Here is a 54,771-nt window from a genome sequence, read left to right on the forward strand (position 1 = left end):
CCCTCTTCGGCAAAGGTCATCGCGTCCTTGCGGCCCGAGGAGGAGAACATCACCATGTCGGGTTCGCCGCCCACCGCGTTGAAGAACGAGTAGGGCGCAAGGTTCACCCGCCCCGCCCGGTCCATGGCGCTGATCCAGCCGATCGGACGCGGGGCGACGATGGCTTTCAGCGGGTTATGCGGCAGACTGGGCGTCTCGGCCTCGTAATGCATGGGGAATCCCTCAGAGCCGGGTGACGATCTGGACGAGGTCCGGCCGCGGCCGGTCCGACGGCACCTCGCGGGCGCGGCCTATGTGGATGAAGCCGGCGATCCGCTCGGCCGGGTCGAGACCGAGGGCATCGAGCACCCGGCGGTCGTAGGCGAACCATTCGGTGAGCCAAGAGGTGGCGTAGCCCGCCGCGTTGGCGGCGACCACGAGGTTCATGCAGACGGCGCCCGCCGAGAGCACCTGCTCCCATTCCGGGATTTTGACGTGGGGCCCGGCGCGGGAGACCACGCCCACCACCGTCGGCGCATGGGTCAGGCGCTGCCGCTCCTGCGCGCGCCGCTTCTCCTCGGCCTCCGGAAAGTCAGCGAGGAAGGTGCGCTCGATGATCGCGCCGACGCGCTCGCGCGCCTCCCCCTCGATCACGAGGAAGCGCCAGGGGCTGAGCTTGCCGTGGTCGGGCACCCGCGCCGCGACCGTCAGCCAGCCCTCGAGTTCTTCCGGCGCGGGGCCGGGCCCGTCGAGCAACATCGGCGGCACCGAGCGGCGGGTGCGCAGCAGGTCGAGGGTGCGATCTCCAGCGGCATCTCGAAGCTCGGTCATGGACAATCCGGTTGCGGGGGCTGAAGGATGGGTGACGCTGAACTGCTGACCGCCATGCCGCCGCCACGGTCGAGTTTCAAGAGCGCGCGGGTGCATCAGGGCGCATCGAAGGCCAAGATGGCCCCGGACGGCGCGGGCAGAAGGATCGAGGGACGATGGGACGCGGGTCCGCAGGCTGCCGAATCGTCGCCTCGGTCGTCGCTCTGGCCGCACTCCTCGCGATCCCGGCCGCCGCGCAGGCGCCGACGCCGTTCGGGCCGGGCCTGCCCTCGCCGGGCGTGACCGGGCCGATGCTGCCCCCGCCTGCGGCGGAGGGCGAGGCGGACCTCACGCTCTCGGCGGTCTTCGTCGGCGCGAACGGGCCGATCCGCTCCGGCCTGACCTGGCGCGTCTACGGCGAGAACGGCGACGGCGCCCGCCCGACGATTGTCGCCCGCTCGAACGAGCCCGCCCCGACCTTCAAGCTCGCGGCCGGCGCCTATGTCGCCACCGTCACCTACGGCTATGCCAGCGCCTCGAAGCGGATCACCATGGCGGGCACCGCCAGCACGGATCAGCTCCGCGTGGCCGCGGGGGCGCTCAAGCTGTCCGGCGCGGTCGGCGACCAGAAGATCCCGGGCAACCAGCTCGGCTTCTCGGTCTACGTGCCGATCGGGACGAACTCGGAAGGGCGCCTCGTGCGCAGCGGCATCAAGGCCGGCGAGATCGTGCGGCTGCCCGAGGGCACCTACCACGTCGTGTCGAGCTACGGCGATTCGAACGCGATCCAGCGCGCCGACCTCCGGGTCGAGAACGGCCGGGTCACCGACGCGACCATGAACCACCGCGCCGCGACCGTGACCCTGAAGCTCGTGGCCGCCCCCGGCTCCGAGGCCTTCGCCGGCACCGCCTTCAGCGTGCTGACGCCGGGCGGCGACACGATCCGCGAGGCAATCGGCGCTTTTCCGTCGGTGACGCTGGCGGAGGGGGACTACGTGCTGATCGCCCGCCACGACGGCCAGGTCTTCACCCGCGAGTTCAAGGTGGAGAGCGGCATGGACCGCGACATCGAAGTGGTGGCGAAAGGAAGCTGAGCCCGATGAGCCTGTGCAAGACCGCCTTCGCGGCCCTCCTGATCCTGTCCGGCGCGAGCGCGGCGGGTGCTCAGACCGTCGTGGACGGCTCGGAGTCCGGCGTCGGGGCGGAGGCGGCGCGCACCGCGTTGAGTCTGATCGAGCGGCAGATGCGCGACCCCGAGGCGAAGGTCGCCGACCTGCGCATCGGCCGGGCCGGGGCCCTGTGCGGCACGGTCGATGTGCGCAACCGCATGGGCGCCTATACCGGCCCCCGGCCGTTCGTCGCCGACCTCTCCGAGAAATTCCTCGGGCGTCTGCCCGAGGGGCCGGAACTGCGCAGCCCGGGTTCGATGGCGGCGTTCCGGGCCATGGAGCGGGCGAAGTCCCTGTTCGAAGCGAACTGCACCGCGGGCTGAGCGTCTGTCTGGCGAACGAGGTCAGCCGGTTCGTGGATCGGATCCGCTCGTCCGGCCAACTGCCTCAACCTGAAGTAGCGGAGCGAAGCGGAGGCCTCCCGAAGACGCCGCGATCCCTGGAGCCCTCCTTCGAGGCCGCTCGGCGGCACCTCGGGATGAGGTGAGATCCTGGGAAAAGCCGTCGAAGGGGCGCTCAGGCGAACGGCACGATCAGCGGGAGGGCGAGCAGCGCGCCCGCGGCCAGAACGATCGCGTCGCGCAGGCGCCGGCCGATCCAGGCATGAGCGCTGGGATGCTGCGCTTGGGTGTCTTCCGAAAACGTCATCTTTCGTCTCCTGTCTTTCGATGGCCTCGATATGACGGCGCCATCGCTTTCCCAACAGAGACGGTTGCGGTACGATTTCGAAGAACTGTCCGGGACGAGTGACGGTACAGTTCGGAGGGACAGCCATGACGGTTACGGTCGCGGAACCGGTCCTCTCACGGGTCGAGACGGTGATGCGCGCCATCGAGGCGCGGATCGAGGGTCGGGCGCTCGGCCCCGGCGCCCGGTTACCCTCGGTTCGGGGCCTCGCCGACAGCATGCAGGTCTCGAAATCGACCGTGGTCGAGGCCTATGACCGGCTGGCGGCGCGCGGCGCCATCGTCTCGCGGCCGGGCTCGGGCTTCTTCGTCTCCGCCCGCCCGGAGCCGCTCTGCCTCACCGCGATCGGCCCGCGGCTCGACCGGGCGGTCGATCCGGTCTGGATCACCCGGCAATCGCTCGAAGCCCGCCCGGACTCCCTGAGGCCCGGTTGCGGTTGGCTCCCGCCGGATTGGCTACCGGAAGCCGAGCTGCGCCGGGCGCTGCGCCGAGTCGCCCGCCAGAGCGAGGCGGTGATGTTCTACGACACGCCGCAGGGCCACGCCCCCTTGCGCCAGCACCTCGCTTTGCGGCTGACCGAGCGTGGCATCCGCGCCCATCCCGATCAGCTCGTGCTGACCGACTCCGTCACCCACGCTCTGGACCTGATCATCCGCTTCCTCGCCGATCCGGGCGACACGGTGCTGCTCGACGATCCCTGCTATTTCTCGTTCCAGGCCCTCGCCCGCGCTCACCGCTTGCAGATGGTCGGGGTGCCGTTCGGACCCGACGGGCCGGATCTCGCCGCGTTCGAGGCGGCGCTGATCGAACATAAACCTCGATTCTACATCACCAATTCCGGCCTCCAGAACCCGATTGGCGCGACCTTGAGCCCGGTGGCCGTCCACCGCATCCTGCGGCTCGCCGAGATGCACGGCACGCTCATCGTCGAGGACGACGCCTATGCCGATTTCGAGGCGGAGCCGGGCCCGCGTCTCGCCGGCTTCGACGGGCTCGACCGGGTGATCCATGTCGGCGGCTTCTCGAAGACGATCTCCACCGGCGCCCGCGTCGGCGTGATCGCGATCCGCGACGACTGGGTCGAGCGCCTCGTCGATCTCAAGCTCGCCGTGTCGTTGAGCGACAACCACCTCACCGCGGCGACCCTCCACCGCTTCCTCGATGACGGCAGCTACCGCCACCACGTCGATGCCATGCGTACCCGGCTCGCGGAGGCTCGCGGCACGGTGGTGCGACGGCTGGCCGAGGTCGGCCTCACCGTGCCCTTCGTGCCGAAGGGGGGCATGTTCCTCTGGGCGCGCCTGCCGGACGGCCTCGACGCGGCTGAGATTTCCCGCCGGGCCCTCGCCCGCGGCGTCGTGCTGGCGCCGGGCAACGTGTTCTCGTTGAGCCAGGGCGCCGCCGGCTCCATGCGCTTCAACGTGGCGCAATGCGCCGACCCGCAGGTTTTCTCCGAACTCGCGCGGGCGATGGAGGGGTAAGGCGCGAAGGCCCCACCCCGCCTCGCCTCAAGGCGCCGGAAGCTCGACGTGCTGACCATCGAGCACCGTATCGGTACTCGGACGGCTCTCCGCAGCGGCGTCGGCCCGGCGGCGATCCGGGGAGGTCGCCTCCTCAAGGAAGGCGGCGAGCGCCGCGTCGAGTGCCATCGTCGTGGTCTTCTGGCTACCCATGCGGCGCACCGAGACCGTGCGCTCCTCCGCCTCCCGGCGGCCGAGCGCCAGCAGCACCGGCACCTTGGCCAGCGAATGCTCGCGGACCTTGTAGTTGATCTTCTCGTTGCGGAGATCCGCTTCCACCCGGAGCCCGGCGCGCTCCAGAACCCGCACGACCTCGCGGGCGTAAGGGTCGGCGTCGCTGGTGATCGTCGCCACCACCACCTGCACCGGCGCGAGCCAAAGCGGGAAGTGCCCGGCGAAATGCTCGATCAGGATACCGGTGAAGCGCTCCATCGAGCCGCAGATGGCGCGGTGGATCATCACCGGCGGCTTCTTCTGGCTGTCGGCGTCGATGTAGCTCGCGTCGAACCGCTCCGGCAGGTTGAAGTCCACCTGCGTCGTGCCGCACTGCCAGTCGCGGCCGATGGCGTCGCGCAGCACGTACTCGAATTTCGGCCCGTAGAACGCGCCCTCGCCGGGATTGACGGCGGTCTTGATCCGCCCGCCGGACTGCTCCTCGATCTGAGCCAGCACCTGCGTCATCACCGCTTCGGCATGGTCCCACAGGGCGTCGGAGCCGACGCGCTTCTCGGGCCGCGTCGAGAGTTTCACCAGGATCTGGTCGAAGCCGAAATCCGCGTAGGTCGAGAGGATCAGGTCGTTGATCTTCAGGCACTCGGCGGCGAGCTGGTCCTCGGTGCAGAAAATGTGCGCGTCGTCCTGGGTGAAGCCGCGCACGCGCATCAGGCCGTGCATGGCGCCCGACGGCTCGTAGCGGTGGACCACGCCGAACTCGGCCATGCGCAGGGGCAGGTCGCGATACGACTTCAGCCCGTGCTTGAAGATCTGGACGTGGCCGGGGCAGTTCATCGGCTTCAAGGCAAACCAGCGCTTGTCCTCGGCCTCCTCGCCGGCGGATTGGGCCGCGAACATGTTCTCGCGGTACCAGCCCCAGTGGCCTGAGGTCTCCCAGAGCGACTTGTCGAGGATCTGCGGCGCGTTCACCTCGGCGTAGTCGCCCTTCAGGCGGCGGCGCATGTAGGCGATCAGCTCTTGAAAGATGGTCCAGCCCTTGGCGTGCCAGAACACGACGCCCGGCCCTTCTTCCTGGAAGTGGAACAGGTCCATCTCACGTCCGAGGCGGCGGTGGTCGCGGCGCTCCGCCTCCTCCAGCCGGTGCAGGTAGGCGTCGAGATCCTCCTTCGTCGCCCAGGCCGTGCCGTAGATGCGGGTCAGCATCGGGTTGTTGGAATCGCCCCGCCAATAGGCGCCCGCGACCTTCATCAGCTTGAAGGCCGCGCCGACCTTGCCCGTTGAGGTCATGTGCGGGCCGCGGCAGAGGTCGAACCACTCGCCCTGGCGGTAGATCTTCAGATCCTCGCCCGGCGGGATCGCATCGACCAGCTCGACCTTGTAGCGCTCGCCCCGCTCGGCGAAGAGCGCCTTCACGTCGTCGCGCTTCCAGACTTCCCGGGTGAAGGGCGCGTCGCGCGCAATGATCTCGCGCATCTTCGCCTCGATCTTCGGGAAGTCCTCCGGCGTGAACGGCTCATCCTTGGCGAAGTCGTAGTAGAAGCCGTTCTCGATGACGGGGCCGATCGTGACCTGCGTGCCGGGCCACAAAGCCTGCACGGCTTCCGCCAGCACGTGCGCGCAGTCGTGGCGGATCAGTTCGAGCGCCCGCGCATCGTCGCGCGAAATGAACTCGATCGCGGCATCCCGCTCGATCGTCTCGTCGAGATCGCAGACCGTGCCGTCGAGCGCCATGGCGACCGTGCGCTTGGCGAGCGACTTGGCGATGCCCTCCACCACGGTCCGGCCGGTCACCGCGGCGTCGTACGCGCGGGTGTTGCCGTCGGGGAAGGTCAGGATGGGCATGATGGGACCGTGTTTTTTGCCAAGCGCGCCCCGCGGAGGGGACGGCGGGTTTTCGGAAGGCGGACGGGCGAAGTCAATGCTGACTCATCACACCGAAAGACAACAGCAGCCCTCAGAGGTCGTCCGGTCCCCAGCCGAGGCGCGCGGCGATCGCGCTTGCTTCGGCGTCGTCGAGGAACAGCACCAGTCCCGCCCCGCCATCGGCGGCGATCCGGAACCGGCGCGTCTCACCCGCCGGCCGGCTCGCATCGAGCTGTTCGAGCAGGCTCCAATCGAAGTTCTTGTCGGCGGGGAAGGTCAGCGGCGGGATCGGTGGTTCGGTCCCGAACGCGACGCGGAAGCCATGGCCGTAGGGGCCGAGACCCGGCACGCGGGCGACGGTGACGCCGCGGCCGGTCCAGACCCCGGCGACCGCGATCAGTCGGGCGAACAGCGCGCGATAGGTGTCCTCGTCGGCCCCGTCGTAGCAGTGATCTTCGAAGATCGCGGCGTTGGAGAATTCGTCCTCGATCCCGTCGGCAAGGGCGCGGTAGCTCCACAGGATGTCGATCGACAGCGCCTCCGGGCCGCGCTGCGTCAGCGGCCGGGTCGCGTTGTCGTCGCCGACGGCGAATTCGGGATGCTCCGCCATCGCCCGCGCGGCGGCGCGCCGGTCCATCCCCGCGTAGTGCGGGCCGAGACGGAGGCCGGCGGAGATCAGTCCCTCCAGAGCCGCCTCGACGGCGTCGATTTCCGCCTCGCTGCGCTGTTGCGGCGGCTGCGGCTCCCAGACCGCTCCGGATGGGGCCGGAGCCTCGATCTCCGCCTCGCCGTGCCATTGTTGCGGCAGCGGCGACTTCCAGGCCGTCACGGGCAGGGCCGGCGCGGGCGGGCGATTCCGGCCGAACAGGCGCCGGAGCCAATCGATCATGTCGTCCCCCACAGCCACGCCGCGCCGCGCACGCCCGAGGCGTCGCCGTGCAGGCTCGTCCGCACCGGCGTGTCGAAGCGGTCGGAGAAGACGTGCGGCGCGATTGTGCCCGGGAGAGCGGCGGCGAGGCCCTCGACCCGCGAGAGGCCGCCACCGAGCACGATGGCGTCGGGGTCGAGGATGTTGACCACATGGGCAATGCTGCGCCCGAGCCGGTCGCGATAGCGCGCCATCGCCGCGGCGGCGTCCGCATCCCCGGCCTGCGCCCGAGCGACGATTGCCTCGCCGGTTAGATTTTGGTCCGTACACCGAAAGAAATCCGCGGCGAGTCCGGGACCGGAGAGCCAGGTCTCGATGCAGCCGTGGCGGCCGCAATAGCAGGCGGGGCCGGGGCGCTCGTCGTCGCGGGGTTGGGGCAGCGGGTTGTGCCCCCCACTCCCCACTGATCGCGTTGCGGCCTGTCAGCGCCTGCCCCCGCAGGGCGATCCCGGAGCCGACGCCGGTGCCGAGAATGATCGCCCAAACGAGGGTCTCGCCCGCCCCGGCGCCATCCACCGACTCCGACACGGCAAGGCAGTTGGCGTCGTTCTCGACCCGCACCGGGCGGTCGAGGCAGGCCGCGAGATCTCCCGCGAACGGCCGGCCGTTCAGCCAGACCGAGTTGGCGTTCTTGATCAGGCCGGTGGCGCGGGAGACCGCGCCGGGCATGCCGACGCCGACGCTTGCTCCGGTCGCGCCGGCCTGCCGCTCCAAAGCGGCGACGACGCCGGCGATGGCGTCGAGGGTGCCGGCATAGTCGTCCCGCGGGGTCGGCACGCGGGTCTCCGCCCGCGTCGCCCCGTCGGCGTCGAGCGCGATCCCGGAGATCTTGGTGCCGCCGAGATCGATCCCGATCCGCAACCGGTCGGAGATCAAGGCGGGCTTACTGGGCCGCCACGACCTTCGGCGCGGTGGCCGGCACATCCTCGCCGGGGCCTTCCGGCGCCTCGTCGGAGATCTCGGTGCCGATCGAGAACGGATGCGCCATCACCTCGGCGAGCTTCTTCTTGTCGAGCTCGCCCTCCCAGCGGGAGACGACGATGGTGGCGACACCGTTGCCGATGAGGTTGGTGAGCGCGCGGCACTCCGACATGAACTTGTCGACGCCGAGCACCAGGGTCATCGCCGCCACCGGCACCGGGGCGCCGGGGATGGCGGCCAGGGTCGCGGCCAGCGTGATGAAGCCGGCGCCGGTGACGCCCGAGGCGCCCTTCGAGGTCAGCATGGCGACGATGAAGATCGTTGCGTACTGCCCGACCGTGAGGTCGGCCCCCACCGCCTGCGCCAGGAACAGGGTGGTGAGCGTCATGTAGATGTTGGTGCCGTCGAGGTTGAACGAGTAGCCCGTCGGGATCACGAGGCCGACGACCGAGTCCGACGCGCCGAGGCGCTTCATCTTGGTCATCATGTGCGGCAGCACGGTCTCGGAGGAGGAGGTGCCGAGCACGATCAGCAGCTCGTCCTTGATGTAGGCGAGGAACTTGAAGATCGAGAAGCCGGCAAACGCCGCGATGCCGCCGAGCACGACGAAGATGAACAGCAGCGAGGTGGTGTAGAAGGTGCCCACCAGCCAAGCGAGGTCGATGACCTTGCCGATGCCGTACTGGCCCACCGTGAAGGCCATGGCGCCGAAGGCGCCGAGGGGGGCGAGCTTCACCACGAGGCCGATGATGCGGAAGAAGACCTGACCCGCCGCATCGATGCCGTGGGTGATGCTCTCGCCCTTCTTGCCCATGCCGGTGAGCACGACGCCGGTCAGGATCGAGATCAGCAGCACCTGAAGCAGGTCGCCGGTGGCGAAGGCGTCGAAGAAGCTCTTGGGGATGATCGCCATGAGGTGGGCGATCGTGGAGTCGGCGGCCGCCTTGCTGGCGTAGCCCTCGACCGCCTTGGCGTCGAGCTTCGACACGTCGGCGCCGAAGCCCGCGCCCGGCTGGATCACCTCGCCGACGATGATGCCGATAAGGAGCGCGAGGGAGGAGACGACCTCGAAGTAGATCAAGGCCTTGAGGCCGACGCGGCCGACCTTCTTCAGGTCGCCGATCGAGGCGATGCCGTGGACGATGGTGCAGAAGATGATCGGCGCGATCAGCATCTTGATCAGCGCGATGAAGGCGTCGCCCATCCATTTGAACGACTTGCCCCATTCCGGGCTGAGCCAGCCGAGCAGGACGCCCAGCACGATGGCGATCAGCACCTGGATGTAGAGCACCCGGTACCACGGTGTGTGCGCGCTGGGCGTGCCGGGCGCGCCCGCATCATGCGTTGCGGAATGGGCCATGTTTCCTCACCGATACCGTGTTGCGCGGCCTCGCCCGGGCGGCTTTGGGCGGACGCTATTCCGTTTGATCGCGGTGCTCAATCGCACCCCGGTAGTCGGCGCGGCGTTTGTAACTAATGAGTCTTTCGACTTGGCCGGGCATCTTGGCCGCATGTCTTGCCCGGGCATCGCGTCACGGTTGCCTGGGCGACCTTCGGGCCGGGCTGATGGCAAGGAAGCGGGGCCGGTGCAAGTCGTCCTCCCTCCGCTGTCCACTGCGTCGGGGCGGGTCCTCGGCGTTGTCCTCCGTCCCCGCGACGAAGCGGCTTCCCCTTGGCGGGCGGGCGCTCTAGAAGCGCTCCATGTTCGGCCTCATCCTCGTTCCGCCGCGAATTACGGGCCCGGCCTCCGCGTAGGCGCCGCGTTCAGCGGCCGCGCCGGATGCCGGGTGAAGCGCTTCCGCCCGTTTTTCTTCGACCGTCCCCGCGACGAGAGCCCGCCGAACCCTGCCATGAGCGACCAGACCGACGCCGCCCCCGTGGCTGCCCGCGATTATTCGCGGACCCTCTTCCTGCCGAAGACCGATTTTCCGATGCGCGCGGGGCTGCCGACCCGCGAGCCGCTCCTGCTGGAGCGCTGGAAGGATATCGGCTTGTACGAAAAGATCCGCGCCGCCGCGAAGGGCCGTCCGCGCTTCGTGCTGCATGATGGCCCGCCCTACGCCAACGGCAACATCCATATCGGGCACGCGCTCAACAAGATCCTGAAGGACGTCGTCGTCCGCTCGCAGGGCGCGCTCGGCCGCGACGCGGATTACGTGCCGGGCTGGGACTGCCATGGCCTGCCGATCGAGTGGAAGATCGAGGAGCAGTACCGCGCCAAGGGCAAGAACAAGGACGAGGTGCCGGTGCTGGAATTCCGCCAGCAATGCCGGGCTTTCGCGGCGGACTGGCTGAACATACAAAGAGACGAGTTCAAGCGGCTCGGCGTCACCGGCGACTGGGATCATCCATACTCGACCATGGCTTATCCGGCCGAGGCGCGCATCGCCGCGGAGCTGATGAAGTTCGCCGCCTCCGGCCAGCTCTATCGCGGCTCGAAGCCGGTGATGTGGTCGGTGGTGGAGAAGACCGCGCTCGCCGAGGCCGAGGTCGAGTACGAGGAGCATGTCAGCGACACGGTGTTCGTGGCGTTCCCGATCCGCGAGGGCGCTCCGGCGGAACTGACTGGCGCCCGCGTCGTGATCTGGACGACCACGCCCTGGACGCTGCCGGCCAACCGCGCCGTCGCCTACTCGAAGCGCGTCGCCTACGGGCTCTACCGCGTCACGGAAGCGGCGGAGGACAACTGGGCCAAGGTCGGCGAAAGCTACCTGCTTGCCGACGCGCTGGCCGAAGGCGTGTTCAAGGCCGCCCGCGTCGAGGCCTACGAGCGCGTGGCCGACGTGCCGGCAGCGAATCTCGCCGGGCTTACCCTGTCGCATCCACTTGGCACCTTCGATCCCGGCTACGGCTTTCCGGTGCCGATGCTGGAGGGCGAGCACGTCACCGACGAGGCCGGCACCGGTTTCGTCCACACGGCGCCGAGCCACGGTCGCGAGGATTTCGAGGTCTGGATGGCCAATGGCCGCCGCCTCACGGAATCCGGCATCGACACCCGCATCCCCTACACCGTCGATGCCGACGGCCGGCTGACCGCGGAGGCGCCGGGCTTCACCGGCCGCTTCGTCTTCACCGCCAAGGGCGAGAAGGGCGACGCCAACAAGGCGCTCATCGCCGCGCTCACCGAGGTCGGCGCGCTGGTCGCCCGCGGGGTTCTGCGCCACCAGTACCCGCATTCCTGGCGCTCGAAGAAGCCGGTCCTGTTCCGCAACACGCCGCAATGGTTCATCGCCATGGACCGGCCGGTGGATGCGCTCGGCAACCGCACGCTCCGCGAGACGGCGCTCCACGCCATCGAGCAGACGCAGTGGGTTCCGCCGCAGGGCAAGAACCGCATCAACGGCATGGTCGCCGGCCGGCCGGATTGGGTCGTCTCGCGCCAGCGCGCCTGGGGCGTGCCGATCACCGTCTTCGTCGAGCGCGAGACCGGGGCGGTGCTGCGCGACGCGGCGGTGAACGCCCGCATCGCCGAAGCCTTTGCGGCGGAAGGCGCGGATGCGTGGTTCGCGGAGGGCGCCACCGAGCGCTTCCTGGCGCCCGATTACGATCCGGCGAACTACGAGAAGGTGACAGACGTCCTCGACGTGTGGTTCGATTCCGGCTCGACCCACGCCTTCGTGCTGGACGACGCACAAGCCTTCCCCGGCCTTGCCGGCATCCGCCGCGCCGTCGATGGCGGGCCGGATACGGTGATGTATCTCGAAGGCTCCGACCAGCATCGCGGCTGGTTCCAGTCCTCGCTGCTCGAATCCTGCGGCACGCGCGGCCATGCCCCCTACGACGTGGTGCTCACCCACGGCTTCGTCCTCGATGCCAAGGGCGAGAAGATGTCGAAGTCGCGCGGCAACGTCGTCGCGCCGCAGAACGTCATCAAGGAATCTGGCGCCGACATCCTGCGCCTCTGGGTCGCTGCGGCCGATTATTCCGACGACCTGCGCATCGGCCCGGAAATCGTGAAGACCTTCGCCGAGACCTACCGCAAGCTGCGCAACTCTCTGCGCTGGATGCTCGGCTCGCTCGCCCACCGGGTGCCCGGCGACGACGTGCCCTTCGCCGAGATGCCGGAACTGGAGCGCTTCATCCTGCATCGCCTCGCCCAGCTCGACGGCGAGATCCGCGACGCCTACACGGCCTTCGACACCAAGCGGATCGTCGCGCTGCTCAACGGCTTCATGACCGGCGACCTCTCGGCCTTCTACTTCGACGTGCGCAAGGACGCGCTCTACTGCGATCCGATCTCCTCGGTGACCCGCCGGGCCGCGCTCCAGGTCATCGACGAGGCGTTCCGCCGGGTCGTGATCTGGCTCGCGCCCGTCCTCGCCTTCACGGCCGAGGAAGCGTGGCTCGACCGCTACCCGTCGCAGGACAGCTCGGTGCATCTCCAGACCCTGCCCGAGACGCCCGCCGAATGGCGCGACGAGGCGCTCGCCACCCGCTGGCAGAAGATCCGCAAGGTCCGCCGCGTCGTCACCGGCGCGCTCGAGATCGAGCGCGCGGCCAAGCGCATCGGCGCCAGCTTGGAAGCCGCGCCGACCGTCTACGTGTCGGATTCCGATCTTCTGGCGGCACTCGACGGCGTGGACTTCGCCGACACCTGCATCACCTCGGCGATCACGGTTCGCGCCGGTGAGGGCCCGGCCGACGCGTTCCGCCTCGACGAGGTGAAGGGCGTGGCCGTGGTGCCCGAGCGGGCCGAGGGCATCAAATGCGCCCGTTCCTGGCGTGTGACACCCGAGGTCGGCAGCGATCCTGCCTATCCCGACGTGACGCCCCGCGACGCGCGGGCCCTGCGGGAGTGGGACGCCGCCCATCCGGAGGCGGCGTGACCCCCTTTCGCGCCGGCCTGATCGCTTTGCTGGCCACGCTGGTGCTCGATCAGGCCTCCAAGCTCTGGCTCTATTTCGGCACCGACCTCGTGATGACGCAACCCTGGCGGCTGGCGCCGTTCGCGGATTTCGTCGTGGTCTGGAATCGGGGGGTCTCCTACGGCCTGTTCCAGCAGGAGGGCGGTCTCGGACGCTGGCTGCTGGTGGCGATCTCGCTTGCCGCCGCCATCGGCCTCTCGGTGTGGATGCGCTGGGCCGGCTCGCGGCTGCTTGCGGTGGCGCTCGGCCTCATCGTCGGCGGCGCGCTGGGCAACGCCGTCGACCGGGCGGCCTACGGGGCGGTGTTCGACTTCGTTCACCTGCACGCGGGCGGCTGGTCCTGGTACGTGTTCAACGTGGCGGATGCGGCCATCGTCGCGGGCGTCATCGGCCTGATCCTCGACAGCCTGCGGCCGGCCCAGCGCGCGCCGGCCACGGACGTCGCCGGGAACGGCGGCCGTCCCCAGGCTTGAAACGAAGCCCATCCCGCCCGCGTCAAGGCGCCATACCTTCGCCCGAAACCCGGCTCACCTCGTTCACGAAGGTCTCTATCCGCGATTCACGTTGAATCGCAGTTCGGCTGACTGCCCCGGATGAAAAGCGGGCGGAGCCGATCCTTGAAACCTTGGGGAACATCGCATGAACGGGCGGCGCAGCGTCTCGCGGGCTTTCGGATCAATCCGCCCTCTGGCCTTGGGGGCAGCCCTGCTGCCCGGCCTTTCCGTCGGCGCGGCCCACGCCGAGGGTGAGTTCATGCGCGATACGCTGAGCAATCTCGGCCTGATCGAGCCGGACCGCCCCGCCATCACCTATCGCGAGCGCGCGCCGCTGGCCATGCCGCCCAAGCTCGGCGGCCGGGAGGATCTGACTGCCGGCCTACCCGCGCCCCGCGCCCGTCAGGCCGATCCGGCCTGGCCGAAGGATCCGGAGGTGGTCCAGCGCGAGCGCGCCGCCATCGAGGCGAAGAAGCCGATCGTGCGCGGTGCGCAAGGGCGCATGAACGACAACAACGAGACGCTCTCGGTCTACGAGATGGATGCTGGCCGCCGCGCGGGCGCCGGCGCGCTCACCGGGCCGGCGAACGCACCCGGCCAGGGCGATACCCGCGATTCGACTTGGCTCAACCCGTTCGAACTGCTCAAGGGCACGCCGGACAAGACCGAGCCGTCGCTGGTCGAGCCCGACCGCGATACGCTGACCGATCCGCCCAACGGCTACCGCAAGGCGCCGATCAAGGTCGCCAAGCCGCAGGGCGGCCCGGTCGGCGGTCCGATCAGCGACCGTGAAGAGGCCGACCCGCGTGCCTATATGAGAAATTCGTCCGGGCGCTGAGAGCGGACCTTCGCCCGGTTGCGCCGCTTACGGCGGGCCGGCAAAGGCACGAAGCACTCGGGCGGACCGTCACCGCGCGGACACGCCGCGCGGTATGGGATTTGCCACCGGCAACCGATCTCGGGACAATGCCGGGATTCGTGGGACGGAAAGCGCGGAGGGCGGAAGAGCCCCCGCATAAGGAAAGTGGGATGCACCTCTACCGGAAGGCCATCGCGCCCGTAGGACCGCAGCGAGGCCTGAATCACGCTGGCCGCGTGAACGCCGCCCCGTTCGGGCGCTCCGAGGCCGGCGGCCCGGAGGTCTCCGCCTTCGTGCTCGACAACGGGCTCGACGTGGTGGTGGTGCCCGACCACCGGGCGCCGGTCGCGACGCACATGGTCTGGTACCGCAACGGCTCGGCCGATGATCCGATCGGCCAGTCCGGCATCGCCCACTTCCTCGAACACCTGATGTTCAAGGGCACCGAAGCGCATCCGGCGGGCGCCTTCTCGAAGGCGGTCTCGTCGCTCGGCGGCCAGGAGAACGCCTTCACCAGCTACGACTACACCGCCTATTTCCAGCGCGTCGCCCGCGATCACCTCTCGACGATGATGGCCTTCGAGGCCGACCGGATGAGCGGCCTCGTCCTTGACGATGCCGTGGTGGCGCCGGAGCGCGACGTGGTGCTGGAAGAGCGCCGGATGCGGGTCGAGACCGATCCCTCGGCGCAGCTCTCCGAGGCGATGGCCGCCTCGCTGTTCGTGCATCACCCCTACGGCATCCCGATCATCGGCTGGATGCACGAGATCGAGGAGCTGAACCGCAGCCACGCCATCGACTACTACAAGCGCTTCTACACCCCCGAGAACGCGATCCTCGTGGTGGCCGGCGACGTGACGCCGGACGAGGTGCGGCGTCTGGCCGAGGACACCTACGGCCGTGTGACGCCGCAGGGCGCGCGGCCCCAGCGGCTGCGCCCGCGCGAGCCGGAGCCGCGGGCGATGCGTCGGATCGCGGTGGCCGACCCGAAGGTCGAACAGCCGACCCTGCAGCGCCTCTACCTCACCCCCTCTTGCATGACCGCCCGCGACGGCGAGGGCTACGCGCTCGAACTGCTCGCCGAGGTCATCGGCGGCGGTGCGACCTCGTTCCTCTACCGCAAGCTGGTGCTGGAGATGGGCGTCGCGGTGAATGCCGGCGCTTGGTACATGGGCTCGGCCATGGATGACACGCGCTTTGCCGTCTACGCCGTGCCGGCCGAGGGCGTGACCCTGGAGGCGCTGGAAGAGCATATCGATCGCGTGCTGCGCCGCGTTCCCGAGGCGCTCGGCGCCGAGGCGATCGAGCGGGCCAAGATCCGGCTCGTGGCCGAGACGGTCTATTCCTCCGATTCGCAGAGTTCGCTCGCGCGCATCTACGGCTCGGCGCTTGCCATCGGCGAGACCGTCGAGGAGGTGCGCCGCTGGCCGGTCGAGATCGATGCGGTCACCCATGACCGGCTCGTCGCGGTCGCCGCCCGCTACCTCGTGCCCGCCCGCTCGGTGACCGGCTACCTCACCAAGGCGCGCGACACGGACGTGACGATCGCCTGAGACGACCTGATTCTTCGCGCTGCCCGCTTTGGCGGCGCCGTTTGCGAAAAGACGCTTTAAGGAACTTCCGATGAATCTCGCCGAGACCGGCACCCGCGCCGCGACGTCGCCGACCCAGGCGTTGCCGCTTGCGGCCGCCCCCGGCATCGAGGCTTGGCACGTCGCCTCGCCGGTGGTGCCGATGATCGCGCTCTCTTTCACCTTCGAGGGCGGCGCCGCGCAGGACGTGGAGGGCAAGGCGGGCACCGCGCAGATGATGGCGCGGCTGCTCGACGAGGGCGCGGGCGACCTCGACTCGGACGCCTTCCAAGAGGCGCTCGCGGCCCGCGCGATCGAGCTGAGCTTCCACACCGGCCCCGATTCCATCGGCGGCTCGCTCAAGACGCTGCTCACCCACGCCGATGAGGCGATCCGCCTGCTGGCTCTGTCGCTGGCCGAGCCTCGCTTCGATCAGCCCGCAATCGAGCGCGTGCGGGCGCAGATGATCGCCAGCCTGCGCTACCAGCAGAACGATCCGGGCGTACTCGCCTCCCGCCGCTACTTCCGCGAGGCCTTCCCGGGGCACGCCTACGGCCGCTCCTCGGCGGGCACCATCGAGACCCTGTCGGCGATCACCCGCGACGACCTCGTGGCCTTGCATCGGGCCGTGATCGGCCGCGGCAGCCTGAAGGTCGCCGCCGTGGGTGCCTTCGACGAGGCGACGATCACCGGCATGATCGCCCGCGCCTTCGGCGCTCTGCCCGAGGCAGGCCCGCTCAAATCAATTCCGCCGACCGCGATCAACGAACTCGGCCGCCGCATCGTCGTCGATCTCGATGTGCCGCAATCGGTGATCCGCTTCGGCATGCCGGGCGTGGCGTGGCGCGACCCCGACTTCATCCCGGCCTACGTGCTGAACCACATCCTGGGCGGCGGCGCCTTCACCTCGCGCCTGTTCCAGGAAGTGCGCGAGAAGCGCGGCCTGGCCTACTCGGTCGGCACCTCGCTGACCTCGCATCGCGCGGTCGCCATGACCTGGGGCTACACCGCCACCAAGAACGAGCGCGTTGTCGAGGCCCTCGACGTGATCGGCGACGAGATCCAGCGCCTCATCACCGAAGGCCCCTCCGACGAGGAGTTGCAGAAGGCCAAGGACTACCTCACGGGCTCCTACGCCCTCGGCTTCGACACCTCGACCAAGATCGCCAACCAACTGGTGCAGATCGCCTTCGAGGGGCTCGGCATGGACTACATCGCCCGCCGGAACGACCTCGTGGCGAGCGTGACCCAGGCCGACATCCGCCGGGCCGGCGCGCGCACGCTCGGCGACGGCAAGATGCTGGTCGTCGCCGCGGGGCGGCCCACGGGGCTGTAAGCGTTTCTGCTCGATACGGGTTTGATGAGGCCGGCACGCGGTAAGCGCGTTGCCGGCCTTTTTCTTTGCTGCCCAAGGTCTTTGGTTCGCGGCGCGGTGCCCCGTTGAGGCCGGCGCCTTGGGCTTGCGCCCGAACCTCCTATCTGTTGAAGGCTGAAACCGCTTCCCGCGCGAGGCCTCAAGCGATGCAGCTCACCGGACTCCACCACGTCACCGCCATCACGGCACAGGCGGCCGACAACCTCGCCTTCTACACCCGCGTGCTGGGGCTTCGGCTGGTCAAGAAGACCGTCAATCAGGACGATGTGTCGGCCTACCACCTGTTCTACGCCGACGGCCGCGCCTCGCCCGGCACCGACATCACCTTCTTCGACTGGCCGGCGCCCGCCGAGCACCGCGGCACCGACAGCATCTCGCGCACGCTGCTGCGCGTCGGTGGTGCGGCGAGCTTCGACTGGTGGCGCGAGCATCTCGCCCGCCAAGGCGTGAACCACGGTTCGGCGATCGAGCGGGACGGGCGTCTCACCCTCGATTTCGAGGACGGCGAGGGCCAGCGCCTCAGCTTCGTGGATGATGGTGGCGTGGGGCCGGCGCATCCCTGGGCGGGCAGCCCGGTGCCGGCCGAGCATCAGATCCGGGGGCTGGGGCCGATCCGCCTCACCGTCTCGCAGCCCGAGCGCACCGAAGCGGTGCTGACGCAGGTTCTCGGTTTTCGCCGCGCACGGACCTTCGAGCTGCCCGAGGGCGAGGTGACGGTGTTCGAGACCGGTCAGGGCGGTCCCGCCGCGGAGGTCCAGCTTCTCAGGGGAACGGGTGCGCCGGCCCGCCAGGGCGCGGGCGCCGTCCACCACGTCGCCTTCCGCATCCCGGATGCCGATTACGACGCCTGGGCCGACCGGCTCAAGCAGCGCCGCGTCCCCTCCAGCGGCCCCGTCGACCGCTACTACTTCCGCAGCCTGTACTTCCGCGAGCCGAACGGCATCCTGTTCGAGATCGCCACCGACGGGCCGGGCTTCGCCACCGACGAGGCGATGGAATCACTCGGCGAGCGTCTCGCGCTGCCGCCATTCCTCGAACCGCGCCGGGCGGAGATCGAAGCAGGGCTGAAGCCTTTATGATGCAGCACGCCCGTTCGTCGGAATCCGGGGGGGCGGGGGCCTATAGATTCCGCAGGAAGGTGAGACTCGGCGAGAAGAAATACTCGCCGCCCCTCATGTGAACGAAGCCGCCGAAATCGACATCCGTCGCGACGCCCTCCGTTGGATCGTCCCACGCCCGCGGCAGCTTCTGCTCGCCGGCCGTCAGAGATCCCTGGCCGATAACCGGATCGATTCCATGGGGCGGCGTCGGCTGTAAGGGGAAGTTGGCGTTGTTCGCCCAGATGGCCTGCGTGAACGCGAACTGGTGGGCAATTTCGGAATTGTAGGCCATGAACAGCAGTCCGACGCCGTTCTTCGGCAGCTTTTCGGCGACCTTTTCCTGAAATTCCTGCAGGCTGTCCGCTTCCGGCAACTCGGCTGGGTGAACCTCACGCCGGGCGTCCTCGTAGGGGATGCCTCGCCGCGGCATCAGGTGGCTGCGCTCCTCTTCTTCCGGTTCCGCGCCGCCGGCCCCGCGCGGATTGGTCTTGCGGATATGGGCGTGGAACGGGCACCGACTGCCGGCATCCGCCGTGTAGTCAAAATTGTTCCCCGGCTTGAGGGCTCTGGCCTCGGGCGACAGCGTCACCGGTGTGCCGTCCTCGAAGCGACCGACGATGAGGGCGCCGGCCAACTCGCGGTCGTCGGCGCCCATCAGACCCAAATTATCCGCGACGACCTGCTCACGCAACTTGAAGGAGCGTACCTGCTGCTCAAGCTTGCGAAACACCAGGTAGCTGCCGAAGGCCGTCGGATCGTCTGGCACGCCGGGATCGGGGACCAGGGCAAGTCCGAGGGGGAAGGCCGGGTCCCATCGGTCGGTCCCGGTCTCCTTTCGTTCCGCTTCGATGTCTTCGATCAGCATCAGGGGCTGGCTGCGGCCGTCAACGTAGCCGAAATGCTCGATGCCCTCGCCGGCTGCGTTGAAGAGGGCGGCTCCGTGCTGGATGAACACTGTGCCGCCGGCTACGTGGATCAGTTCGCGGATCTGCGCTGCGAGTTTCGCCCGCGCACTTGGCGTCTCGTGCGCGGCGATGACGAGTCCGTGGATGGGGGTGCGGAATTCCTGCTCCCAAGTCTCAAGAGGTGGATCCTTGAGGGCCTCGATACTGTCCGGGTGTCCCATCCCGAGGGCGAAATCCGGATCGACGGGGGCGAGGTCGCCTCGTCCGATCGCCTCGTATCCTGCGGCCGACAGCGCGACGTGGACGAAGGCGCCCGCACCTCGGCCACCCTCGCGCTTCTTTCCGGCCTTCTTGTAACTGTCGGCATCGATCAGTTGCCGATAGGCGCTGACAATGTGAAAGTTGGCAAGCTCTCGCAGCAGGCGTCTCGCTTCGAGACTGCGCGTCGGATCGAGCCGAAAGAACAGGTTCGCCGTAAAATGCCGTCCGTGTCCTTTCAAGATATTGCCCTGAAGCCCCTCCAGCATCAGAAGTTCTTCTGAGTCGGCTTGCTTCCAGGATAGAGGTTCCGTGATGTCGATCGCCATGGCGTCCTCCGCAGAAACAGGTGTTGGAAGAAGTATTTATTGATCGATAGGCAGCATCGATGTGCTTCGAATCAGAAAATTTACAGATTTAGCTGGATATAAACAGGCTTCGGCATCAACATCAATTTGGTGGTAGCTCGGCCGGGTCCGCTCCAGCCGGTCGGTATGCCCGCCGAGACGAGCCGACGGCTTCGGATGATGCGCTGCCGTCAGATCGCCTGCGCTCTTCCTGCGGCTTGACGTTTGTCCCGCACTTGCGAGAAGAGCGGCCGGAAAACTCCTGCAACTGGGCTCTTTAGAACGATGAGCAAGTACAACGAGGAGCGCGTCCTCTCCGTCCATCACTGGACCGACACGCTCTTCTCCTTCCGCACGACGCGCGATCCCTCGTTCCGTTTCCGCAACGGCGAGTTCACGATGATCGGCATCGAGGTCGAGGGCCGGCCGCTGCTGCGTGCGTACTCGGTGGTCTCGGCCAATTACGAGGAGGAGCTGGAGTTCTTCTCGATCAAGGTGCCGAACGGCCCGCTCACCTCGAAGCTCCAGCACCTCAAGGTCGGCGATCCGATCATGATCGGCAAGAAGCCGACCGGCACGCTGGTGCTCGACAACCTGCTGCCCGGCAAGAACCTCTACCTGCTCGGCACCGGCACGGGGCTCGCCCCCTTCCTGTCGATCATCAAGGATCCGGAGACCTACGACCGCTTCGAGAAGGTCGTGCTGATCCACGGCTGCCGTCAGGTGCAGGAACTGGCCTACGGCGAGACCATCACCGAGACGCTGCCGAAGCACGAGTTCCTCGGCGAGATGATCGCCAACCAGCTGATCTACTACCCGACGGTCACCCGCGAGCCGTTCCGCAACCGCGGCCGGATCACCGACCTGATGACCTCGGGCAAGCTGTTCGAGGATATCGGCCTGCCGCCGATGTCGATCGAGAACGACCGGTTCATGCTGTGCGGCAGTCCTGAAATGATCAAGGACACCCGCGAGCTGCTGACCAGCCTCGGCTACGAGGAGGGCAACCACGGCGAGGCGGCCCACTACGTGATCGAGAAGGCCTTCGTCGAGAAGTAGATCCTCCAGTAGCGAGCGGCTGGCTCAGCCGCTCCACCGCACCCTGAGGTGCCGCGCGGCAACCTCGAAGGATGCTCCGGGGATCCGTGCGCGAACCGGATGATCCTTCGAGTCGCGCTGGCGCCGGCATCGCAGGATGAGGGCGCTGGTGGGACAACGCCGTTTTCCTAACCGAGCGATCCGCACGCCATGCCCCCGCCCGCCTTGTTCGTCGTCGGCGCCGGCACCGAGATCGGCAAGACCTACACCACCGCCGCTCTTGTCCGCCGCCTGCGTGGGCAGGGCTGGCGGGTGCGGGCGCTGAAGCCGCTCGCGAGCGGCGTTCCTCCGCTCGACCATCCCGACTTCGCCGAGAGCGACACCGGGCGCCTGCTCGCGGCGCAGGGGCTCGCCGTCACGCCGGAAACGGTCGAGGCCTGTTCGCCCTGGCGCTTCGCTGCGCCGCTGGCACCCGACCTCGCCGCCGCCCGCGAGGGGCGCAGCCTCGGGCTGCCTGAGCTTGTCGCGTGGTGCGGCGCGCGTCTGGCCGAGGCCGATGACGGTGAGACCGTAGTGATCGAGGGCGTCGGCGGTTTGATGAGCCCGATCACCGAGGACGCCACCGGCCTCGACTGGCTGAGATCGCAGGGAATTCCGTCGCTGCTCGTGTCCGGCAGCTATCTCGGCGCCATCAGCCACGCGCTGACGGCCGTCGAGACGCTGAGGGCGCATGGCATCCCACTCGTCGGCATCGTCGTCAGCGAGAGCGAGGGGGCACCGATCCCCCCTGAAACCGTGGCCGGGCAGATCGTGCGCTACGTTTCCGTACCGGTCGTCTGCCTGAGGCGCGGAGGGGATTTTCCGGATGGGCTCGCCGCGCTGGATTGAAGTCTCAGCGTGCGCGGGGCGCCTTCGGCTCGCGGGATTCCTGGATCTCCTCGGCCTTCTCCTCGTCGGTGTCGCTGCTGCGCTTGATCGTGTCGTCGGGCTTGGCGGCCAGACCCTTCACGATGGCGACAAGGCGCTTGCACTCGTCCGGGAAGCCGTAGGATTCGAGCACGATCGCGGCATCGCGCAGAGTCCGCAGGTCGCGCACGATCTGGGCGTTCTTGACCTCCTGAAGTTCCTTCTTCGCCGCGATCGTCGGTTCGAGCCCGGTATCCTCGACATTGCATTCGGCTCGGGCGGCCGGAATCGCGGCGAGCATCAGGAAGGCGCAGGTAATCAGGCGACGCATGGTCACGTCTCGTATGGGTTGAGGGCGGGGAAACTCAGTCGCGGTGGCGCAGCAGGTCGTTGGTCACGGCCACGAGCTGCGACGCGCGGTAGGGTTTGGGCATGAACACCGATTCGTTCACGGCCTCCGCGGCGGAGAGGCCGTCGCGGCCGCCGGAGGTGTAGACCACCGGCAGGCGCGGCAGGCTGCGACGGGCGCTGCGGGCCAGCGCGATGCCGTTCGTGTTGCGGGCCAGATCGATATCGGTGAAGAGCAGGTCGACGTGCTCGCTCGACAGGATCGCCTCAGCCTCCTCCGCGTCGGCCGCGGTCAGCACCCGGTAGCCTTCGTCGAGCAGGGCCTCGGCGGCCAGCTCGCAGACGAAGAACTCGTCCTCGACCACGAGGATCGTGTCGGCATGCGGCGCCAGGGAGAACGGCGGCAGGGCAGCGGGGACGCAGGCGAAGGGGATCATGGCAGAACTCCAACTCACCCGTGCTCGGGCAACAGCCGAGCTTGCGGATCGCCGGACCAACGGGGCCGTGAAGGGCCTCGTTCACCGTGATTGCTTCGATTTGCGCGCATTTGGTAACCGATCGGTTAACCTTGACGGCAGCGTGCAGGAACTGTTCTCAGTCGCGCCTGCCGCGATGACACGCCTAAACCCTTGTCGGATGAGGCCGTCTTTCGCCCCCGCACCCGCCCGCCTTTCGAAGAGCGCCTTAACGATCGTGCCCGCCCCGTGACCCGACCCTGGCAGATCGGCTTCGGCGTCGTGCTCACGGCGCTCGCCGGATTCGTGGACGCGCTCGGCTTCATCCGGCTCGGCGGCCTCTACACCTCGCTCATGAGCGGGAACACGACGCAGCTCGCCGTCTCGCTGGGCCATGGCGAGCCGCTCGGCGCCGTGCTGCCGGCGCTGCTGATCGGCGCCTTCCTCGTCGGCGCGGTCTCGGGGGGCGCCATCGCCGCCCTGTGCCCGCCACGCTGGGTCACGCCCGCGGTACTCGGCCTGGAAGCCGTCGCCCTGACGGCGGCGGTCGCCCTGGCCGCCGAGCACGCCCATGTCGGCGTGGCCTCGTTGTTCCTGGCGCTTGCCATGGGCGGGCAGAATGCGGTGCTCGCCCATGTCCAGGGCTTTCGCGCTGGCACCACCTTCGTCACGGGCGCGCTGTTCGCGTTCGGCCAGAAGGCGGCGCTGGCGCTCGCCGGACGGGGGCCCCGGCTGGGCTGGGTCGGCGACGGCTCGGTCTGGCTCTCGCTCCTCGTCGGGGCGGTTGCGGGCACGCTCGCCCATGCGCATCTCGGAATCGTGGCCCTGGCGATTCCCGCCTGCGTCGCGGCCGGGCTATGTCTGGCCGCGACGCTGTTCACCCTGGCCTACCGGCGCGCGCCGGTGCCGCTGACCAAGATCTGAAGGAAGACCCCTCCGGCATGAGCGTCTCCGCTCCCTCTCTCACCGAGCACGTCGCGGACATCGCCGCCGGCGCTCACGTCACCGCCGCCCACTGGCTCAAGGGGACATTGGCGCTGGCGCTCGCCGATGGCGGCGTGCTGCTGGCCCGTGACGGCGCGACCGAGACCGTTGCCGCCCACCCGGACAGCGGCATCCTCGTGGCAGCGAGCGACGGCGCCCGGCTGGTGAGCGGGGGCGACGACGGCCGCGTGGTCGCGACGGAAGCGGACGGCCGGTCGAGCGAGCTGGCGCGAGCCAAGAACGGCGGCTGGATTGATGCGCTGTCGCTTCACGGCGACGGCTCGTTCGCCTTCGCCTCGGGACGCACCATCATCGCCCGCGATGCCAAGGGCCGCGAGAAGACCTTCACCGCGCCCACCACCGGCCGCGGCCTCGCCTTCGCGCCGAAGGGCTACCGGCTGGCGGTGGCGCACTACAACGGCGTCAGCCTCTGGTATCCGAACCTCGAGACGCCGCCCGAATTCATCGAGTGGAAGGGCTCGCATCTCGACGTGACGTGGTCGTCCGACGGCCGCTTCGTCGTCTCGACCATGCAGGAGAACGCGCTGCATGGCTGGCGCCTCCAGCCCGACCGCGGCCACATGCGGATGTCGGGCTATCCCGCCAAGGTGCGTTCGCTTTCGTGGTCGGCGGACGGCAAGTGGCTCGCCACCAGCGGCGCCGAGGCGGCCATCGTCTGGCCGTTCGACTCGAAGGAGGGCCCCACCGGCAAGGCGCCGCGGGAATGCGGCGTACGGCCGGCGCGGGTCTCGCAGGTCGCGTTCCACCCGAAGGCGCCGGTCCTGGCGATCGGCTACGAGGATGGCTGCGTGCTGCTGGTGCGCTTCTCCGACGCTTCGGAGCTGCTGGTGCGCCCGGCCGTGAAGGGCAGCGCGATCTCGGCGCTCGCCTGGGACCCGGCCGGCGCCCGCCTCGCCTTCGGCTGCGCCGACGGGCAGGCCGGCCTGCTGACCCTGCCGGCCTGACGCCCGCGCCGTGGCCCTGTTCGGACGCGCACCAAAGCCCGATGCCGTCGCCCGGCGGCGGGTGGAGGCTTGGCTGCGCAAGGCGGGCGGCTACGGCCTCGATACGGCGATGAGCGTGAGCGAGATCGTCTGCACCGATCCGGCCTGCCCCGGCACCGAGACCGTGGTTCTGCTGTTCCCGCCCGGCGAGAAGACGCGGGCGGTGAAGATCACCGGCGCCCTCGACGCCCTCACCGAGGCGGATGTGGCGGCCGCCCTCTGCCAAGATTGAGCCGCGGCCCTCCCCGAGGGACGCGGATCGCCCTACAAACCGGGTGGCCCCCGCAAAGGAAATGTTGATGTTCCGTGTCGTCCGAACGCTCGGCCTTGCCTTCGGACTGCTCGCGGCGGTCATCGCCGCGCAGGCACCGGAATTCGCCCAGCAATACACCCAGCGCCTCGGCGGGGCCCTGGACGAGCTGCGCCGCTCCATCGCTTCCCTCGATGCCGACGCCCAGGCCACCGGCCGCAGCCGGGACGAGGCGCTGGCGCTGCTGCGGACCAACCCGGATGCCTTCATCGCCCGGCGCGGCGAGTCGGCCCGGGCCGATGTCGAGCGGCTCAAGCGGCTGGAAGCGCAGAAGCTCGCCCTCGACACGGCGGCGAGCCCGCTCGGACGCCTCGGCGTGATGGCGCGCGACCCCGACATGAGCATCGCCCGCGCCGCCTATCGCGACTATCAGCCGGCGGTGCCGACCACGGCGGACGGCCTCGTCGCCGGGCTGCTCGGCTTCCTCGCCGCCTGGGGCGGCTGGCGCGTCACCAGCGATGTCGGACGCCACCTCGCCCGCCGCCGTCGCCGCGCGCGGCCAGAGACCACGGCAGCTTGATGCAAATTTCGCGCTGCTGCACGGGCTGAGGTGTTGCAGCGCCTCTACAGCCCGGCCCATCCCACTGCACTAGGTGTAGGCTAAGCGCCCGCACTCCGCAGGGGCGCCGGATCCGGTCCTCCCTCGATCATGCCGCGTCCCCCGACCACGACCGTCGATCCCGCCCTCGACGCGGCGGCCCTGCTGCGCCGTATCGGCTTCTTCGGCCTGTTCGTGGTGCTGCCGGTGGCCGCGCAGGTCTCGCGCCGCGCCACCGTGGTGCTCGCACCCATCGCCGTCGTCCTGCTGATCACCGCGAGCGCCATCGACCAGCACCAGCGCGCCGTCGGCCCGGCCCTGAAGCGGCTGCTGACCGCGCCGTCCTTCCTCGCTGGCATGCTGGTGGTGTTCTGGTCGGGGCTGTCGCTGGTCTGGACGCCGTTTCCCGGACCCGCGAGCGAGCGGCTGGCCAACCTCGTCGCCACCGTGGTGATGACGCTGCTCGCCTATCTCGCGCTGCCCGACCGGATGCGTTCGGCCAACCTCTACCTGCTGCCGCTCGGCGTCGGCACAGCGGCCATCGTCGCGATCCTGATCAACCTCGTCGGCGACGCGATGCTCAACGACAATCCGGACGGTGACAGCGCCCTGGAGCGCGGCGCGGTGCTGCTGGCGCTGCTCGCTTGGCCCGCCGTGGCGTGGCTGCGCTCGCGCCGCCGCGACATGGGCTCGCTCGTCGTGGTCGTGCTCGTCGCGGGCGCGCTGCTGCTGGCGCCGGGCGTCACCGCCCTGTTCGCGCTGGCGGTGGGGGCGCTGGCCTTCGCGCTGACGCATTGGCGCCTGTCGCTCGGCGTGCGCGTCACCGCGCTGGTTGCCGCCGGCCTGCTCGTGGTCGCGCCGCTGCTGCCGTTTCTCGCGCGCCCCATCGGCATCGCCCTGTTCGGGCCCGTGGCGCCCGGCGTGCTGGCGCTCAAGGCGTGGCAGAAGGTCGTCACCCTGGAGCCGGTGCGGCTCGTGACCGGCCATGGCCTCGAGACGACCCTGCGCGGAAAGATCTTCGGGATCCTGCCGATCAATGCGCCGACCACGATGCTGTTCGAGTTCTGGTACGAACTCGGCATCGTCGGCGCCTTCGCCGCGGCGTTCGCCCTCTACGGCGCAATCCATCGTGCGGGCCGCGACGCGTCGGTGCTGGCGCCTTGCGCCATGGCGGCCTTCGCGACCGCCTTTGCCATCGGCTGCGTCGGCGTCGGCCTCACCACGATCTGGTGGCTCACCACGCTCGCCCTGGCGATCCTGACCTTCGTGGCGATCGAGCGCGGGCAGTTCCGCTCCCGCCGGCCCAAGGTCGGGCTGATCCCGCGTCTGCCTGCGCGGAGTTGAAGCCTCAGGCTTCAGACGTCTCGATCGCGTCGGCCGCCGCCTCGATGCCGGCCATGTCGTCGTCGGAGAGGCCGAAATGGTGGCCGATCTCGTGAACGAGGACGTGGGTGACGAGGTGGCCCAGTGTCTCGTCATGCTCGGCCCAGTAATCGAGCAGCGGCCGGCGGTAGAGCCAGACGGCGTTGGGCATCTGCCCCGTGGCGACCTCGCCCGCCTGCGCCAGGCCGACGCCGCGGAACAGGCCGAGCAGGTCGAACTCCGACTCGCAGCCCATCTCGGTCAGGGTCTCGTCGTCGGGAAAGTCATCGACGTGGATGCGAACGCCCGCGCAGAGCACCCGGAATTCCACCGGCAGGGCGGCGAAGGCGGCATCGGCGAGAGCCTCGATCTCGGCTAGGCTCGGAGCCTTGGCCCCGGCCCAGTGGCCCGCAGCCGCGTCACTCACGGCGCCGCGGGCTCGGGTGGGACGACCGGCAGCACGCAGCGGACCAGGAAGGATGCCAGATCGCTGGTGATGTGGTCGATATGCGGCTCCTGCACCGCCTCCTGCTCGAAGAGCTCGCGGAACGGATCGAGCGTCGGCGGCACCACCAGCACGGTCGCCATGCCGAGGTCGTGCGGCACCACGAGGTTGCGGGCGATGTCCTCGAACAGGGCCGAGCGCCGGGGATCGACTTCGTGGCGAAGGAGGAAGCGCTCGTAGGTGCCGCGGTCGGGCTTGGGGATGAAGTCGGCGTCGGCGATGTCGAACACGTCCTCGAAATGGTCGAGGATGCCGAGCTTGCCCGCGACCCGTTCCGCGTGGCGGCGCGAGCCGTTGGTGAGGATCAGCTTGCGCCCCGGCAGATGCCCGATCGCCGTGCCGAGGGCTTCGTCGAGCTTGATCGTCGAGTGGTCGATGTCGTGGGCGAAGTCGAGGAAGTCGTGCGGATCGACCCCTTCCTCCACCATCAGCGCCTTCAGAGTGGTGCCGTAGCGATGGTAGAAATGCTTCTGCAGCGCGCGCGCCGAGATCGCGTCGAGGCCGTAGAGCCGCATGACGTAGAGCGTGATCCGCTCGTCCACCTGCGGCCAGACCCGCGCGTCGCTCGGGTAGAGCGTGTTGTCGAGGTCGAACACCCAGGTATCGACGTGGGAGAACCCGCGGGCGTCGGGGGTGGTGAAGTGGCTCTCGCCGGGAAGCAGCAAGGGGAGGGTAACGCTCGTGAGGGGAAACGGGACGGGAATGTCCCGTCCCGTATGTAGGGAGGCGCGTCGCTCAGGGAAGCGCTGCCGTCAGGTGCGCCGGATCAGGGTGCCCGCACCGAAATCGGTGAACAGCTCGAGCAGCGCCGCGTGCGCCACCTTGCCGTTGAGGATGACCACCGCCTCCACGCCCTGTTCGAGGGCGTAGATGCAGGTCTCGACCTTCGGGATCATGCCGCCGGTGATGGTGCCGTCGGCGATCAGACGGCGGCAATCCTCGATGGTCAATTCCTGGATCAGGTTCTTGTCCTTGTCGAGCACGCCGGGCACGTCGGTGAGCAGCAGCAGGCGCTTGGCCCGCAGTGCACCCGCGATGGCGCCGGCGAAGGTGTCGGCGTTGACGTTGTAGGTCTTGCCGTCCTCGCCGTAGGCCACGGGGGCGAGGACCGGGATCAGCTCGGCCTTCAGCACCGCGTCGAGCACGCCGCGCTCGACATGCTCGGGCTCGCCGACGAGGCCGAGATCGATCGCCTGCTCGATGTTGCTGTCGGGGTCCTTGACCGTCCGCATCGCCTGCTTGGCGCGGACCATGTTGCCGTCCTTGCCGCACAGGCCGATCGCCCGGCCGCCCTCGGCGGCGATCCAGCCGACGATCTGCTTGTTGATCGAGCCGGCCAGAACCATCTCGACCACCTCGACGGTGGCCTCGTCGGTGACGCGCAAGCCGCCGCGGAACTCCGATTCGATGCCGAGCCGGGCCAGCATCTTGCCGATCTGCGGCCCGCCGCCATGCACGACGATCGGCTTCAGGCCGGATTGTTCGAGCAGCACGATATCCTCGGCGAAGTCCTCCGCCGCCGCCGGGTCGCCCATGGCGTGGCCGCCATACTTGATGACGACGATTTCCTGATCGTAGCGCTGCATATGCGGCAGCGCCTGGGTCAGGATCTCGGCACGCACATGCACGTTCGGCAACGGATCGGTCATCGCGGTCGTCCTGGCTCTCTCTCGAGTCGGAGGCGGATTCGGCACGGCTTCTAGCGCAGGCTTTGTGCGACGCGAAGAGTCCGCGTGCTCGCGATCCTGCGATGGGTGCCGTGCGAAGAGCGCTTTCGAAGAGCGCTTTCACGACATCCGATCGGCGCCGACACGTCGGACGCCGGTGGCCACCCCTTGGAACGATGCCATAGCGCCGCTTCGTGTCACTCTTGAAACGCGGCTCGGCCGATCGCGGGATCGAGGGACGGAGACGGTGAAACTCAGGTCCGGCGGGTCGAACTCTGATGCTTGTGGTCGTTGAGCTGTATTCGGGTCGTCGTTTCAGCCGATTTCAATCCGGTGCTTAAACGATGGTTAACCATCACGATCAATCATCCCCTGGTTGAACGAAGGGGGCGACCATGCTGAATGCCGATCTGGCGATGCCGCGTCCGAGTCTCACGCATCCCGGCCTGCTCGCCCGCATCGTCGAGCGTCTCGGCCAGGGCGCAGGCTCGTCCGCCGACATCTGGCGTCAGCTCACCGAGAACTACGCGGTCGATCTCGATGCCGTGGCTGCGCTCCTGCCCTGCGCCGAGCCTGAGCCGCTCTGGCTCACGGCCCGCGCCCAGGCTCGCAAGCGCTGATTCGGCACGCGCCGATCCCGCGTCAGCCGATCACCCGCAAGCCGTCGCCCGTCCGCAGCACGCCGCCGGACAGCACCTCGGCGTAGACACCGCAATCGGTGTGGCCGACCCCCTGCATGAGGGTTCTCGGGATCGACAGGTCGCGCTGGCCGGTCTGCGGATCGACATTGGTGGCTGCGCACCGCTCGGTCCGGCTCGTGATCTTCAGCCGGACGTCGCCCGCTTCCAGCACCCGGCCGACCATGTCGAGTTCGGCCCAAGGCTCCAGCCCGTCGAGATAGAGGTTGCCGCGGAAGCGCAGGGGATCCACGGGGGCGCCGACGAGATCCTCGGTCGCCGCCACGCTCGCGCGGTTGATGAGCGAGACGTAGCCGGTCGGCGAATCGGTGAAGCGGTAACCGGGTGGCGCCGTCAGCACCCGCGGCGCACCGCGCAGTTCGTTCGGCAGGAACCCCTTCATGAATTCGGCGAGCGCAGCGCGCCCCTCCGCCGTGCTCAAGTTCGCGTCCACCGCTTGCACGCCGTTCTCCTCGACCGTGAGGCGATGCGTGGCGTCGTCGAACCGGGTGCGTAGCCGCGCCAGCGCCTCGTTGCGCATCAGCATCAGGTAGGCGACCTTCGGCCGGTGGCGCGGCACGGTCTCGTTGAAGCCGGAGGGGCCGTTTTCGATGGCGTAGAGCCGGTCGCCGGGGAAGTAGCCGCTGGTTTCCAGCTCGGCCGTCTCCAGCGCCTCGGGCGAGAGGCCTTTGACCGGGTAGCGGTAGAGGGCGGCGATGCGGAGGGCGGGGCTCTGGCTCATCCGCCTTCGCTAAATCCGGGAGCGCCCGGTTTGCAACCGGGCCGGCAGGCGCACGCGCCGTCTACGGAGAATTCCGCATGGTCCGCCGCCGCGGTCTCGGCCAGCCTGCCCCCTCGCGTCAGGAGGATGAGGACAGATGGCCGAGGTCACCGCGCTCTATCGCTATCCGGTCAAGGGCCTCTCGGCCGAGCCACTTCCGGCGTTGACGCTGGCCCGCGCATCCGGCCTCGCCTTCGACCGCGAATACGCCCTCGCGCTCGGCACCACGGCCTTCGATTCGGCGAAACCCGAGCCGCTCGACAAGGGCTACTTCCTGATGCTGCGCAGCAACGAGGTGCTGGCTGCACTCGCGACGCGGTTCGACCCCGAAACCGGGCAGTTCACGATCACCCGCGACGGCGAGACGATGCTCACCGAGGATCTGACCGAGCCCGAGGGCCGCGAGGCGGTCGAACGCTTCTTCGAGGCTTATGTCGGCCCGGCGGCCAAGGGGCGGCCGCGCCTCGTGCGGGCGGCCGACCACAAGTTCACCGATGGCAGCGTGATCTCGCCGGCCTTCATGCGCGCGGTCTCGCTCATCAACCTCGCCTCGGTCCGTGCCCTGGAGGAGCGGACGGGCAGCGCGATCCACCCGTTGCGCTTCCGCGCCAACATCTACGTCGATGGGCTGGAGCCGTGGGCGGAGATGGAGTGGATCGGCCGGGAGGTGACGATCGGGAACTTACGCCTGCGGGGGCTCGCCCGCACGCCGCGCTGCGCCGCCGTCGATGTGAATCCGGAGACGGCCCGGCGCGACACCAACCTGCCCAAGGCGCTGAAACGCCATTTCGACCACGTCGATCTCGGCATTTACCTCGAAGTGCTCGCCGACGGCGCCGTGGCGGTCGGCGACCGACTTCAACAGGCCTGATTCGAATGCCCAACTGGGATGCGTTTTGGGCGCCCTCGCCCTCTTGTGTCACGTAAACGCAACACCCAATTCATCCCTGCCGGCGGCTCAGAAGAGAGCGCCGGTGTCCCGGCGGGGCTGACCCCGCGGGGCGACGCATCGGAGGCTCCGTGCCGCGTGAAGCGGGCGGAAGACCGATCCGATCCGGGGAAGGGCAACACGAAATGAATTTCGAGAAATACACCGAGCGCGCCCGCGGCTTCGTCCAGGCCGCGCAGAATCTCGCCGTCCGCGAGGGCAACCCGCAACTCGCGCCCGGCCATCTCCTCAAGGTCCTGCTCGACGATCCCGAAGGGCTCTGCGCCGGTCTCATCGACCGGGCCGGCGGCCAGTCGCGGGTCGCGCATGCGCAGGTCGAGCAATGGCTGGCCAAGCAGCCGAAGGTCTCGGGCAACTCCGCGCAGCCGCAGGCGACGCGCGAACTCGTGCGCCTGTTCGACACCGCCGAGCAGGCCGCCGAGAAGGCAGGGGATTCCTACGTCACCGTCGAACGCCTGCTTCTCGCCTTCGCCGTCGAGAAGGACGGGGAGGCCGGCCGCATCCTGACTGCGGCGGGCGTCACCGCGGCCTCGCTCAACGGCGCGATCAACGCCTTGCGCAAGGGCCGCACCGCCGACAACGCCTCGGCCGAGAACGCCTACGACGCGCTGAAGAAGTACGCCCGCGACCTCACCGAGGCCGCCCGTGAGGGCAAACTCGATCCGGTGATCGGCCGCGACGAGGAGATCCGCCGCACGATCCAGGTCCTGTCGCGGCGCACGAAGAACAATCCCGTGCTGATCGGCGAGCCCGGCGTCGGCAAGACCGCCATCGTCGAGGGCTTGGCGCTGCGCATCGTCAACGGCGACGTGCCGGAATCCCTCAAGGAGAAGAGCCTGCTGGCGCTGGACATGGGCGCGCTGATCGCCGGCGCGAAGTATCGCGGCGAGTTCGAGGAGCGGCTGAAGGGCGTGCTCTCCGAGGTGACCGCGGCGGAAGGCCAGATCATCCTGTTCATCGACGAGATGCACACGCTGGTCGGCGCCGGAAAGGCCGACGGCGCCATGGACGCCTCGAACCTCCTGAAGCCCGCGCTCGCCCGCGGCGAGCTGCACTGCGTCGGCGCGACCACGCTCGACGAGTACCGCAAGCATGTCGAGAAGGACGCGGCGCTGGCGCGGCGCTTCCAGCCCGTCTTCGTCTCCGAGCCCACCGTCGCGGACACGGTGTCGATCCTGCGCGGCATCAAGGAGAAGTACGAGCAGCACCACGGCGTGCGCATTCAGGATTCGGCGCTCGTCGCGGCGGCCACGCTGTCGAACCGCTACATCACCGACCGCTTCCTGCCCGACAAGGCGATCGACCTCGTCGACGAGGCGGGCTCGCGCCTGCGCATGCAGGTCGATTCGAAGCCGGAGGAACTCGACAACGTCGATCGTGAGATCGTGCGGCTGAAGATCGAGGGCGAGGCGCTGAAGAAGGAGACGGATTCCGCCTCCCGCGACCGGCTCCAGCGCCTGGAGAAGGAACTCGCCGACCTCGAAGAGCAATCCGCCACCATCACCGCGCGCTGGAAGGCCGAGAAGGACAAGCTGGGTGCTGCCGCCGAACTCAAGAAGAAGCTCGACGAGGCGCGCAACGACCTCGCCTCGGCGCAGCGCCAGGGCCAGTACCAGCGCGCGGGCGAACTCGCCTACGGCGTGATCCCCGGCCTGGAGAAGCAGCTCTCCGAGATCGAGGCTGCGGCCGAGAACGGGAGCGCCCGCGACGGCATGGTCGAGGAGGCGGTCACGCCGGCCCATATCGCCGGCGTCGTCTCCCGCTGGACCGGCGTGCCGGTGGACAAGATGCTGGAGGGCGAGCGCGAGAAGCTCCTGGCGATGGAGCAGGCGCTCGCCAAGCGCGTCGTCGGCCAGCGCGAGGCGGTGGAGGCGGTCTCGACCGCGGTGCGCCGGGCGCGGGCCGGCCTGCAGGATCCGAACCGGCCGATCGGCTCGTTCATGTTCCTCGGGCCGACGGGCGTCGGCAAGACCGAGCTGACCAAGGCGCTGGCCGGATTCCTGTTCGACGACGACACCGCGTTGGTCCGCATCGACATGTCCGAGTACATGGAGAAGCACGCCGTCGCCCGCCTCATCGGCGCGCCTCCGGGCTATGTCGGCTACGAGGAGGGCGGTGCGTTGACCGAAGCCGTGCGGCGCCGGCCCTATCAGGTCGTGCTGTTCGACGAGGTCGAGAAGGCGCATCCGGACGTGTTCAACGTCCTCCTGCAGGTGCTCGACGACGGGCGTCTGACGGATGGGCAGGGCCGCACGGTCGATTTCCGCAACACGCTGCTCATCATGACCTCGAACCTCGGCTCGGAGTATCTGGTGAATCAGCCGGCCGGCCAGGACACCGACGCCGTGCGCGACGAGGTGATGGGCGTGGTGCGGGGCCACTTCCGGCCCGAGTTCCTGAACCGGGTGGACGAGATCATCCTGTTCCACCGCCTCGCGCGCTCGGAGATGGGAGCGATCGTCGACATCCAGCTCGGGCGTCTGGCCAAGCTCTTGGAGGATCGCAAGATCACCCTCGACGTGGACGAGGAGGCCCGCACCTGGCTCGCCGACAAGGGCTACGACCCGGCCTACGGCGCGCGTCCGCTGAAGCGGGTGATCCAGAAGAACGTGCAGGATCCGCTGGCCGAAGCGATCCTCTCGGGGGTGATCCACGACGGCGAGACCGTGCCGGTGCGCGTCGGCCCGGCCGGGCTGATGATCGGCGACGTCGCGGCCGAGCGCCGGCCGGCAGGCGTGTTGCTGAACTAATCGGGTGAACGACAGGCCCCGGCGCGGGAGACCGCGCCGGGGCAGTCTCGGCCGGGGCCATGCCGGAACGATCCGGAGCGCCCCGTCGCCGCGCCGGAGAAGGAAACTCGATGAGGCGGATTGCTCTCGCGCTCGCGCTCTGGGCCGCCGCCGTATCGGCGCAGGCGCAGCCTGCCGAAGATCCGGCCGCGCTGCGGCTGATCGCCGGCGAGGCGGCGCTCCTCACCGCGCTCAAGAACCGCTGCCCGGCGCATGTCGGCATCGATGTCAGCTTCACCGAGACGCTGCAGGGAACCGTGCTGATGGACGGCATCCGGCAGGCGGGAAAGGAGCCCTTCATGCGGATCGTGAAGGCCGAGCAGGCCCGGATCCGCGCCGAGATCGAGGCGACGGGGGTCGCCGCGTGGTGTCAGCGTCAGAAGTTGCGCCTCGAACGCCCCTATCCGGACGTGTTCCGCCCCGGGTAATCAGCTCGGCATACCCTCGTCTTGCGTTGCAGCGAAATCCCATCGACAACGAGTGGATGACCGCCGAGACGATCACCTACGCCATCGGCGACATCCACGGCTGCGCCGATCTGCTCGACCGCCTGCTGGAACGCATCGAGGCCCATGCGGGGGGCTGCGCCAGGAAGCTCGTCTTCCTCGGCGATTACATCGATCGCGGGCCCGACAGCGCGCGGGTGATCGAGACCCTGCGCCGCCTGCAATGGCGCGAGCCGGAGGACGTGGTCTGCCTCATGGGCAACCACGAGGAGATGTTGCTGAAGAGCCTGCGCGAGCCCGGCGCCCTCGACCATTGGGTCTATAACGGCGGCGCCGAGACTCTCGCGTCGTTCGACGTGTCGGGGCCGGAAGAGCTGCCTGGCGAGATGCTCGACTGGATCGAGGCCCTGCCAACCCTGCACGAGGATGCGCAGCGCTGGTACGTCCATGCCGGCTTCCGCCCCGAAGGGGAGGTGCCGGACCCCGACCTCCACAACCGGCTGTGGATCCGTGAGCCGTTCCTGTCCGAGGACCACGATTTCGGCCGCCACGTCGTCCACGGCCACACGCCGCAGACCCGCGGCGGGCCGGATTGCCGCCGCTTCCGCACCAATCTCGACACGGGCGCGGTCTATGGCAACGCGCTGACGGCGGGCGTCTTTTCGCAGGCGCAGGGCCCGGCCGTGGAGTTTTTGCGGGTCTCGGCTCAGGCTTGACCGCCGGAGCCGACTCGCCCTAGCTTTTCGCCGTGGCCCCGTACAGCCCGCCGCTCGCACCCCTCGGGGAACGGTGAATGTACGGCCGACCTCGGAACGACCCCTTGTTTGGGCCGCCTGTCAGCAACGCGAGCACTGACGCCGAACGCGCCCAAGCGAAGGTTCGACCATGCTCGACATCTCGAACGCCAAATCGATGGCCAGGACGCTGCGCACCTCGTTGTCGGAGCGCCGCATCGACCTCCCCCACAGTACTTGCCACGAACTCGTCGCCCGGCAGTTCGGCTTCTCCGACTGGAACGTCCTGTCGGCCCGGCTGGAAGAGCGGGAACCGCCGAGCGTCACGCCGCTGACACTGCCGAAGGACTGGTTCGTCGTCGGCTCCGTCGGCGATACCACGCACCGGCTCGGCCTCGATCCCGATCGACCGGGCGCCGCGTTAATCGAAAGCATCGTCGCGCGCGGCCAAGGCAAGGATTTGACGGGGCTGATCGCCGTGCTGATGCAGAGCATCGGCGCGCAGGACTTCCTTGGGCAGCGCCTGAGGCTCACGGCCGAGCTGAAAGTCGAGGATGCGGACGCTGCCACGTTGTGGATGCGTGTCGATGGCTACGAGCGGCGCGGCTTAAGCTTCGACAACATAATGGAGCGACAGACCGACGGTCCGCTCAAGGGAACCGCGAATTGGACCCGGCGCACCACCGTCCTCGATGTGCCGGAGCAGGCCGCCAGCCTCCATTATGGGTTCTTCCTCAAGGGCTACGGGCGAGTCTGGGCGCGAAACGTCCGGATCGAGGCCGTCGGGGGTGAGATCCCGGTGACGATGACCCGGCTCGGCGAGACGGGCGACGTGAGCCGGATGCCCAGGCGGCCGGCCAATCTCGATTTCTGTGAGCGTTGAGGTTTCGTCACCGGACCGGCTTGAACCCGGCGTCGGCTCCCTCTCTAACAGGGCCTAACCGCGGCCGTTCGTGCCGCGGATGAGGAGCCGACGCCGATGGATGCGCCCGCAGAGCCCCGCAAGCGGACCGAGGAGCGGGCCATGGCCCGCCTCGCACTCCGCTTCACCGATTGGGCGGAGAAGTGGTTTCCCGACGCCTTCGTGTTCGTCGCCATCGCCGTCGTGATCGTGGCGTCGGCGGCGCTCATCAACGGTGCGCCGGTCCAGGCGGTGTCGAAGAGCTTCGGCGACGGGTTCTGGACCCTGATCCCCTTCACCATGCAGATGGTCTTCGTCACCATCGGCGGCTACGTGGTGGCGACATCCGCTCCGATGCAGGCCCTGATCGACCGGATGGCACTGGTGCCGAAGACCGGCCGCGGCGCTATCGGCTACGTGGCACTCGCCACCATGCTCTCCTCGCTCCTGAGCTGGGGCCTGAGCCTGATCTTCGGCGGCCTGCTCGCCCGCGCGCTGGCGCGGCGTACCGAGTTGCGGATGGATTACCGCGCGGCCGGCGCCGCCGCCTATCTGGGCTTGGGCGCCACATGGGCGATGGGTCTGTCCTCGTCCGCGGCACAGCTTCAGGCCAACCCGAAAAGCCTGCCGCCGGGCCTCTTGCCGATCACAGGCGTGATCCCGTTCAGCGAGACGATCTTCCTGTGGCAGTCGATCCTGATCGCCGCCATCCTCGTGGTGATGTCGGCGCTGATCGCGCTCGCTTCCGCGCCGGGCCGCGAGACGGCGGTGACGGCGCAGGATCTCGGCGTCGATGTCTCCAAACAGGAAGACAGCGTCGCGCCGCCCAAGCAGCCCGGCGAGTGGCTGGAGCACGCGCCCGTCCTGACGATCCTCATCGGCCTGCTGGCGGCGGGCTGGCTGATCCAGGAGTTCGCGCGCCAGGATTGGATGATCGCGATCTCCAACCTCAACACCTACAACTTCCTGTTCCTCATGGCCGGCTTCGTGCTGCACTGGCGGCCCAAGCGCTTCCTGGCCGCGCTCTCCAAGGCGGTTCCGGCCACCGCCGGCATCCTGATCCAGTTCCCGTTCTACGCCGCCATCGCCGCGATCCTCACGGGCGCCAAGAACGCCGCCGGCCACAGCCTCTCGGACGTCATCGCCCACGCCTTCGTGGCGATGAACACGCAAGGCAGCTTCCCGCTCGCCATGGGCGTCTACTCGGCGCTGCTCGGCTTCTTCATCCCCTCGGGCGGCGGCAAGTGGCTCTTGGAGGCGCCCTACGTGATGCAGGCGGCCAACGAGCTGAAGGTACATCTCGGCTGGGCGGTGCAGGTCTACAACGCGGCCGAGGCGCTGCCGAACCTCATCAACCCGTTCTTCATGCTGCCGCTGCTCGGAATTCTGGGCTTGAAGGCCCGCGACATCGTCGGCTTCAGCTTTCTTCAGCTCATCGTCCACCTGCCGGTGGTGCTGTTCCTGCTCTGGGCGCTCGCCTTCACGCTGGAATACCACCCGCCGGTCATACCGGGGTGATACCCCCGTCTCCTGTTTCGCATCGTCCCGAAAGCCGGTGTCCGTCTTTCGGGACGATGCTCTACGGGCGGCCCTGCGGCGGGCCGCCCATCACGATCACGCCGGCATCCATGAGGCCGCGCGCCTCGTCGCCGGTGCCCGTGGCCAGCAGTGAAAAGCTGATGGGGCGTTGCGGCCCGCGGTCGTGACCGGTGCCGCCTTCCGACCAATAGCTCGTCGCGAGCGGAGAGAATTCACTCGCCATTCCGGATTCCGTGAGCCCTTCTCTGCGCGCTCGCGCGTCGATGCGCGGCAAGATGCTTTTCGCCCTCACGCCGAGGCGCGCCGGCAGGCCGTCGCGAAGGGCCGACCAGACGGTAAAGATGAGGCAGTGTCTGCCGTCGGCATCCCGCCCCCACGAGGCGACGTAGCGCGGCGACAGCAGCTCGATTGCCTGTTCCCGGTTCGGAACGCGGGAGGGAAGCTGATCGAGCGCGTCGCGTGAAGCGGGCCGCGTCGCGAGACCCTCGAACGGGGTGCGGCCGTGGCGGATGTAGCCGAGGCAATCCTCAAAGATCAGCCGCATCACCAGCGGCTCGTTCTCCTCGATCTCCGCGGCGTGAGCGGGCGAGGCCCCGAGGCAAACGGCGAACAGAAGCCAGGACCTAAGCATGCGTCCTCCTGCGGGCTCAGCCTGAGCGCCGAGGTTCAACGCCGCGCCGGCACCAGCACCGCAAGGGCCGCGAGCAGCCAGCCGGCCATCAGCACGACGCCGCCGCTCGGGGCCGCCATGGCAAATAGGGGCGTGCCCGTCAGCGCCCGCAGGGCGAGATCGCCCGAGAACAGCGCGAGGCCGACGAGCAGGGCCGCTGCGGCGAGGCGCGCAAGCCCGCCGCGAACGAAGCCGGTCGCGGCAAGACCCGTGAGCGCCAGCACGGCGGGGGCGTGGAACAGCAGGAATTGCGCGGCGGTTTTCAGCGTCTCGCCGCCGCTGGTATGGGCGGCCGCAGCACTCGCCGCGACGCCGAGCCCGCCGGCGAGTGCGGCCAGGGCAGCGAGGACGCGGTCGAGGCCGGTCACGCGCCGCGCTCCTGCAGCAGTCGGGCGATGCTCGCGCGCAGTTCGGCCACGCCGCGGTCGTCGCGGCTCGAGGTCAGCAGCACTTCGGGATAAGCCGCCGGGCGCTTGGCCAAAGCGGTATGGATGCCGGCAATCCGCCGTTCGATCTCCGCCTTCTTCAGCGCGTCGCCCTTGGTCAGAACGATTTGATAGGAGACCGCCGCCTTATCGAGCCCGTCGAGCAGATCGGTGTCGATCTCCTTGAGGCCGTGCCGGGAATCGATCAGCAGGTAGACGCGCGCCAGGTTCGACCGGCCCTTGAGGTAGGCGTGGATCAGCTTGGTCCAGGCCTCGACCTTGGCCTTCTCCACCGCCGCGTAGCCGTAGCCCGGCATGTCGACGAGGGTCAGGCGCTCGCCGATCCGGAAGAAGTTGAGCTGCTGGGTGCGCCCCGGCGTGTGCGAGGTCCGCGCGAGCGTGTTGCGCCCGGTCAGGGCGTTGACGAGGCTTGACTTGCCGACATTGGAGCGGCCGGCAAAGGCAATCTCGACACCCTCCATCGGCGGCAACGCCCCGAGGGCCGGGGCAGCGGTGGTGAAGTCCGCAGCTCCGGCAAACAGCAGGCGGCCGGCTTCGAGTAGTTCGGGGGAGGGGGCGTCTGTGGGGTCGTCGGTCATGGGGCTGCGCGCTTCTTCCCCCCTTGCAGGCAAGGGGAGGGGTGGGGGGATGAGGCCGATGGCGATGCGGTCCGCACCGCCATCGGCCTCATCCCCGCTAAAGCATCGTCCCGAAAGGCGGTGGCCACCCCCGGAAAACAATGATGCAAAAACAAGTGCCGAGAGCGTCGTCCCGGATCCGATATCCAGGACGACGCTCTCGGGGAGGAGGTCGGCGCTCAACGGGCGAGCGTCAGCTCTTAGACTCAGCCCTTGGCCGCGGCGCTCTTGTTGCCGCGTTTGAACATGCCCTTGAGGTTGTCCCACAACTCCACCTTCACGCCGTTACGGCGCATGATGACGTATTGCTGGATCACCGAGAGGGTGTTGTTCCAGGCCCAGTAGATCACGAGGCCGGCGGGGAACGAGCCGAGCATGAAGGTGAACACGATCGGCATGAAGGCGAAGACCTGCGCCTGAACCGGGTCCGGCGGCGCGGGGTTCATCTTCATCTGGATGAACATCGTGATGCCCATGATGATCGGCCACACGCCCAGATGGATCGGGATGTACTCGGGCGGCGTGAACGGAAGCAGGCCGAACAGGTTGACGATGCTCGTCGGATCGGGCGCGGCCAGATCCTGAATCCAACCGAAGAACGGCGCGTGCCGCATCTCGATGGTGATGAACAGCACCTTGTAGAGCGCGAAGAAGACCGGGATCTGGATCAGCACCGGCCAGCAGCCGGCGACCGGATTGATCTTCTCCTTCTTGTATAGCTCCATCATCGCCTGTTGCTGCTTCGTCCGGTCGTCCTTGTAGCGCTCCCGGATGGAGGTCATCTCCGGCTGCACGGCCTTCATCTTGGCCATGGAGACGTAGGAGCGGTTGGCGATCGGCAGGAAGAACAGCTTCAGGATCAGCGTCACGAGCAGGATCGAGACGCCGAAATTGCCCAGGAGGTGGAAGAAGAAGTCGAGCGCCCGGAACATCGGCTTGGTCAGGAACCAGAACCAGCCCCAGTCGATCATCAGGTCGAACTGCTTGATCCCGAGCTCGCGCTCGTAGGCGTTGATCTGGTTGACCTCCTTGGCACCCGCGAACAGGCGCTGGGTCGTGGCCGACGACGCGTTCGGCGCCACGGTGACGGCGTCACCCCGCACGGAGGTCTGGTAGATCTTGGTCGCGCCGTCGGTGCGCTCGGTGAAGGCGCCGGTGAAGGGCTTGCCCTGCTCCGGGATCGTGGCGGCGGCCCAGTACTTGTCGGTGATGCCGACCCAGCCGCCGGTCACGTTCGTCCACGCCTTGCCGAGCGTGGCGGGACCGCCATAGGCCGCTTCCTTGCCGACCTTGTCGTAGGTGTATTCGTGCAGGCCGTCATTGCCGAGTACGCCGATCAGGCCCTCGTGCAGGACGTAGTAGCCCTGGGTCTGCGGCTTACCCCAGCGCGAGACGAGGCTGTAGGGATAGAGCGTGACGGGGTTGGCCGAGGTGTTCTCCACCTCATCGCGCACCGTGAACATGAACTTGTCGTCCACGGCGACGAGGCGCTTGAAGACGAGGCCCTGGCCATTGTCCCAGGTCAGCGTCAGCGGCCGGCCGGGCGCCAGCAGGTCGCCATCCGCCTTCCAGAGGGTGTCGGCGTTGGGCAGCGGGCCCGCATTGGCGCCGACCCAGCCGAACTCGGCGTAGTACGGGTTGGCGGAGCCGGTCGGCGAGAGCAGCACGATGCGCGGGCTCTCGTCGCTGACGGTCTCGTGGTAGTTCTTCAAGCTCACGTCGTCGATGCGCGCGCCCTTGAGGCCGATCGAGCCGTAGAGGGCCGGCGTGTCGATGCGGACGCGCGCGGAGCGGGCCAGCGCATCCTCGCGGGAGATGGGCCCCTGCGCGGCGGCGCCCGGCAGGGTGCCGGGAGCAGGCGCGTTGGGGCTGCCCTCGCGCGGACTCGGCGACGGGATGCCGTCGGCCGTCTGCGGTGCGCCCGTCTGTGCGGTCTGGCTCTGCGCCGCCTGTCGCTGCCGCTCGCTGGCCGGCCCGGTGACGAAGTAATGCCAGCCAAGCAGGACCACCAGCGACAAGGCGATGGCGACGAACATGTTCGTCTTGTCGTTACCCATCGGTCGATCCGTCAGGCGCTTTCGATGTGGGGGGAAAGGGCGGAGTGCCGCCAGCCGTCGCGCCGCGCCCGGAGCGGGAGCCGCCGCGTCGCGGCGTGGTCGGCCGGGCGGTGTCGCCGGAGCGCGGCGTGGCCGGGCGCGTCACGGAATGGAGCGCGCGGCGCAGATCCGCGACGAGGCTATCGAACGAGGCGTCGAGGGCGGGGCGTCGGGCGATCACCACGACATCCGCTCCGATCGCAGGCGCATCCGCCGCCACGGCGGCAACGGCGCTACGCAGGCGTCGCCGTATCCGGTTGCGTTCGGTCGCATGCCCTACGCGCTTGGTGATGGTGAAGCCGAGGAAGAGGCCCTCGGCGGTCGCGCCGTCGCGCGTCTCGCCCGGATCGCGCAGGCGCCCTTGGGCGCTCATGCGGTCCGTATGAAAGCGCCGGCCCTGGGCGGCTGCCAGGAAATCCGGGCGCCGCCGGAGACGTCCGATCGTCGGCACGGGCGCTCCGATCCCGATTCGCGGGCTCGTGTTGCAAGAGGCGGCGTCGCGCGAAGGCGGCGCCGCGGGACGTATCAGGCCGAGAGGCGCTTGCGGCCGTGCGCGCGGCGGGCCGCGATGACCTTGCGGCCGCCGGCGGTGGCCATGCGGGCGCGGAAGCCGTGGCGGCGCTTCCGAACGAGCTTGCTGGGCTGATAGGTTCTCTTCATGGTCGGTCTCCGGCGGCCGAGGTATCGACCCGGTGGCGCTGCCGATGAGCGCGCGGACCGTGCGTGAACCTCGAAATGGGATCTGCAAACGCGAAGGGCGCCCGGAACGGGGCGCCGCTTCGCAATGGCGCGGCTTATGGCGGAGGGGGCGCCGCAAGTCAATGACGGCGCCGGCCCATGACGGCACCGCCCGCAGCTGCGACGCCTTGGGCGATTTCGGGGCCGATTCGGCCGGCGGCGGTGGCTATCGGACCGCAATGGTGCGGTCGCCCGAGTCCCGATTTGGGTCTTTGCGAAGCCTGTGCCGCCGAAACCTGCGGCCACGGGCCGGCCCTTAACGGAGCGTTAACCTTTCCGTTCTACGAAGAGACACATCCAGATTGTCTGGATCCTGATTGGGATCTCTTTCCAGTCTGATTGATGCCTCCCTGTAAGACTCACGAAAGCCGCTCCTCCTGGGGCGGCTTCTTTTTTGCCTTTCGCCGCACGCCGGGTGCCTGGCGCCGGGTCTCGTGCCGGCCGGCACCGTTAACGTTAAAAAGACGTGAACCTCCTTTCGGCTCGCGTTCGGCGCTACACTTGCCCCACTGGCCGCATTCGCACCGGCATCGTCCCGATCCGGGGCAGATGGTTCGCTGGCGGTACAGGAGGCAGGATGACCGAGTTCGACGTCACGTTCCGGGACGATCGCGAGTGGGTGAGCTTCGGCGAGTCCTACGTGACCTCGGAAGGCTTCAAGACCCTGTTCCGCGAGGGCATGCTGCTGGTCGAGGAGACGGCGGCCTATCTCGATGGGGAGGGGCGCTCCGAATCGCGTCTGATCTCCCGCGATGCCACGCTCGCCTATGCCAGCGAGAGCATGCGCCTCACGACCCGGCTGATGCAGATCGCCTCGTGGTTGCTGGTTCAGCGCGCAGTGTCCGAGGGTGAGATCTCGTTGGTTCAGGCGCAGGAGGAAAAGACCCGCGTCAAGCTCGCCGAACCGGAGCGCGCCCTGCCCGATTCCGGCGATGCCTTCACCGCCCTGCCGCTGCGGCTTCAGGATCTTGTGCGCCGCTCGCGCCGGCTGCACACGCGCATCCTCCACCTCGACGCGCTCATCAGCGAGGATCGTCCCGCTCCGGTGCCGCGGGAAAGCCCGGTGACGGCCCAGTTCGGCCGTCTGCGCGCCGCGTTCGGCGGAGAGTGATTCCGACCGTCCTTGCCCCGATCCGACCCGAATTCCGGGGTGGATCCGGAGCGCGCGGCATGCTCGGCGTGCCCGGGGCAGGGGTTGCGGGCTGATGCCCCGGCCCGGATCGTCCTTGAGCATCGTCCTGGATATCGGATCCAGGACGATGCTCTAGCCTATTGTCTTTGCATCATCTTTTTCCGAAAGCCGGCGGCCACCTTTCGGGATGATGCTCTAGGCGGATCGTCTCGGCCGAACCGTATTGCCGTTCTGCTCGCGACGGGGGCGCGGTCCGAGGGCCGCGCCTCGCCGCCCGGTTGCGCGGATGGGGTCCGGCCTACTGTCCGACCCGCAGACACCGCCCGTGCGGGCTTCATTGTCAGATCGTCCGCACAAACGAAAACGGCGCCGCGAGCGGCGCCGTCTGGTCGATTCGGGCTCGCGCCCAAACCCTGAAAGAGTCACTTCTTGCCGAAGCCGAGGCCGCCGAAGCGCGAGTTGAAGCGCGAGACGCGCCCGCCGCGATCGAGCATCTTCTGCTCGCCGCCGGTCCAGGCCGGGTGCGTGGACGGGTCGATGTCCAGGTTGAGGACGTCGCCTTCCTTGCCGTAGGTCGAGCGGGTCTTGTAGTCGGAGCCATCGGTCATCACGACCTTGATGAAGTGGTAGTCGGGGTGCTCAGTCCCCTTGGCCTTGCCGGCCTCGTTCTTTGCCATGACGAATTCCTGAGGTAGCACGCCGACCGGCCCCGCCACTCAGGGGAGGAGCCAGGGGCAAAACATCGCGCGCATTCCGATGAAGGCGCGCCTATACCTCAGCCTCGGACGAGGAACAAGAGAGCGCGGGCGCATCGCCGGTTTTCCGCGAACCGATGACAGGGATATCAGCCGCGACGGGCTTAGGGCTCCGGCGCGAACTGGAAATCGGGGCGGTCGCTGCGTATGCGATGGTTCCAAGCAAAGACGACACGACAGAAACGGCACGGAACGGGACGAAACGATGTCGAGGAATGATGGCCCGCAAGCGTGATGCGTCGTCCGGCGCAGAAATCGATCCGCAGGCGGCGCTCCGGGGGCGGGCGCCGCTCGGGGCGCTCAGACCGCTGATTCCCTTCGCGAGCCGTTACCGGGGCCGCATCCTCGCGGCGCTGATCTCGCTGATCGCCGCGTCGGGCGCGACGCTGGTCGTGCCGATCGCGATTCGTCGCGTGATCGACCACGGCTTCTCGCCGGAGGGGCAGGCGCTCATCAACTCCTACTTCCTGGCGCTGCTGGTGGTGGTGGCGGTGCTCGCGGTGTCGAGCGCGGGCCGCTACTACTCGGTGGTGACGCTGGGCGAGCGTGTGGTCGCGGATCTGCGCTCGGCCGTGTTCGCGCGGCTGACGAGCCTCGATCCGACCTTCTTCGACAAGTCGCAATCCGGCGAGATCGTCTCGCGGCTCACCGCGGACGCCACGCAGGTCAAGGCGGTGTTCGGGGTCTCGATCTCGATCCTGCTGCGCAACCTGTTCCTGTTCGTCGGCGCCGTGGCGATGATGGTCTGGACGAGCCCCGGCCTGTCGATCCTGGTGCTCGCCGCGATTCCACTCATCGTGTTCCCGCTGATCCTGTCGGGCCGCGGCGTGCGCCGCCGCTCGCGCGCGGCGCAGGACCGGCTCGCCGACGCCTCGGCCTATGCGGCGGAAGCGGTCGGGGCTGTCCGCACCATGCAGGCCTTCGGCATGGGCCGCGCCACCGCCGAGCGCTTCGCCGAGGCGTCCGAGAACGCCTACCGGGCGGCGCGCGTCTCGATCACCGCGCGCGCTCTGCTCACCGGCGTGGCGATCTTCCTGATCTCGGCCTCGGTCGTCGGCGTGATGTGGTACGGCGCCAAGGGCGTGCTCGCGGGCACCACGAGCGCCGGCCAGCTCTCGCAATTCGTGCTCTACGCCGTGTTCGGCGCGAGCGCACTCGGCCAGCTCTCCGAGGTCTACGGCGAACTCGCCCAAGCCGCAGGCGCCGCCGAGCGGCTCGGCGAGATCCTGGCCGCCGAGCCGGCGATCAAGTCTCCCGAGCACCCCGTCGCCCTGCCGAGCCCGGCCCGCGGCGCGGTCGCGTTCGAGGCGGTGCGCTTCCGCTACCCGACCCGGCCCGAACACGCGGCGCTGGACGGCATCTCCTTTACCGCGGCGCCCGGCGAGCGGATCGCCCTCGTCGGCCCCTCGGGGGCTGGCAAGACCACGGTGCTGCAATTGCTGCTGCGCTTCTACGATCCGGATGAGGGGCGCGTGACGATCGACGGCGTGCCGTTGCCGCAGGCCGATCTCGACGCCCTGCGCGCCCGCCTCTCCCTGGTGCCGCAGGATCCGGTGGTGTTCTCCGGCACGGTTCTGGAAAACATCCGCTACGGCCGCCCCGGCGCCCGCGAGGCGGAGGTCGAGGAGGCGGCGCGCCTCGCCAACGCCGACGGCTTCATCCGCGCCCTGCCGCAGGGCTACGCGACGCTGCTCGGCGAGCGCGGCACCACCCTCTCGGGCGGGCAGCGCCAGCGCATCGCCATCGCCCGCGCCATCCTGAAGGACGCGCCGGTCCTGCTCCTCGACGAGGCGACCTCGGCGCTCGATGCCGAGAGCGAGCGCGCGGTGCAGAACGCCCTCGACCGGCTGATGCAGGGCCGCACCACGCTGGTGATCGCCCACCGGCTCGCGACCATCCGCGCGGCCGACCGCATCCTCGTCTTCGATGGCGGCAAGATCGTCGAGGAGGGAACGCATGAGAGCCTGCTCGCGCGCGGCGCCCTCTACGCGCAACTCGCGAGCCTGCAATTCGCCGACCGCTTCGACGACAGTGCCCGGGCGCGCGACCCGCGCCCGAAACACGCGGCGGAATAGAGCATCATCCCAAAAGGCGTCCGCCGGCTTTCGGACAAAGATGATGCGCTAACGCAGACGAAGGCGATCGATGGATCTCACCCGCTTCCCCCGTGTCGCACTCACCGACGGGCCGACGCCGATCCGCTCCCTCGACCGTCTCTCGACCCATCTCGGGCCCGAGCTGAACGGCGTCCGCCTGTTCGTGAAGCGCGACGACATCGGCCCCGTGGGCTTGGGCGGCAACAAGCTGCGCAAGCTCGAATTCCTGCTCGGTCAGGCGCTGGCGGAGCGGGCGGATACCGTGATCACCGTCGGCGCGCTGCAATCGAACCACGCCCGGCTCACCGCCGCCTCCGCCGCGCGGATGGGGCTGGCCTGCGAGCTGTTCCTCACCCGCAGCGTTCCGCGGGAGGACGCCGATTATACCGCCAACGGCAACCGACTGTTGCAGGACCTGTTCGGTGCCCGTGTCCATCTGCTGCCGGGCGAGGCGGATTCGCTGGCGCAGGCCGAGGCGCGGGCGGAGCAATTGAGGGCCGAGGGGCGGCGCGTCTACGTCTTCCCCTCCGGCGGGTCGAGCCCGCTCGGCTGTCTCGGCTACGCCGCTTGCGCCGCCGAGATCCTGGAGCAGGCGGCCAATCTCGGCCTCGCCTTCGCCCGCATCGTCGTGCCGAACGGCAGTTCGGGTACCCATGCCGGGCTCGCCGCCGGCCTCATCGCCGCCGGCCGCGACCCTCATCTCGCCCAATCCTACACGGTGCTCGCCCCCGAGCCCGAGGCGACGGCCGCAACGCTAGCCAGGGCCCGCGACACCCTCGCGCTGATCGATGGTAGCCGGACGCTCTCCGATGATGCCATCCGCGTGGACGGCGCCCATCGAGGGCCGGGCTACGGCATCCCGACCGAGGGCATGCGCGAAGCGGTGCGGCTGATGGCTCGGACCGAAGGATTGCTGCTCGACCCCGTCTACAGCGGCAAGGCGTTCGCCGGGCTGCTCCACGACGTCCGCGCCGGCCTGTACGAGCGCGGCGCGGCGGTGCTGTTCGTGATGACCGGCGGCGTGCCGGGGCTGTTCGCGTATCGGGGCGAGTTTTTGCACGGCCTCCCAAATGGCGACCACCGGCTTTCGGAAAAGACAAAGTAAACCAAGCGTCTAGCGACGCTCTTTCAATGGCACGGCCGTGACGAAGTGAGCCGTGTCATCGGGCAGGAGGCGCCAAACCGTCCGCACGGAGGGCGAGCGGCCATCGGGGGCTTGAAGCGGACCCTCGTAGATGAGCTTGACGTCGCCGAGGGGCGTCACCCCCTCCTTTGCCAAGTGCTCAGGCTTGGCGTGGGCGAGGAGCGCTTGCGCCAGGATCTCCGGAGCATCGCCGGTGAAGCCGAACAACGCCAAGAAGCGCGCCTTCGATCCGCCGTCGGGATGCGCCGGATTCAGGAGATAGCCGCCAATCTTCTCTGAACTGATGGCGAAGGCCGGCGGCGATCGCGTTGGCCTGCTCAAGGCTTCGGGGCCAAGTCGCTTGGCAGCACCGTTGCCAGCCCTGCGATGGGCGCGGTGAATTCCACCTCGTAGGCCGCGCCGTCGCGCCACACGCCGACGATCGTTCCCTCGCAGCCGGCCGCGACCGTGTCGCCGTCATCGGTCGTTATGTCCGCCGTCAGCATCACACGGTCGAGATCCTTGAAAGCGGATCGCGATGTCCGTCGGCGCAGGATGTAAAGTGCTTCGACCGTCATGATCGAAGATTAGGCCGAATAGCGATTTCCGCAAGCTGCCGTGCCGCGCGGCTTACCGCTCGGTCAGCTTCATCTCGATCCGGCGATTTCGCGAATAGGCCTCCTCGCTCGTTCCCGAATCGAGCGGCTGGAACTCGCCGAAGGCGCCGGCCAGGAGCCGCTGCGGCGGAAGACCCTTGCTGCGCAGGTACTGCACCACGGCGATGGCACGCGACGCCGACAGCGCCCAGTTCGACGGGAACTGCGCCGACTGGATCGGCCGCGCATCGGTGTGGCCATCGACGCGCAGCACCCAGGGGATGTCGGCGGGGATTTCCCGCGCGATGTCGAGGATCGCCCCCGCGATCCGATCGAGTTCCGGCCCGGCTTCGGGCTTCAGCGCGGCAGAGCCGGCTGCGAACAGCACCTCGGATTGCAGCACGAAGCGGTCGCCGACGATGCGGACATCCGTGCGGCTGCCGATGACTTGGCGCAGGCGCCCGAAGAAGTCGGAGCGGTAGCGGGCCAGTTCCTGCACCCGCTGGGCCAGCGCCACATTGAGGCGGCTACCGAGTTCGGCGATGCGGGCCTGGCTCTCCCGGTCGCGGGATTCGGAGGCCGCCAGCGCGTCCTCCAGCGCCGCGAGTTGGCGCCGCAGGGCGCGGATCTGCTCGTTGAGCAACTCGACCTGATTCTGGGCCCGTTGCGTTGCGCCGCGCTCGGCCGCGAGCTGGGCATCGACGTCGGCGCTCTTGCCCTGGGCCGCTTCGCTGGCATCGGTCAGTGCCCGGAGCCGGTCGCGTTCGGCTTCCGTGGCGGTCAGGGTGTTGCGCAGGCCGGAGGCCGCCTCTTCCTGGGCGCGGCGGCTGGAGCGCTCCAGCGCCAGCAGGTCGGTGAGGTCTGCGATCTGGCGGTTGAGGCGGACCAGCACCGCGTCGCGGCCCGTCAGCTCCTGCGAGAGGAAGAACTGCCCCACCACGAACACGGTGAGCAGGAACACGACGGCGAGCAGGAGTGTCGCCAGCGCATCGACATAGCCCGGCCAGACATTCAGGCTGCGCTGCGAGCGCGCGCGGATCGACGCCATGCTCTCAGTTGACCTTCTCGCGCGCCAGCCGTTCGAGCACCTGCTTCAATTCACGCTCCCGGGCGGCCTGGGCCTCGACCCAGTCGCGGATCATCTGCTGCTCGGCGCGCATGTGCTGCACGAGGCCCTGGATGCCCTCCGCAAGGTTGGTCATCGCCTGGGTCGCACCCCGGCCCCCGGCGCCCTCGGCGATGACGCCGCTCAGCCGATCGACCGCCGCCTGCAACTCGCGGGCGATGGCGGGATCGTGCTCGGGCGCCGGGCGCGCCGCGACGGCGGTGGTGGCGACCGCCTGCTCCTCGCCGGAGACGAGCCAGTCCTCCAACTCGTTGTGGAAGCGGGAGTGGGCCTGCCCCGCCTGAAGGTCGAGGAAGCCGACGATCAACGAGGAGGCGAGGCCGAACAGCGAGGCGGAGAAGGCGAGGCCGATGCCGGACAGCGGCACGGCGAGCCCGCTCTTGAGTTCGTCGAACATCACCGCCGCATCGCCACCGCCGCGCATGCCGCCGATCACAGAGCCCACCGCCGAGAGCGTCTCGATCAGGCCCCAGAAGGTGCCGAGCAGGCCGAGCAGGATCAGGATGCCGGCGATGTAGCGAAGGATCTCACGGCCCTCGTCGAGCCGCACCGCCGTGGTGTCGAGATGCGCGCGGGTGGATGAGAGCGTCATCCCCTCGCGGCGCGCCGCGAGGGCGGGCAGCAGAGGGGCGAGCAGGGCCGGCCGGTCCTTCGGGTTCTGCCCGGCGGCGACCGCGTTGACGTAGCGCACCTCGCGAAACAGCCGCGTCACCTGCCCGAAGGCGAGCAGCACCGCGATCAGCAGCACGCCGAGGATCAGCCCGTTGAGGCCCGGATTGGCGAGGAAGGCCGGGGTGATCTGCTTGTAGAGGACGAAGGCGAGGAAGCCCGCGAGCGCCAGGAACACCAGCATCCGCACCAGCGTCATGCCGGGCTTGGCGAGGGGAGGTGTGTCGAGGGACGCGGAACGGGCCGCCATCGGGTCCATACTCGTGTTGGGCCTGACGCCGGGACCGGCGGCACCGCTGTGTCGAAACCGGCGGCACTCTGGCGGCTCGGCCTGCCGCGATCAAGTCACGGTGCGCTATCGTTCAACGAGCCTTGAGGCGCAGAGGTGGACTCAATCCCACTCGCGCGGCCAGGTCTCCTCGAGATGCGGCCCGAGGCGTACGGCCCAGACGCGCTTGGCCAGCCCCGTCGCGTCGTCGGTCTCGACCGCGATGCCGCACAGGGTGCCCTCGCCGGTGGCCGCTTCGAGGCGCGAGCCCGGCGTCTTTTGAAGGAAGCGGCGCACCGGCTCTTCCTTCTGCATCCCGAGCACGGAATCGTAGTCGCCGCACATCCCGGCATCCGACAGGTAGGCGGTGCCGTGGGGCAGGATGCGGTGATCGGCGGTCGGCGCATGGGTGTGGGTGCCGACGACGAGGCTGGCGCGGCCGTCGAGGAAATGCCCCATGGCCTGCTTCTCGCTGGTGGCCTCGGCGTGCATGTCGACGATCACCGCATCCGCCGCCGCGCCGAGCGGGCAGGCGTCGAGTTCGCGGTCGGCCGCGGCGAAGGGATCGTCGAGCGGGTCGAGATAGATCCGACCCATCACGTTGACGACGAGGACGCGAGCGCCCCGGGGCGTCTCGATCACCGTGGCGCCGCGGCCCGGCGTGCCCGGCGGGTAGTTCGCCGGGCGGATCAGCCGTGGCTGGCGGGCGATGAAGACGAGCGCCTCACGCTGGTCGAAGGAGTGGTTGCCGAGCGTCACCGCGTCGGCGCCGGCTTGGAGGATCTCGTCGCAGATCGATTCGGTGATGCCGAAGCCGCCGGCCGCGTTCTCGCCGTTGATGACCACGCAATCGAGGCGCCAGCGTTCACGCAGGGCCGGCAGGCGTTCGGTGACGGCGTAGCGGCCGGGACGTCCGACGATGTCGCCGAGGAAGAGGATGCGCATCGCGTCGAATCAGTTTTGCCGGAGCGGCACGAGACCGGCCTCGGTCACGAGATGGTCGAGCGGGCGGTCGTGCGGCTCGGCCGGCACCTGCGCGATCTCCTGGACGGAGAAGGCGATGCCGACCGTCAGCACCGGTCCGTTCTTCGAGAGCCGCTCGATCGCCTGATCGTAGTAGCCGGCGCCGTAGCCGATGCGCTGGCCCGCCCGGTCGAAGGCGGCGAGCGGCACGATCAGGGCGGTGGGGTCGAGCGGGGGAAGGTCGTCGCGCGGCTCGCTGAGGCCGAAGCCGCCCTTCACCAGTTCCTCGCCCGCGCGCCATTCACGGAAGACGAGGCCCTGCTTGGTCACCTTCGGCAATGCGACACGCTGGCCGCGGGCGAAAAAGCGCTCGATCAGCGGGCGCGGGTCGATCTCGGAGCGGATCGGCCAGAAGGCGCCGACAAGCGGCGCTTCGGCCAGTTCGGGGATGGCCGCGATGATGTCCGCGGCGCGCAGCGCGCCGGCGAGGCGGGCCTCGGGCGAGAGCGCGTCGCGGCGGGCCAGCGCCTCGGCGCGGAGGCTCGCCTTCAGCGAGCGTTCGGAGGATGAGTGCGGAGCCACTTGAGCCGTTGGAGTGTCGATCCCGGGAAACCTACAGTGTAGGTGGGCGCCGTGTTGGCCAAGTCCACGGACGAGGCCAGTGACAGCTCCCTGGGGAGTCGATAAGGCCCCGGGGAAAGTTCTCCTGACGAACTCTGCAGCCCCGCCCGCCAGAGATAGACGCGCCGGGGCTCGGACGCCAGGGGGCGATCGTGTCACGCCTCAGAAATTCGAAGCCGGCTGTGCGTGCTCCCGCCCCGCTCAGCCGCCGCGGCCGGCCTCGCCCTTGCCGGCGGAAGCGCCGCCCGGCTGCCCCGACAGCGCCCGCGCCAGCCGGTCGATCCGCTCGGCGGCGATGCCGACACCGCTCGCGAGCCGGGCCTGATCGGCCGCGCCCTGGGTCGCGTGCTGCTCCAGGTCGGCGATGCGGCGGCGGGCTTCGAGCAGTTCGTCGGCCAGGGTCAGCGAGGCCATGACGTGCAGGCGCATGTCGCCGATCTCGCCGAACGTGCCGCGCATTTCGCTGACACGGTCGTCGAAGCTCTTGGCCAGGGCCGCGAGGTGATCCTCCTCGCCGGGGCCGCAGGCCATCCGGTAGCTCTTGCCCGCGATGGTGACGTTGACGTGCGGCATCCGCGTGTGAACCTGACTCGAACTCAGCGCCCGGACGGGCCGGACAGCACGTCTTCCACCGTTTCGATGGCGCGATCGAGGCGGCGGTTCACCTCGCCGGTGGTGGAATTCATCCGGGCGAGCCGCGCGCCCGCCGCGTCGAGTTCGGCGGCGAGTCGCACCCGGTCCTCCTCCAGCAGGGCGAACTCCGTCTCCCGGTCGCCGCGGCTACGCTCGGATTCGAGCTTGCGGGCCACCGCCGTCTCGAGCAGCGCCAGCGCGGCGTCGAGCCGGTGCAGGGCCTCTTCCAGCCCGCCACCGTCCTGCCCCCTTCCTTGTGCTGCCTTCGTCTCCGCTCGCGCCATATCTCGCGCCATCTCCACCCGTCGGTTGCCGCGTCATCGGAGTCTGCCACGAAGCGCGCCCCGCGCCACGGCGGCCAGAACGCAAACGGCCGGCGGCGGAAGGACTTTCGCGGTACTCCGAACCCCCGCTGCGAACAGGTTTCAGCCAAGCGCATTCGAAATTCCAGACAATTCACAGGCTTGCCCCCGATCTTTGACAGCCTCGGGCGCCATGTTAGAGAGCCGGCGCCCGGCCCCGATCCCCCGGCGCGGGGCCGCCCTACGGATTCCTGAAACCGTGACTCTTCCCGGCTCCCCGCTCAGACCGTCCGCCGACCGGACGGCTGCGGGCCGTCTCACGGTTCATCCCCCGTTCAGTGCCGCCCCGCTTGGAGCGGTCTCACCTTCATCGGGTGCCGCGCGCGAACGCCGCCGGCCGGCCCGACCGGTTCCCCATCGGCGCGCGGGTGCGCCCCATTTCGAAGGAGTCACGCCGTGACCGTCAAGGTTGCCATCAACGGGTTCGGGCGCATCGGCCGTAACGTGCTGCGCGCCATCGTCGAGGCCGGCCGCACCGACATCGAGGTCGTCGCGATCAACGATCTCGGCCCGGTCGAGACCAACGCCCACCTGCTGCGCTACGATTCCGTGCATGGCCGCTTCCCGGCCGAGGTCGCGGTCGAGGGCGACGACATCGTCATCAACGGCAAGCGCATCCGCGTCACCGCCGTGCGCAACCCGGCCGAGCTGCCCCACCGCGACCTCGGGGTCGACATCGCGCTGGAATGCACCGGCATCTTCACCTCGAAGGACAAGGCCAAGGCCCATCTCGACGCCGGCGCCAAGCGCATCCTCGTCTCGGCGCCCGCCGACGGGGCCGACCTCACGGTCGTCTACGGCGTGAACCACGACCGGCTCACCGCCGAGCACCTCGTGGTCTCGAACGCCTCCTGCACCACGAACTGCCTCGCGCCGGTCGCCAAGATCCTCGACGAGACCGTGGGCATCGAGCGCGGCTTCATGACCACGATCCACTCCTACACCAACGACCAGCCCTCGCTGGATCAGATGCACAAGGATCTCTACCGGGCCCGCGCCGCGGCGCTCTCGATGATCCCGACCTCGACGGGCGCGGCCAAGGCCGTCGGCCTCGTCCTGCCGGAGCTGAAGGGCAAGCTCGACGGCACCGCGATCCGCGTGCCGACCCCGAACGTCTCGGCGGTCGATCTCGTGTTCACGGCCAAGCGCGAGACTTCGGTCCAGGAGATCAACGACGCGATCAAGGCCGCCGCCGCCGGCCCGCTCAAGGGTGTGCTCGGCGTCACCGACCGGCCGAACGTGTCGATCGACTTCAACCACGATCCGCACTCGTCCACCTTCCACCTCGACCAGACCAAGGTCATGGACGGCACCTTCGTGCGCATCCTGTCCTGGTACGACAACGAGTGGGGCTTCTCGAACCGCATGGCCGACACCGCCGTGGCCATGGCCAAGCTGATCTGACGCTCTAGCTACGCCTGACGAAGGGCGGCCGGACTCTGAGCCGGCCGCCCCCAATTGTTGATCGAGTTCCCTGAGGCGAGCCCGGCTCGCCGAAGCTGCAAGGTGCGTACGCGATGACCGAGACCTCGCCGGCCAAGCCTTCCGGGACCGACTTCATTCCCGCCCCCTCGTCCTCCTCCGCGCCGCCCGCCACCGTGACGCCCGCGGCCCCGCCGCCGAGCGTCGGCAAGGCCGAGTTGCCGGCCTCCGGCGCCGTCAACCACGCCGACCAGCTCGCCCGCATCGAGGACAAGACGGCGCGCATCGAGGACAAGTATGCCCGCTCCGAGGCGCTGCTCTCGCGCGTCGAGGAGAAGGTCGAGTCGGCCTCGACCCGGATGAACGACGCTGCCCGGCAGGTCGATCTCTCGTCCCTGCGCAGCGAAGTCCGCACCCTGTCCGACCGGGTCGGCCGCCTGCCCGGCACCGGCGCCCTCGTGTTGACCGCGATCATCACCGCCGTGCTCACCGTCGCGCTGATGGTCGCCGTGCAGCGGCTGAACCTCGACCGGATGCTGCCGCACAGCCTCGGCGGCCAGAGCCAGACGACGCCCGCCACTCCGTCGTCCAATCCCCCTGCCTCCAACCCGTAAGAAGCAGACGCCGCCATGACGGATTTCCGCACCCTCGACGATGCCGGCCCGCTCAAGGGTAAGCGC

Annotated in this window: 57 protein-coding genes, 1 other RNA gene and 1 pseudogene (2 of these 59 only partly in view); 29 read left to right on the forward strand and 30 right to left on the reverse strand. The window is 69.0% G+C overall.

From position 1 onward, the window contains the following. A protein-coding gene (locus MKK50_RS10130) for a flavin reductase family protein (RefSeq protein ID WP_253372548.1) crosses the window boundary here: on the reverse strand, window positions 1–212 show its 5' portion. The gene continues 394 nt to the left of window position 1, outside the view; the window shows 212 of its 606 coding nt (coding positions 1–212); the start codon lies at window positions 210–212; its stop codon lies off the left edge, out of view. A 10-nt stretch (window positions 213–222) separates the two neighbouring features. Next, window positions 223–810: a nitroreductase family protein gene (locus MKK50_RS10135; RefSeq protein WP_499021997.1), complete on the reverse strand. Its 588-nt coding sequence runs from the start codon at window positions 808–810 to the stop codon at window positions 223–225. Between the two features lie 155 nt (window positions 811–965). On the opposite strand from MKK50_RS10135, the gene MKK50_RS10140 reads away from it, so the two are divergent. Then, entirely contained in the window at window positions 966–1,883 is a 918-nt protein-coding gene (locus MKK50_RS10140; RefSeq protein ID WP_253372544.1) for an RgsD C-terminal domain-containing protein, read from the forward strand. 5 nt (window positions 1,884–1,888) lie between these two features. Then, window positions 1,889–2,281, forward strand: coding sequence for a hypothetical protein (locus MKK50_RS10145; protein WP_499022000.1), 393 nt, complete (start codon window positions 1,889–1,891; stop codon window positions 2,279–2,281). Between the two features lie 193 nt (window positions 2,282–2,474). On the opposite strand, the gene MKK50_RS10150 is transcribed toward MKK50_RS10145, so the two are convergent. After that, on the reverse strand, window positions 2,475–2,606 hold the full coding sequence (locus MKK50_RS10150) for a hypothetical protein (protein WP_499022002.1): 132 nt from the start codon (window positions 2,604–2,606) through the stop codon (window positions 2,475–2,477). A 125-nt stretch (window positions 2,607–2,731) separates the two neighbouring features. Here MKK50_RS10150 and MKK50_RS10155 point away from each other — a divergent pair, with 125 nt between their 5' ends. After that, on the forward strand, window positions 2,732–4,126 hold the full coding sequence (locus MKK50_RS10155) for an aminotransferase-like domain-containing protein (RefSeq protein ID WP_499022003.1): 1,395 nt from the start codon (window positions 2,732–2,734) through the stop codon (window positions 4,124–4,126). A 27-nt stretch (window positions 4,127–4,153) separates the two neighbouring features. On the opposite strand, the gene thrS is transcribed toward MKK50_RS10155, so the two are convergent. The 4 genes and pseudogenes from thrS to MKK50_RS10175 form a co-directional block, all read right to left on the reverse strand. Continuing rightward, the gene (gene thrS, locus MKK50_RS10160; protein WP_499022005.1) at window positions 4,154–6,181 is read right to left on the reverse strand and encodes a threonine--tRNA ligase; all 2,028 of its coding nucleotides are present in this window, start codon (window positions 6,179–6,181) and stop codon (window positions 4,154–4,156) included. 112 nt (window positions 6,182–6,293) lie between these two features. Further along, the gene (locus MKK50_RS10165; RefSeq protein ID WP_499022006.1) at window positions 6,294–7,091 is read right to left on the reverse strand and encodes a hypothetical protein; all 798 of its coding nucleotides are present in this window, start codon (window positions 7,089–7,091) and stop codon (window positions 6,294–6,296) included. Further along, a pseudogene (locus MKK50_RS10170) lies at window positions 7,088–8,054 on the reverse strand (ROK family protein). The gene MKK50_RS10165 and the pseudogene MKK50_RS10170 overlap by 4 nt, the downstream one beginning before the upstream one ends. Continuing rightward, on the reverse strand, window positions 8,014–9,411 hold the full coding sequence (locus MKK50_RS10175) for a dicarboxylate/amino acid:cation symporter (protein ID WP_253372532.1): 1,398 nt from the start codon (window positions 9,409–9,411) through the stop codon (window positions 8,014–8,016). Before MKK50_RS10175 ends, MKK50_RS10170 begins: the two are co-directional and overlap by 41 nt. 490 nt (window positions 9,412–9,901) lie before the next feature. Here MKK50_RS10175 and ileS point away from each other — a divergent pair, with 490 nt between their 5' ends. From ileS to MKK50_RS10205, 6 genes are all read left to right on the forward strand, one after another. Then, window positions 9,902–12,877, forward strand: coding sequence for an isoleucine--tRNA ligase (gene ileS / locus MKK50_RS10180; protein WP_499022008.1), 2,976 nt, complete (start codon window positions 9,902–9,904; stop codon window positions 12,875–12,877). After that, the gene (lspA, locus tag MKK50_RS10185; RefSeq protein ID WP_499022009.1) at window positions 12,874–13,389 is read left to right on the forward strand and encodes a signal peptidase II; all 516 of its coding nucleotides are present in this window, start codon (window positions 12,874–12,876) and stop codon (window positions 13,387–13,389) included. Before ileS ends, lspA begins: the two co-directional genes overlap by 4 nt. Window positions 13,390–13,555: 166 nt before the next feature. Beyond that, window positions 13,556–14,248: a hypothetical protein gene (locus MKK50_RS10190; RefSeq protein ID WP_253372526.1), complete on the forward strand. Its 693-nt coding sequence runs from the start codon at window positions 13,556–13,558 to the stop codon at window positions 14,246–14,248. Window positions 14,249–14,439: 191 nt separating this feature from the next. Further along, window positions 14,440–15,822: a M16 family metallopeptidase gene (locus MKK50_RS10195; protein ID WP_499022010.1), complete on the forward strand. Its 1,383-nt coding sequence runs from the start codon at window positions 14,440–14,442 to the stop codon at window positions 15,820–15,822. Window positions 15,823–15,892: 70 nt separating this feature from the next. Further along, window positions 15,893–17,176: a M16 family metallopeptidase gene (locus MKK50_RS10200; protein WP_253372508.1), complete on the forward strand. Its 1,284-nt coding sequence runs from the start codon at window positions 15,893–15,895 to the stop codon at window positions 17,174–17,176. A gap of 185 nt (window positions 17,177–17,361) precedes the next feature. After that, window positions 17,362–18,294, forward strand: a complete 933-nt coding sequence (locus tag MKK50_RS10205; RefSeq protein ID WP_499022012.1) for a ring-cleaving dioxygenase — start codon at window positions 17,362–17,364, stop codon at window positions 18,292–18,294. Between the two features lie 40 nt (window positions 18,295–18,334). On the opposite strand, the gene MKK50_RS10210 is transcribed toward MKK50_RS10205, so the two are convergent. After that, window positions 18,335–19,807 (reverse strand): Dyp-type peroxidase, encoded by a 1,473-nt coding sequence (locus MKK50_RS10210; RefSeq protein ID WP_499022013.1) that lies wholly within the window; start codon window positions 19,805–19,807, stop codon window positions 18,335–18,337. 303 nt (window positions 19,808–20,110) lie between these two features. Between MKK50_RS10210 and MKK50_RS10215 the strand changes: the two genes are divergently transcribed. After that, on the forward strand, window positions 20,111–20,884 hold the full coding sequence (locus MKK50_RS10215; protein WP_253372505.1) for a ferredoxin--NADP reductase: 774 nt from the start codon (window positions 20,111–20,113) through the stop codon (window positions 20,882–20,884). Window positions 20,885–21,073: 189 nt separating this feature from the next. Further along, the gene (gene bioD, locus MKK50_RS10220) at window positions 21,074–21,751 is read left to right on the forward strand and encodes a dethiobiotin synthase (protein ID WP_499022016.1); all 678 of its coding nucleotides are present in this window, start codon (window positions 21,074–21,076) and stop codon (window positions 21,749–21,751) included. Window positions 21,752–21,755: 4 nt separating this feature from the next. Here bioD and MKK50_RS10225 read toward each other — a convergent pair whose 3' ends face one another. Further along, on the reverse strand, window positions 21,756–22,100 hold the full coding sequence (locus tag MKK50_RS10225; RefSeq protein WP_253372501.1) for a photosystem reaction center subunit H: 345 nt from the start codon (window positions 22,098–22,100) through the stop codon (window positions 21,756–21,758). A gap of 34 nt (window positions 22,101–22,134) precedes the next feature. Continuing rightward, window positions 22,135–22,554: a response regulator gene (locus MKK50_RS10230; protein ID WP_253372499.1), complete on the reverse strand. Its 420-nt coding sequence runs from the start codon at window positions 22,552–22,554 to the stop codon at window positions 22,135–22,137. A 267-nt stretch (window positions 22,555–22,821) separates the two neighbouring features. Between MKK50_RS10230 and MKK50_RS10235 the strand changes: the two genes are divergently transcribed. The 5 genes from MKK50_RS10235 (at window position 22,822) to MKK50_RS10255 (ending at window position 26,752) form a co-directional block, all read left to right on the forward strand. Then, complete coding sequence (locus MKK50_RS10235; RefSeq protein ID WP_499022019.1) at window positions 22,822–23,496, forward strand: YoaK family protein; 675 nt, start codon at window positions 22,822–22,824, stop codon at window positions 23,494–23,496. A gap of 17 nt (window positions 23,497–23,513) precedes the next feature. After that, window positions 23,514–24,521: a WD40 repeat domain-containing protein gene (locus MKK50_RS10240; RefSeq protein WP_499022021.1), complete on the forward strand. Its 1,008-nt coding sequence runs from the start codon at window positions 23,514–23,516 to the stop codon at window positions 24,519–24,521. A gap of 10 nt (window positions 24,522–24,531) precedes the next feature. After that, the gene (locus MKK50_RS10245; RefSeq protein ID WP_499022023.1) at window positions 24,532–24,792 is read left to right on the forward strand and encodes a hypothetical protein; all 261 of its coding nucleotides are present in this window, start codon (window positions 24,532–24,534) and stop codon (window positions 24,790–24,792) included. A gap of 67 nt (window positions 24,793–24,859) precedes the next feature. Then, window positions 24,860–25,390 carry a DUF2937 family protein gene (locus MKK50_RS10250; protein ID WP_499022025.1) on the forward strand — a complete coding sequence of 177 codons (531 nt, stop codon included), beginning with the start codon at window positions 24,860–24,862 and terminating at the stop codon, window positions 25,388–25,390. A gap of 129 nt (window positions 25,391–25,519) precedes the next feature. Beyond that, on the forward strand, window positions 25,520–26,752 hold the full coding sequence (locus tag MKK50_RS10255) for a peptide ABC transporter permease (RefSeq protein WP_499022026.1): 1,233 nt from the start codon (window positions 25,520–25,522) through the stop codon (window positions 26,750–26,752). 4 nt (window positions 26,753–26,756) lie between these two features. Here MKK50_RS10255 and MKK50_RS10260 read toward each other — a convergent pair whose 3' ends face one another. The 3 genes from MKK50_RS10260 to argB all read right to left on the reverse strand — a co-directional run bounded on the left by MKK50_RS10260 (window position 26,757) and on the right by argB (window position 28,924). Beyond that, the gene (locus MKK50_RS10260; RefSeq protein ID WP_499022027.1) at window positions 26,757–27,197 is read right to left on the reverse strand and encodes a metallopeptidase family protein; all 441 of its coding nucleotides are present in this window, start codon (window positions 27,195–27,197) and stop codon (window positions 26,757–26,759) included. Further along, window positions 27,194–27,940, reverse strand: coding sequence for a pyrimidine 5'-nucleotidase (locus MKK50_RS10265; protein WP_499022029.1), 747 nt, complete (start codon window positions 27,938–27,940; stop codon window positions 27,194–27,196). Before MKK50_RS10265 ends, MKK50_RS10260 begins: the two co-directional genes overlap by 4 nt. 87 nt (window positions 27,941–28,027) lie before the next feature. Further along, a complete protein-coding gene (gene argB, locus MKK50_RS10270) occupies window positions 28,028–28,924 on the reverse strand; it encodes an acetylglutamate kinase (RefSeq protein ID WP_499022030.1) in 897 nt (298 codons plus the stop codon). 413 nt (window positions 28,925–29,337) lie between these two features. Between argB and MKK50_RS10275 the strand changes: the two genes are divergently transcribed. Further along, window positions 29,338–29,562 (forward strand): hypothetical protein, encoded by a 225-nt coding sequence (locus MKK50_RS10275; protein WP_060769852.1) that lies wholly within the window; start codon window positions 29,338–29,340, stop codon window positions 29,560–29,562. A 22-nt stretch (window positions 29,563–29,584) separates the two neighbouring features. Here the strand turns inward: MKK50_RS10275 and MKK50_RS10280 are convergent, their stop codons facing one another. Next, window positions 29,585–30,361: an MOSC domain-containing protein gene (locus MKK50_RS10280; RefSeq protein ID WP_499022032.1), complete on the reverse strand. Its 777-nt coding sequence runs from the start codon at window positions 30,359–30,361 to the stop codon at window positions 29,585–29,587. Between the two features lie 136 nt (window positions 30,362–30,497). Here MKK50_RS10280 and MKK50_RS10285 point away from each other — a divergent pair, with 136 nt between their 5' ends. The 6 genes from MKK50_RS10285 (at window position 30,498) to MKK50_RS10310 (ending at window position 37,737) form a co-directional block, all read left to right on the forward strand. Continuing rightward, complete coding sequence (locus MKK50_RS10285) at window positions 30,498–31,271, forward strand: MOSC domain-containing protein (RefSeq protein WP_499022033.1); 774 nt, start codon at window positions 30,498–30,500, stop codon at window positions 31,269–31,271. A 203-nt stretch (window positions 31,272–31,474) separates the two neighbouring features. After that, window positions 31,475–34,099 (forward strand): ATP-dependent chaperone ClpB, encoded by a 2,625-nt coding sequence (clpB, locus tag MKK50_RS10290; RefSeq protein WP_499022035.1) that lies wholly within the window; start codon window positions 31,475–31,477, stop codon window positions 34,097–34,099. A 110-nt stretch (window positions 34,100–34,209) separates the two neighbouring features. Continuing rightward, window positions 34,210–34,566, forward strand: a complete 357-nt coding sequence (locus MKK50_RS10295) for a hypothetical protein (protein WP_499022037.1) — start codon at window positions 34,210–34,212, stop codon at window positions 34,564–34,566. A 56-nt stretch (window positions 34,567–34,622) separates the two neighbouring features. Beyond that, the gene (locus tag MKK50_RS10300; RefSeq protein ID WP_499022039.1) at window positions 34,623–35,300 is read left to right on the forward strand and encodes a metallophosphoesterase family protein; all 678 of its coding nucleotides are present in this window, start codon (window positions 34,623–34,625) and stop codon (window positions 35,298–35,300) included. A gap of 169 nt (window positions 35,301–35,469) precedes the next feature. Further along, window positions 35,470–36,201, forward strand: a complete 732-nt coding sequence (locus MKK50_RS10305; RefSeq protein WP_499022040.1) for a glyoxalase superfamily protein — start codon at window positions 35,470–35,472, stop codon at window positions 36,199–36,201. 96 nt (window positions 36,202–36,297) lie between these two features. Further along, complete coding sequence (locus MKK50_RS10310; protein WP_253372469.1) at window positions 36,298–37,737, forward strand: short-chain fatty acid transporter; 1,440 nt, start codon at window positions 36,298–36,300, stop codon at window positions 37,735–37,737. A 61-nt stretch (window positions 37,738–37,798) separates the two neighbouring features. On the opposite strand, the gene MKK50_RS10315 is transcribed toward MKK50_RS10310, so the two are convergent. From MKK50_RS10315 to rpmH, 6 genes are all read right to left on the reverse strand, one after another. Further along, window positions 37,799–38,302: a hypothetical protein gene (locus MKK50_RS10315; protein ID WP_499022100.1), complete on the reverse strand. Its 504-nt coding sequence runs from the start codon at window positions 38,300–38,302 to the stop codon at window positions 37,799–37,801. Window positions 38,303–38,424: 122 nt separating this feature from the next. Next, window positions 38,425–38,796 carry a DUF423 domain-containing protein gene (locus tag MKK50_RS10320; protein ID WP_499022042.1) on the reverse strand — a complete coding sequence of 124 codons (372 nt, stop codon included), beginning with the start codon at window positions 38,794–38,796 and terminating at the stop codon, window positions 38,425–38,427. Next, on the reverse strand, window positions 38,793–39,452 hold the full coding sequence (yihA, locus tag MKK50_RS10325) for a ribosome biogenesis GTP-binding protein YihA/YsxC (RefSeq protein ID WP_253372463.1): 660 nt from the start codon (window positions 39,450–39,452) through the stop codon (window positions 38,793–38,795). Before yihA ends, MKK50_RS10320 begins: the two co-directional genes overlap by 4 nt. A 245-nt stretch (window positions 39,453–39,697) precedes the next feature. Continuing rightward, window positions 39,698–41,548: a membrane protein insertase YidC gene (gene yidC, locus MKK50_RS10330; RefSeq protein WP_499022044.1), complete on the reverse strand. Its 1,851-nt coding sequence runs from the start codon at window positions 41,546–41,548 to the stop codon at window positions 39,698–39,700. Beyond that, window positions 41,541–42,038 carry a ribonuclease P protein component gene (gene rnpA, locus MKK50_RS10335; protein ID WP_499022045.1) on the reverse strand — a complete coding sequence of 166 codons (498 nt, stop codon included), beginning with the start codon at window positions 42,036–42,038 and terminating at the stop codon, window positions 41,541–41,543. Before rnpA ends, yidC begins: the two co-directional genes overlap by 8 nt. A gap of 74 nt (window positions 42,039–42,112) precedes the next feature. Continuing rightward, the gene (gene rpmH, locus MKK50_RS10340) at window positions 42,113–42,247 is read right to left on the reverse strand and encodes a 50S ribosomal protein L34 (protein ID WP_012253788.1); all 135 of its coding nucleotides are present in this window, start codon (window positions 42,245–42,247) and stop codon (window positions 42,113–42,115) included. Between the two features lie 655 nt (window positions 42,248–42,902). Here rpmH and rcdA point away from each other — a divergent pair. Further along, window positions 42,903–43,436: a protease adaptor protein RcdA gene (gene rcdA / locus MKK50_RS10345; RefSeq protein ID WP_253372457.1), complete on the forward strand. Its 534-nt coding sequence runs from the start codon at window positions 42,903–42,905 to the stop codon at window positions 43,434–43,436. A gap of 443 nt (window positions 43,437–43,879) precedes the next feature. Here the strand turns inward: rcdA and rpmE are convergent, their stop codons facing one another. Continuing rightward, complete coding sequence (gene rpmE, locus MKK50_RS10350) at window positions 43,880–44,134, reverse strand: 50S ribosomal protein L31 (protein ID WP_003602933.1); 255 nt, start codon at window positions 44,132–44,134, stop codon at window positions 43,880–43,882. A 296-nt stretch (window positions 44,135–44,430) separates the two neighbouring features. On the opposite strand from rpmE, the gene MKK50_RS10355 reads away from it, so the two are divergent. Both MKK50_RS10355 and MKK50_RS10360 read left to right on the forward strand, forming a co-directional pair. Then, window positions 44,431–46,287 (forward strand): ABC transporter transmembrane domain-containing protein, encoded by a 1,857-nt coding sequence (locus MKK50_RS10355; protein WP_499022046.1) that lies wholly within the window; start codon window positions 44,431–44,433, stop codon window positions 46,285–46,287. Window positions 46,288–46,357: 70 nt separating this feature from the next. Continuing rightward, complete coding sequence (locus MKK50_RS10360; RefSeq protein WP_499022048.1) at window positions 46,358–47,413, forward strand: D-cysteine desulfhydrase family protein; 1,056 nt, start codon at window positions 46,358–46,360, stop codon at window positions 47,411–47,413. Between the two features lie 9 nt (window positions 47,414–47,422). Here the strand turns inward: MKK50_RS10360 and MKK50_RS10365 are convergent, their stop codons facing one another. The 9 genes from MKK50_RS10365 to MKK50_RS10405 all read right to left on the reverse strand — a co-directional run bounded on the left by MKK50_RS10365 (window position 47,423) and on the right by MKK50_RS10405 (window position 52,591). Next, window positions 47,423–47,863, reverse strand: coding sequence for a DUF6883 domain-containing protein (locus tag MKK50_RS10365; RefSeq protein WP_499022049.1), 441 nt, complete (start codon window positions 47,861–47,863; stop codon window positions 47,423–47,425). After that, entirely contained in the window at window positions 47,770–48,009 is a 240-nt protein-coding gene (locus tag MKK50_RS10370) for a DUF4926 domain-containing protein (protein WP_499022051.1), read from the reverse strand. The genes MKK50_RS10365 and MKK50_RS10370 overlap by 94 nt, the downstream gene beginning before the upstream one ends. A 52-nt stretch (window positions 48,010–48,061) precedes the next feature. After that, window positions 48,062–49,075, reverse strand: coding sequence for a peptidoglycan -binding protein (locus MKK50_RS10375; RefSeq protein ID WP_499022052.1), 1,014 nt, complete (start codon window positions 49,073–49,075; stop codon window positions 48,062–48,064). 4 nt (window positions 49,076–49,079) lie between these two features. After that, the gene (locus MKK50_RS10380) at window positions 49,080–50,072 is read right to left on the reverse strand and encodes a MotA/TolQ/ExbB proton channel family protein (RefSeq protein ID WP_499022053.1); all 993 of its coding nucleotides are present in this window, start codon (window positions 50,070–50,072) and stop codon (window positions 49,080–49,082) included. 141 nt (window positions 50,073–50,213) lie between these two features. Next, window positions 50,214–51,035, reverse strand: coding sequence for a TIGR00282 family metallophosphoesterase (locus MKK50_RS10385; protein WP_499022054.1), 822 nt, complete (start codon window positions 51,033–51,035; stop codon window positions 50,214–50,216). A 9-nt stretch (window positions 51,036–51,044) separates the two neighbouring features. Next, on the reverse strand, window positions 51,045–51,635 hold the full coding sequence (locus MKK50_RS10390) for a 5-formyltetrahydrofolate cyclo-ligase (protein ID WP_253372447.1): 591 nt from the start codon (window positions 51,633–51,635) through the stop codon (window positions 51,045–51,047). Continuing rightward, a non-coding RNA gene (gene ssrS / locus MKK50_RS10395) (6S RNA) lies at window positions 51,625–51,781 on the reverse strand. Before ssrS ends, MKK50_RS10390 begins: the two co-directional genes overlap by 11 nt. A gap of 94 nt (window positions 51,782–51,875) precedes the next feature. Then, a complete protein-coding gene (locus MKK50_RS10400; protein ID WP_253372445.1) occupies window positions 51,876–52,247 on the reverse strand; it encodes a cell division protein ZapA in 372 nt (123 codons plus the stop codon). Window positions 52,248–52,270: 23 nt separating this feature from the next. Then, the gene (locus MKK50_RS10405; protein ID WP_499022055.1) at window positions 52,271–52,591 is read right to left on the reverse strand and encodes a DUF4164 domain-containing protein; all 321 of its coding nucleotides are present in this window, start codon (window positions 52,589–52,591) and stop codon (window positions 52,271–52,273) included. Between the two features lie 474 nt (window positions 52,592–53,065). Here MKK50_RS10405 and gap point away from each other — a divergent pair, with 474 nt between their 5' ends. From gap to MKK50_RS10420, 3 genes are all read left to right on the forward strand, one after another. Next, the gene (gene gap / locus MKK50_RS10410; RefSeq protein ID WP_499022057.1) at window positions 53,066–54,073 is read left to right on the forward strand and encodes a type I glyceraldehyde-3-phosphate dehydrogenase; all 1,008 of its coding nucleotides are present in this window, start codon (window positions 53,066–53,068) and stop codon (window positions 54,071–54,073) included. 113 nt (window positions 54,074–54,186) lie between these two features. Further along, window positions 54,187–54,705 (forward strand): hypothetical protein, encoded by a 519-nt coding sequence (locus MKK50_RS10415; protein WP_499022059.1) that lies wholly within the window; start codon window positions 54,187–54,189, stop codon window positions 54,703–54,705. 15 nt (window positions 54,706–54,720) lie between these two features. Beyond that, window positions 54,721–54,771 carry the beginning of a phosphoglycerate kinase gene (locus MKK50_RS10420; protein ID WP_499022061.1) on the forward strand. 1,152 nt of this gene lie beyond the right edge of the window, so 51 of the gene's 1,203 nt are visible here — the first part of the coding sequence; it begins with the start codon at window positions 54,721–54,723; the stop codon falls past the right edge of the window.

The organism is Methylobacterium sp. J-043 (assembly GCF_022829505.1).
GTDB lineage: Bacteria > Pseudomonadota > Alphaproteobacteria > Rhizobiales > Beijerinckiaceae > Methylobacterium > Methylobacterium extorquens_A.

Coding starts and splice junctions, on each gene's coding strand:
- MKK50_RS10135 (WP_499021997.1), bottom strand. CDS start 810: ATGACCGAGCTTCGAGATGCCGCTGGAGATCGCACCCTCGACCTGCTG.
- MKK50_RS10140 (WP_253372544.1), top strand. CDS start 966: ATGGGACGCGGGTCCGCAGGCTGCCGAATCGTCGCCTCGGTCGTCGCT.
- MKK50_RS10145 (WP_499022000.1), top strand. CDS start 1,889: ATGAGCCTGTGCAAGACCGCCTTCGCGGCCCTCCTGATCCTGTCCGGC.
- MKK50_RS10150 (WP_499022002.1), bottom strand. CDS start 2,606: ATGACGTTTTCGGAAGACACCCAAGCGCAGCATCCCAGCGCTCATGCC.
- MKK50_RS10155 (WP_499022003.1), top strand. CDS start 2,732: ATGACGGTTACGGTCGCGGAACCGGTCCTCTCACGGGTCGAGACGGTG.
- thrS (WP_499022005.1), bottom strand. CDS start 6,181: ATGCCCATCCTGACCTTCCCCGACGGCAACACCCGCGCGTACGACGCC.
- MKK50_RS10165 (WP_499022006.1), bottom strand. CDS start 7,091: ATGATCGATTGGCTCCGGCGCCTGTTCGGCCGGAATCGCCCGCCCGCG.
- MKK50_RS10175 (WP_253372532.1), bottom strand. CDS start 9,411: ATGGCCCATTCCGCAACGCATGATGCGGGCGCGCCCGGCACGCCCAGC.
- ileS (WP_499022008.1), top strand. CDS start 9,902: ATGAGCGACCAGACCGACGCCGCCCCCGTGGCTGCCCGCGATTATTCG.
- MKK50_RS10190 (WP_253372526.1), top strand. CDS start 13,556: ATGAACGGGCGGCGCAGCGTCTCGCGGGCTTTCGGATCAATCCGCCCT.
- MKK50_RS10195 (WP_499022010.1), top strand. CDS start 14,440: ATGCACCTCTACCGGAAGGCCATCGCGCCCGTAGGACCGCAGCGAGGC.
- MKK50_RS10200 (WP_253372508.1), top strand. CDS start 15,893: ATGAATCTCGCCGAGACCGGCACCCGCGCCGCGACGTCGCCGACCCAG.
- MKK50_RS10205 (WP_499022012.1), top strand. CDS start 17,362: ATGCAGCTCACCGGACTCCACCACGTCACCGCCATCACGGCACAGGCG.
- MKK50_RS10210 (WP_499022013.1), bottom strand. CDS start 19,807: ATGGCGATCGACATCACGGAACCTCTATCCTGGAAGCAAGCCGACTCA.
- MKK50_RS10215 (WP_253372505.1), top strand. CDS start 20,111: ATGAGCAAGTACAACGAGGAGCGCGTCCTCTCCGTCCATCACTGGACC.
- bioD (WP_499022016.1), top strand. CDS start 21,074: ATGCCCCCGCCCGCCTTGTTCGTCGTCGGCGCCGGCACCGAGATCGGC.
- MKK50_RS10225 (WP_253372501.1), bottom strand. CDS start 22,100: ATGCGTCGCCTGATTACCTGCGCCTTCCTGATGCTCGCCGCGATTCCG.
- MKK50_RS10230 (WP_253372499.1), bottom strand. CDS start 22,554: ATGATCCCCTTCGCCTGCGTCCCCGCTGCCCTGCCGCCGTTCTCCCTG.
- MKK50_RS10240 (WP_499022021.1), top strand. CDS start 23,514: ATGAGCGTCTCCGCTCCCTCTCTCACCGAGCACGTCGCGGACATCGCC.
- MKK50_RS10250 (WP_499022025.1), top strand. CDS start 24,860: ATGTTCCGTGTCGTCCGAACGCTCGGCCTTGCCTTCGGACTGCTCGCG.
- MKK50_RS10255 (WP_499022026.1), top strand. CDS start 25,520: ATGCCGCGTCCCCCGACCACGACCGTCGATCCCGCCCTCGACGCGGCG.
- argB (WP_499022030.1), bottom strand. CDS start 28,924: ATGACCGATCCGTTGCCGAACGTGCATGTGCGTGCCGAGATCCTGACC.
- MKK50_RS10275 (WP_060769852.1), top strand. CDS start 29,338: ATGCTGAATGCCGATCTGGCGATGCCGCGTCCGAGTCTCACGCATCCC.
- MKK50_RS10280 (WP_499022032.1), bottom strand. CDS start 30,361: ATGAGCCAGAGCCCCGCCCTCCGCATCGCCGCCCTCTACCGCTACCCG.
- MKK50_RS10285 (WP_499022033.1), top strand. CDS start 30,498: ATGGCCGAGGTCACCGCGCTCTATCGCTATCCGGTCAAGGGCCTCTCG.
- clpB (WP_499022035.1), top strand. CDS start 31,475: ATGAATTTCGAGAAATACACCGAGCGCGCCCGCGGCTTCGTCCAGGCC.
- MKK50_RS10295 (WP_499022037.1), top strand. CDS start 34,210: ATGAGGCGGATTGCTCTCGCGCTCGCGCTCTGGGCCGCCGCCGTATCG.
- MKK50_RS10300 (WP_499022039.1), top strand. CDS start 34,623: ATGACCGCCGAGACGATCACCTACGCCATCGGCGACATCCACGGCTGC.
- MKK50_RS10305 (WP_499022040.1), top strand. CDS start 35,470: ATGCTCGACATCTCGAACGCCAAATCGATGGCCAGGACGCTGCGCACC.
- MKK50_RS10310 (WP_253372469.1), top strand. CDS start 36,298: ATGGATGCGCCCGCAGAGCCCCGCAAGCGGACCGAGGAGCGGGCCATG.
- MKK50_RS10315 (WP_499022100.1), bottom strand. CDS start 38,302: ATGCGGCTGATCTTTGAGGATTGCCTCGGCTACATCCGCCACGGCCGC.
- yihA (WP_253372463.1), bottom strand. CDS start 39,452: ATGACCGACGACCCCACAGACGCCCCCTCCCCCGAACTACTCGAAGCC.
- yidC (WP_499022044.1), bottom strand. CDS start 41,548: ATGGGTAACGACAAGACGAACATGTTCGTCGCCATCGCCTTGTCGCTG.
- rpmH (WP_012253788.1), bottom strand. CDS start 42,247: ATGAAGAGAACCTATCAGCCCAGCAAGCTCGTTCGGAAGCGCCGCCAC.
- rcdA (WP_253372457.1), top strand. CDS start 42,903: ATGACCGAGTTCGACGTCACGTTCCGGGACGATCGCGAGTGGGTGAGC.
- rpmE (WP_003602933.1), bottom strand. CDS start 44,134: ATGGCAAAGAACGAGGCCGGCAAGGCCAAGGGGACTGAGCACCCCGAC.
- MKK50_RS10355 (WP_499022046.1), top strand. CDS start 44,431: ATGGCCCGCAAGCGTGATGCGTCGTCCGGCGCAGAAATCGATCCGCAG.
- MKK50_RS10360 (WP_499022048.1), top strand. CDS start 46,358: ATGGATCTCACCCGCTTCCCCCGTGTCGCACTCACCGACGGGCCGACG.
- MKK50_RS10370 (WP_499022051.1), bottom strand. CDS start 48,009: ATGACGGTCGAAGCACTTTACATCCTGCGCCGACGGACATCGCGATCC.
- MKK50_RS10375 (WP_499022052.1), bottom strand. CDS start 49,075: ATGGCGTCGATCCGCGCGCGCTCGCAGCGCAGCCTGAATGTCTGGCCG.
- MKK50_RS10380 (WP_499022053.1), bottom strand. CDS start 50,072: ATGGCGGCCCGTTCCGCGTCCCTCGACACACCTCCCCTCGCCAAGCCC.
- MKK50_RS10385 (WP_499022054.1), bottom strand. CDS start 51,035: ATGCGCATCCTCTTCCTCGGCGACATCGTCGGACGTCCCGGCCGCTAC.
- MKK50_RS10400 (WP_253372445.1), bottom strand. CDS start 52,247: ATGCCGCACGTCAACGTCACCATCGCGGGCAAGAGCTACCGGATGGCC.
- MKK50_RS10405 (WP_499022055.1), bottom strand. CDS start 52,591: ATGGCGCGAGCGGAGACGAAGGCAGCACAAGGAAGGGGGCAGGACGGT.
- MKK50_RS10415 (WP_499022059.1), top strand. CDS start 54,187: ATGACCGAGACCTCGCCGGCCAAGCCTTCCGGGACCGACTTCATTCCC.